Origin of the sequence: Geothrix terrae, from assembly GCF_022808775.1 — a bacterium.
GTDB lineage: Bacteria > Acidobacteriota > Holophagae > Holophagales > Holophagaceae > Geothrix > Geothrix terrae.
Map to the genome: position 1 here is coordinate 167833 of NZ_JAKZLA010000005.1, position 56113 is coordinate 223945.

Consider the following 56113-nt stretch of genomic DNA (forward strand, 5'->3'; position numbering starts at 1 on the left):
GCGCGCTTGGCCTTCTCCAGCAGCTCGGCGGGCAGCCGGTCCACGGGGAAGCTGCGCAGGCGGCCCTCCAGGACGACGATCTCCTCGATCTCCCGCAGGAACCAGGGGGTGATCTTCGTGAGGCGATGCAGTTCTTCGACGCTGTGGCCGGCCTTCAGCGCGTGGTAGACCCAGAAGATGCGCTGGGGCCCCGGAATGAGAAGGTGCTCCTTGAGGCGGCCCAGGTCCAGCTTCCCTTCCAGGGCGCCGGAGATGCCTCTGTGGCCTTCCTCCAGCGAGCGCACGGCCTTCTGCAGGGCCTCCTGGAAGCTGCGGCCGAGGCTCATGACCTCGCCCACGCTCTTCATCTGAGTTCCGAGCACTTTCTCGGCCTGCGGGAATTTCTCGAAGGTGAAGCGGGGAATCTTCACCACCACGTAGTCCAGCACCGGCTCGAAGGCCGCCTTGGTCATGTGGGTGATGGCATTGGGCAGCTCCCAGAGCCGGTAGCCCAGAGCCAACTTCGTCGCCACCCAGGCGATGGGGAAGCCGGTGGCTTTGGACGCCAGCGCGGAGCTGCGGCTCACGCGGGGGTTCATCTCGATGACGATGATGCGGCTGGTCTCGGGCTCCAGCGCGAACTGGATATTGGAGCCGCCCGTCTCCACGCCCACGGCGCGGATGACTGCAAGGGCCGCGTCACGCATGCGCTGGTACTCGGGGTCCGTGAGGGTGAGCGCGGGCGCGACCGTGATGCTGTCGCCGGTGTGGATGCCCATGGGATCCAGGTTCTCGATGGAGCAGATCACCTCGACGTTGTCGTCGAGGTCGCGCACCACCTCCAACTCGAACTCCTTCCAGCCCAGGATGCTCTCCTCGATGAGCACCTGCTTGGTGGGGCTCAGGTCCAGGCCCCGGGCCACGATGGTCTCGAACTCGTCCACGTTGTAGGCGATGCCGCCACCGCTGCCGCCCAGGGTGAAGCTGGGGCGGATGATGGCGGGGAAGCCAGTGAGCTTGAGCAGGTCGCGGGCCTCGCCCATGTTGTGCGCGAACCCGCCGCGGCAGGTCTCCAGGCCCAGGTCGTCCATGAGGGCCTTGAAGAGCTGGCGATCCTCGCCGCGGTTGATGGCCTCAGGCTGGGCGCCGATGAGCATGACGCCCGTGCGCTCCAGCAGCCCGCTTTCGTGGGCCTCCATGGCGAGGTTGAGGGCCGTCTGGCCGCCTACCGTGGGCAGGATGGCATCGGGCTGCTCCGCCTCGAGGACCTTCTCCAGCACCGCCAGCGTGAGCGGCTCGATGTAGGTGGCGTCCGCGCGGCCGGGATCCGTCATGATCGACGCCGGGTTGGAGTTGAGGAGGATCGTTCGAATGCCCTCCTCCCGCAGGGCCTTCAGCGCCTGCGTCCCCGAGTAGTCGAACTCGCAGGCCTGCCCGATCTGGATGGGCCCCGAGCCCAGCACCAGCACACTCTTCAGATCCGTCCGCTTAGGCATGGTGGACCTCCTGGAGCATGTCGACGAAGCGCTGGAAGGCTGGGTGCGCGTCATGCGGGCCTGGTGAGGCCTCGGGATGGTGTTGCAGCGAGAAGATCGGCAGCTTGGTGTGCCGCAGGCCCTCGACGGTGCCGTCGCTGAGGTGCTTGTGGGTGACCTCGATCTCCTTGGGCAGGCTGGTCTCGTCCACCGCGAAGCCATGGTTCTGGGCCGTGATCTCGATGCGGCCGGTGGTCAGGTCATGCACGGGCTGGTTGGCGCCGCGGTGGCCGAACTTGAGCTTGAAGGTGCGGCCGCCGAAGGCCTGGCCCAGCAGCTGGTGGCCCAGGCAGATGCCGAAGATGGGCAGCTTGCCGATGCAGGCCTCCACTTCCTTCTGCATGCCGGGCAGCGCGGCGGGATCGCCAGGGCCGTTGCTGAGGAAGAGGCCGTGGAAGCGCTTGTCTGCCAGCTCCGTGGCCGGGGCGTCCCAGGGGAAGACTTCCAGGTGCAGGCCGACGGCCTCCAGCTGCCTCAGGATGCTCAGCTTGATGCCGCCATCCAGCACCGCCACGCGGAAGGTGCCGCCGGGGTTCAGCTCGTAGCGCTCCTGGCAGCTCACCTCGGCGCAGAGGGCCTGGCCGGTCATGTCGGGCAGGGCCTTGGCCTTGGCCACGCCGGCCTCGAGGCTGCCGTCCAGTTCGGTCCAGATGAGGGACGGCTGGGAGCCCTGGTCCCGCAGGTGCTGGGCCAGCGCCCGGGTGTCGAGATCCGTCATCACCGGAATGTGGTGGCGCTTGAGCCAGCCCGCCAGGTCACCCTCGGAGCGCGTGTGGTCAGGCGCGAAGGTGAGGCGCCGGCAGAGCAGGCCCGTGGCCCAGGGCCGGGTGCCCTCGTTCAGGTCGGCGTGGATGCCGTAGATGCCTTGCTCGGGGAAGGTCATGCAGACCATCTGGCCTGCGAAGCTGGGATCCGTGAGGATCTCCTGGTAGCCGGCCATGGCCGTGGTGAACACCGCCTCGCCGCCCCCACCGAACCCCAACGGCGCACGCCCCCGGAAGATGGTCCCGTCCTTCAGGATCAGGTGCGCTCGCATGTGCGTCCCCCGCTCGGCGGCTCTGCAAAAACCCCGCGGGGGCCGGGCCGCCGCGGGGTCGTGAGAATGACATCGGTCCGAAGGACCAAAGTGAGTGTAACGACCTGGGAAACCGAGGATCAGCCTTTTTGTTCAAGGGATTTTCGGCCATACTGCTCCTTTGTTCCCCAGATAAATCACGCCGTTTGAGCCACACTGAAACGCATGTGGACGGGTGACGACATCTACTTCATGAAGCTCGCCCTCGAGGAGGCCGAGAAGGCGGACCGCCTGGACGAGGTGCCCGTGGGGGCGGTCCTGGTGTCCGAGGGCGCGTTGCTGGGCCGGGGACACAACCATCCGGTGAAGCTGAACGACCCCACCGCCCACGCGGAGATCCAGGCTCTGCGGGCGGCCGGGGCCTGGGCCAGGAACTACCGGCTCACGGGCGCCACGCTCTACGTGACGCTGGAGCCCTGCCTCATGTGCTTCGGCGCCCTGATCCATGCGCGGGTGGGGCGCGTGGTGTTCGGCGCCTCGGATCCCAAGGTGGGCGTCAGCCGCTGGCTGGACACGCTCGATGGCGCGGCCCTGAACCACCGGTTCACGTTCGAGGGCGGCCTGCTGGAGCCCGAATGCCGGGAGCAGCTCCAGGCCTTCTTCCGGCGGCGGCGGGGCTAGCGCTGCATCGCCGCCTGGAAGAGGCCGGGCCTCGCCTCCAGCGGATCCTCCTCGCCCGGAGGAAGGAAGGCGGCGGTCAGCGCCCGGAGGAGGCTGGGCCGCGCCACACCCTCTCCCTCGGACCAGAGGAAGGCCACCAGGGGCGAGGGCTGTGCTGGCGCCGGTCCCGCGGCGGCGGCCTGCCTCGGCCGGGGCAGCACCTCCAGACGGGCGGGTCCCCGGCTCCGTCCCGCCTTGCTGAAGGCCTGGACCTCGCGGAACCCGGGCCTGGCGGTGGGTGAGACGAAGACCCGGGCGATGGCCCAGCCGGGCTCCGGGAAGCGGAGGGGCGCCACCAGGGCGACGTCCTTCCCGAAGGAGAGGGCCATGCCCGGAGCCAGGCGACGGCCCCGGATGCGGAGTTCGGTCTCCTCGCCGGAGCGTGCGGCGGCGGGGACCACGTCGTCGACCTGGGGGGCCTCCTCGCCACCCAGCCTCACGAAGTACCGGATCTGCGGCGACTCGAAGGGCATGGCCGGCGAGAGGATCCGCAGGGTGACGCGGTGTTCGCCGTAGTCCGTGGTGGGAAGCGGAATGGCGCTGCGGGAATCGAGGGTGACCGCGCCCGCGAAGGCCAGGGGGGCCGTGAAGGTGCTCAGGGGAATCCCGTCCACCACCCACTGGGCCTGGAGGTGGCCCGTGCCCTCGAACTTCAGGTCCGCATAGGCGGCCAGAGGGCTGAAGCCCTGCTCCACCGTGGTGTCCACGCGGCCATCCTCCCAGCGGAGGCGCAGCATGGAGATGGTGAAGGGCGCGGCGGGGCCGAGCCGGTCCGCGACCCGGATGGGCAGCTGGACCGTGGCCGGAATTCCCGTGAGGGAGCCGAAGGGGTACGTTGCGCGGACCACATAGGAACCCGTGCGGGCGTAGATGTGGCTGGCGACGGTCCCGCCGCTGAGGGGAACGGACTGGTCCCCGAAGTCCCAGGACACGGGCCCGATCGGAGGATAGGTCGGCGAGAGCACGAAGGTCGTGGGCGCACCGGAGACCGGTACGCCCGGACTCACCGTGATGGCGCCCTGGGCCGTGAGAGCCAGGGAACTGAGCAGCAGGAGGAGGGTGAGGAGGGTTCGCATGGGCAGCTCCTCAGTACGAGACGTTCAGGAGGATCGACACCTGCGTGTCGTTGGCCATGGGGGCCGTGGCGGTGCCGGTGGCCGGGACGCCGGTGGCCGCGGTGCTCCGGGCCAGGGCTGCCAGGTCGGGCGCGTGGGTGTAGCGGCCCTTGAGGCCCAGGCTGGCCCGGCCGCGACCCTTGAGGAAGGTGTCCAGGAAGAGGCGCAGGGTGCCCTCCGCCACGGAGTTCTCCACCACGTCGCCGGTGACCAGGATGGTGCGGGAGACGCCCCCGTTCAGGAGGAAGCCCAGGAGCCCGGGGATGAGGGCGACATCGGCGTTGAGGAAGGCGTTCTCCATGGTGGTCTTCTGGTCGCCGGGATCGCTGAGGGTGCGGGACCAGCTCAGGTTCGGGGAGACCCGCACCCGCGCGCCCAGGCCCAGGCTCCCGCCCAGGGAGAACGTGGTGCTGGTGCCCCGGGTATCGCTGGCGCCCTCGGCGCGCAGCCGGTCGAACTGGGCGTTGAAGGTCAGGCTCGACGCGGGCGGCAGCATCAGGTCGAAGCCGGTGGTGAGGCCGGACCGGTTGCTGTTGCTGAAGGGGATGAGGGGATTGGAGACCAGCTCGGCCTCCTGGCGGGCGTGTCGCACCCCCACGCGCCAGAACAGGGCCTGCGTCAGGCCCACCCGCGCGTCCAGGCTCTGGGACTGGTTCCAGGCCTGGTCCAGGCCCGGCTGCCCGGTGGGATTGGTGCGCTCGTCCACGGCGGTGGCGCTCAGGCTCCAGGTCGAGCGGTTGAAGCCCACACTGCCGTTCAGGGTGCGGCGGTCCCCCACGAAGAAGGCCACGCCCACGGTGCCGAAGTCCCGCCCCACGTCCCGGTAGCCCAACTGGGCGCTGAAGGGGCCATCCATCCACATGCCCCCCAGGCGCCAGGCCTGATCGGTGAGGTGGGTCCCCTGGTTCACGAGGTCCTTCGTGAAGAGGCTGCGGGCGTACTCTCCCGACAGGGCCAGCCGGCTGTCGAAGAACCGGCCGTCGAGGAGGAAGGAACCCGTGGACCCATCCCGCACCATGGGCGCGTACAGGGACAGCATGTTCACGGCCGTGGTCGGGTCATCCTTTCCCGACAGGAAGACGATCTTGGCCCGGAGGTTCCCGGCCAGCCAGCCGTAGCCGAGGGACCCGCCATAGACCTCGCTGCCCTTCTCGGGCCAGGCCAGGCCGTCCGTGCCGGAATGAGCCTGGGTGTTCAAGGCGAAGAGGTGGGCGCCCAGCGGCTGCCCGGAATAGGCATAGTCGAGCCCCCGGCGGCCCGCCCCAGCCAGCGTGAACTCGGATTCCTGGACCACCATGTCGCCCAGCTGAAGCTTGTGGTTCCCCGAGGCGTAGACCGCCTGGAGGTCGCCGAGGCTCCAGCGCGTCTGGGTGCCGAGGGGCTGATTCGTGTAGACGACCCGGGCGTTCAGCAGCACCTGGTGGCCGTCCTCCTCCTTCTGGTAGGCGAACCGGATCTGGCCTGAGGCGAGGTTCCGCTGCTCGCCGGGCACCGGCTCCTGATGATGGGCCACGCGCTCGAAGGCGCCGTCGAAGTAGATGGGACCGTGGGCGGGAGGCTGCCCGCCGAGAGCTCCGCCCGGAGGCGGAACGGACGCGGCCCCGGTCTGAGCCTGGGCCTGGGTCTGAGCCTGTGCTGTGGCCGCCCCGCCGGCGGGGGCCGAGGGCGTGCCGGGCATCTGCAGGCTGGCGAAAGAGGCGGGAGCCTCTTGGGGCAGGTACTTGATGCCGGAAGGCGTGCGCAGCGCCGCGTAGTACTCCAGCTTCGCCCCGGCGGGGATGGCCGCCTCCAGCTGTCCCGCGTACGAGGTCCCGTCCGGACCGACATCCAGGTTGAAGCTGGAGAACTCCTCCTCGCCCGCCACACGGTAGAAGACCACCACCCACTCGGTCCCTGCGGGCGCCGTGGCGGTGCCCTGGACGGGCCCACCCGGCGTCGCGGGCAGCTTCAGCTCGAAGGCCTCTCCGGCCGCCACCGCCACAGAGGCGGCGGCGGCCAGGATGAGGGTCCGCAGAGACCGGTCGATCACACATGCCTCCCTGGCAAGAGGGGAACTCGAGGGTCTACTGCTCCCGCACCGCGGGGCCGTGCGGTCCGCCCAGGTGGCCCCGGATGACCGGATCGTTGTCGAGCATGGCCTCGACCTTCCGCAGCAGCGCGGGATCCTTGGCGAAGCGCGCGCGGGCCTCGTTCAGCATGGCTCGCTTCTCGGCGTCCGCCGCCGGCCCGGACTTGCCGGCGAAGCGGCGGGAGATCTCGGCATCCACCCGGGGTTTCGCCGCGGGGTCCACCTTGGGCGCCGTGGCCTGGATGCGCTTGAACTCCTGCCAGGGGCCCTTGAGCTTGGCGCCCATCTGGGTGCCGGCGGTCCGGGCGGTGAGACGCGAGGCCGCGGTCCGGTTGAAGGGCGCCAAGGCCATGGTCCGGTGCTGGCTCAGGTTCAGGACCTGGATCCCGGGGGCGGGCGCGGCCCCGGCCACATGGGTGACGAAGGCGCGGACATCCAGCCGCTGGCGGGGGATCAGGCCGTTGAGGGCGTCGCAGGAGGCCTTGGTCCTCGAGTGCTGGACCTTCTGCATGGCGTCGGCGATCTTCTTCGCCACCGAGGCCCGGTCGAGGGCGTCCTGGATGGGCCGCTGGGCCTGATCGAGGGTGCCCTTGGCCTGCTGCATCACGGCGTCATGCACCTGGGTCATGGTGGTGATGGCCTGGCTCGTGATCTGGGTGATGGCGTCATCCACGATCTTGCTGGGATCGAAGAGGTGCTCCGGATGGTTGACCAGGTCCGTGAGCATGTTGCCAAGCGTCTGGAGCGGGGCCAGCAGGGCGGTCTGGGCGATGTTCGCGGCCGAGGAGGCCGCGGAGGCCGCCTGCTGCTCCGCCTGGGTGGCGAACTGGCGGACCTGGTTGATGGGCTGCGTCACGTCGGGGCGGAGGGCGTCGATGGCGTCCTTGGCTCTCCGCAGGGCATCCGTCACCTCCTGGGGGTCGGCCGGCAGCTGGTCCATCCGGACTCCCGTGCCCGCGCCGACCGCGCCCACCGTGCCCACTGTGGCGGGTTTCGCCGTGGCGGTGGTGGCGCCCGGGCGGACGCCGGGGGGTTGCACGCCGGCGATGGCCGCCCGCGTTCCCGCGGAGCCAGCGGCCGCCGCGACACCGGGCGCCACGTGGGGGACCATCACCTGCGGACGGCTGGCCTCGTTCAGGACGGACTGGGCCAGCTGGGCGGCGGCATTGAAGTCCCCTTCAGCCTGGCCGGCCAGGTTTCGCAGGTCGTTGGCGGCGCCGCTCAGTTCCGTCTTGGCGAGGTTCACGACGTCGGCCGCCTGTTGCCCCAGGGTCGACGCCAGGCGCCCGACGTTCTGGATGAGGGTGTTGATGCTGTTGATCAGGCTTTCCACCGCGCAGGTGAGCCCACCGGAGGCCACGGCGCCCACGCAGCTCCAGAAGTCGTCGCAGCAGGCCTGGAGCGGGGCGGCGAGCGGGAACACGCTCACCAGCGCCACGGTGGCGATGGAATAGGTTCGCAGTCTCACGAAATCCTCCCTCGGCAGGGCCCGGAAGGCTCTCGAATGGATCGGCGAAGCCGATCCAGAACCCTCCGGGCGGGTGGTCAACCTTGCACATGGATGTCAGGCAATGCCTGCCGATGGTCGTGCGATGGCGTCCGCGAGTCAAGAGTCGAGATGGTATTTTTCAGCCAGGCAAATCATAGATAACCGAAAAGTTACCTTTTATCTTCCCTCGTTATCTGTTGATACCCGTGCCCCTGGCCTCGAGCATGCGCACGGCGAAGGTGGCCAGCCAGTGCTCGCCTTCGTAGCTTCCGGAGGCCAGGTGGGGCAGCGAGGCCCGGGCATGACGGTCGGCAGCCCGGATCAGGGCGGACCGCCGGGGATCCCTGGGCCCGAAGGTCCGGGCCAAGTCGTACAGGGCGCGCGCCCGGCTCAGGTTCAGGCCATCCAGGTGGACGATTTTGGGATCCGTCCGGTCCGAGACCACCGCGGGCGCCAGCGTTCCGGGCAGACCTGGCAGGAAGGCGCCCAGCCAGGGGCCGAAGCGATCCCGGGGCAGCACACGCGCCATCAGGGCCGCCTCCTCCAGGCAGGGCGAGAGGAAATCCTCTCCGCCCGGCTCCCAGGCCAGGGGGCCGCGCCGGTCCTTGCCGAACCAGGCCTGCGCCCGCTCGAGGATGGCCGCCTCCAGCCGCGGGTCCGGCGCGGCCTTCGCGTAATCCAGCGCCAGGTCCAGGCCGAAGGCGGAGTTGGGGTGGACACCGGTGCGGATGGGGTAGGTCTGCTTGGGCAGGAAGTCTCGGTAGGCGGCGGCAATGCGATCCGCCAGGGGCTGCAGGGCCGCGGACCAGCGGCGGGCCTCGGGGCTGTCCCAGGTCTTCAGCTCCGCCGCCAGCTTGAGCAGCCACGCCCAGCCATAGGTGCGCTCGAAGCTCCGCCGGTTGGGCTGGTCCAGGTAGGCCACCTCGACCGCCATGCGCTCCGGCGCCAGATTCTCGTCCAGCACCGCGCGGATCTCCGCCGCCTTCGCCATGCCCGGGTGGGTGCGCAGGAGGCGGACCAGCATCCAGTGCCCGTGCACCGACGAGTGCCAGTCGAAGCAGCCGTAGAAGGCCGGATGCAGGGCCTTCGGCGACTGCACCTCCCCCGCCCCGTTCATCACGTGATCCAGCTTGTTGGGGTACTCCTGCCGCGCGCACTTGAGCGCCAGCGCCGCGAAGCGATCCGCCGTCGCGTCCGTCAGGGCGAGGTCCGCCTCCTGCGCGGACAGCGAGGCCGCCACGGCCAATCCCAGCATCCATGCCCCAGCGCCCATGCCCGCCTCCCGGATGCTGGATTCTATCGGACGGCGGCGGACCGAGGGCGCTCGCGGTCCTCAGCGCCGGGGCGCCTTCGCCACGCAGAAGCGGCAGACGGCGCCCCCTTTGGCGATGCAGGTCTCCAGGTGGACGCTCATCCCGGAGGCCTGCTCGATGAGGCTCACATCGAACTGGCAGAGCTCCGGATGCGCCTTGGCCACGGAGTGGTAGACGCAGTTGACCGCCTCGATGGCGGCTTCCCCGGCGGTTCCCCCGGGTTTCAGGACGGCCCGGTACCCCAGCTCGTTCATGAGCGCCGTGACCTTCCTCAGCCGCTGGGCCGGGGGATCGGCGGGATTCACCTGGCTCTCCAGCGAGGCCGCCACGGCCCCGGCCAGGTTCCTCATGAAGGACCTGGCGCCGCCGGGGCCCAGATCCTGGGCGAGCTGGGCCAGGATGGCATTGGCCAGCCAGGAGTATTTCTTGGGGAAGACATCGATCCCCTCGTCCGAGATCAGGTAGCGCCGCCGGGGCCGGCCCACGGATCCCTTCGTGTCCGAGTAGGTCAGGTAGCCGAGATCCAGCAGCTTCAGGACGTGCTGCTGCACCGCCGTCCGCGTGAGCCCCAGGTGGGCGGCCAGCTCGTCCAGCGAGGCGCCCTCGTGGTGGCTGAGCAGGTGCTCCAGGATTTTCCGCTGATTCTCGTGCAGGTTCTTCATGGCCGCCTCCACAGGCGAATCAGGTGCTGAGAGTTTAAACAATTTAAACATTCTTGTTTGTTTTTATCGAATCCCTAGATTCAGGAGGTGAACCACGGGAGCCCCGTCCGGGCAAGGAGTCCGCCATGAAATTGCCCCAGAGATACGCCCTGGCCCTCCCGGTCGCGGCCCTGCTCGCCGCCGCCGGCTGCTATGCCAGCCATCGCGCGGGGGCCGTCCCGGGTGAGCCGCCCCTGGACCCGGTCCTGGTCGCCCAGGGCAAGGACATCTTCCGGAACGACACCTTCGGGGATGAGGCCTTCTGGACGGACACCCTGGGCATGCACCAGGTGATCGCCTCCGCCGTGGATCCCACCACCGCCCTGTCCGTGGGCCTGAAGGTGGATGCCGAGGCGCTGCCGTCGGCCGTGGTCCAGGGGATCCAGAGCGGGGCCATCAGCCTGACGGACCCGGCCACCACGGTGGCTCTCCTGAAGCTCAACGCCGTCGTGGGGGTGAAGGGCACGGTGGAGAGCATCAACGGAAAGGACACCCTCACGCGGGTCGGCATCACCTGCGCGCTGTGCCACTCCACCGTGGACGATTCCTTCGCGCCGGGCATCGGCAGGCGCCTGGACGGCTGGGCCAACCGCGACCTGAACCCGGGCGCCATCATCGCCCTCTCCCCCGCGGTGCCCGTGGGCGCCAAGGCCGTCTACGCCTCCTGGGGCAAGGGGAAGTACGACCCCCGCTTCAACCTGGACGGCCAGAACGGGCCCCAGGTGATCCCGCCGGCCTACGGGCTGCTGGGCGTGCACAGCGTCACCGCCACCGGGGACGGCAGTGACCTCGCCTACTGGAACCGCTACGTGGCCGTGACCCAGATGGGCGGCCAGGGCAGCTTCTCCGAGCCCCGCACCGGCGTGAACGTCACGAACGGGACGACGGACCTAGTGTCCGCCAAGCTGCCGGCCCTCCAGGCCTACCAGCTGAGCCTCGCCGCGCCGCAGCCCCCGGCCGGGAGCTTCGATGCCGTGGCCGCCGCCCGGGGGAAAGCCGTCTTCGAAGGTTCGGGAAAGTGCGCCGCCTGCCACTCCGGCCCGGCGCTGACCGACGCCAACCTCCGGCTTCACCTGCCCAGCGAGGTGGTCAGCGAACCCGAACCGGCGGGCGTTCCAAGCTACGCGTCGCGAAGCGCCACCAGGATGTACCGGACCGCGCCCCTGGCCGGGCTTTGGCAGCACGCGCCCTACTTCCACAACGGCACCGCCCCCACGCTGGGCGCGGTGGTCGAGACCTACGACACCCGGAAGGGCCTCGGGCTGACAAGCGCCCAGAAGGCAGACCTCGTCGAGTACCTGAAGAGCCTGTGAGGCTCCCCTTTTGAAGAAAGGAACCAGACCATGAACGACAAGCTGAACACGAGCTGGTGGGCCCTGCGCATCGGCCTCGGCGCCGCCCCCTTCCTGGCCGGACTGGATAAGTACTTCAACCTCCTCGCCAAGTGGGAGCTCTACCTGAATCCCCTGGCGCTGCGCGTGATCCCCGTCTCCCCGGCCACCTTCATGCGCGCCATCGGACTGGTGGAGATGGCCGTCGGCCTCGCCATCCTCACCCGCTGGACCCGCCTGGGCGCCTACGTCGCCGGCATCTGGCTCGTGGGCATCGCCCTGAACCTGCTCACCATGGGCGCCTACCTCGATGTGGCGGTCCGCGACCTCCTCCTCGCCCTCGCGGCCTACACGCTGGCCCAGCTCACGGAAGTGCGGGAAGCGGCGGCGGTCAGCCGGATCCCCGGGTACAACCCCGACCTGGCCTGACCCTTCCGCACCGGGATCACGAACCCCGACGCCACGCACCAGTAGCCGCTCCAGGCATCCCGAGACTGGAATCTCACCCCCGGTTTGCTAGACTGGACGATCCGGAGAGATGGCCGAGCGGTTGAAGGCGCCTGACTCGAAATCAGGTTTGGGGGTGACCTCAACGGGGGTTCGAATCCCTCTCTCTCCGCCAGATAAAGCCCACTCAAGCGAGTGGGCTTTATCGTGTCGTCTACCACCGCGCTACCACCGGTACAAGATGCAAGCCCCCAAGTGGGGGTTAGGATGCTTCGGGGAGGTCATAGACCGTTCTATCTGACAGCCACTCTCCCAGGACAGCAGGTCGTATCGGACGCTCATTTGAGACACAGGGATCCAGAAGAACCCCTCCCTCTCCAAGTGTCCGCTGTGATACCGGGGTTCGGTATGGAATCCACAAGAGACGTGGGGCCAGTTTTGAGCACTCTTGTCAACGACGGGTCACTTCATGGAAGCCAAGCGTTTCCGGACCAGAACCTTGGTACTCTCTGGGGTGGGCTCTTCCGGGTTCTCGGGGACATCCACGCGAGCGTAGTAGACCCTCGCTGAATCCAGATCACCCAGGGATTGCGCAATGAGGCCCATCGCCAGCCAAGTCGGATGGGTGATCGGGCCTTCGGCCGGAACGGACTCGAGAAGCGCCGCCCGAGCTTCGGAATAGCGGCCCAATTCCGCATAGACACAGGCCAGCGTGTGATTGTTGTAGGCGTTCTTGGCTAGCTGCACCGCCCGCTCGGCCCACTCTGCGCTCTGCCTGGTGACTCGCCCCCGGCAGACGTCATTCCACGCCAGGGTGTTCAGGACCGAAGCCGATTCCCCTCCTGCCTTGATGGCCTGCTCCAGTACCTGATTGGCCTCGTCCCAATGCCCGCTCCAACTCAGGAGGCGACTCTCCTCCTGCGCGAGCGTGAGGTCGTTCGGGCGCTCCTTCCGGGAGGCACGGACGATCGCCAGGGCCTCTTCGAATCGGCCTGCCCTCCTCAGAATGTAGGAACGCAAATTGACGGCCCTCGGGTTGCCGGGGCACAGGGCCAGGAGCTTGGCGGTCAGTGGATCCGCCACACTGGAACCGGGAGGTGGATTCAAAGCGAGTGCCCTCAGGAGCGCACTTCGGAGGTTCGGTTCCGTGGCCTTGTCCGCGGCCGACTCGACGATCTTCCAGGCCGCCTCGTGGGACTCCCCGAGGATGATGAGAACCGAAGCCGCGAGCCGGATCTCCTCCAGCCCACCCTTTCGACCCTGGGCCCAGACGAACCCCACCGGATGCCCGATCAAGGGATCCTGGACAGTGGGCTGCACCACTTGGTCCATGGCGCGGTCCAGCCATGCGCGCGCCGCTTCAAGATGGCCGTGGTCGGCTTCCCAGAGGGCCTCCTTCCCGAGCCTGGAGGGCTGGGTACCCCACGAAACGACTCGGAAACCCCCATCTTTTCGGCTCACAAACACCGGTGAGGGAATGATGTTGGGCCTGGGCGCTTTGATGCAGTACCCGGTCTCGTCCGTCCCCTCGATGGCGAATTTCGGATCAGAGAAGAACTGGTCGAGCTTCTGGCGGCGCCAGTCCATGCCTCCTGTACGCAGATAGTGGAACCCGTCGAGCGCAGTGAGGAGGGTGGCCCTGTCCTTTCCCATCGGTCGCTGGGGCGGGCTCAGAAGCAACAGGGTCTTGTCCGGATCGAAATCCGGTCGAGAGGTGGCTCTGGCCAGTGCCTGCACCGCACCGAACGGGGTCCTGGTCTCCTCGGGGAAGCGCTCGTTGAACTGCAACTTCGCGGCGAGTTCGGCCCTGGATCGGTACTTCGCCCCATCACTCCCGGTGCCGCACTCCTGCGCGATGAGGCCCGCTTCGGAGTAACGCCTCAGGTCCATGAGCAAGTCCGAGGCATCCTGGAAAGCCTTCCTGCGCACCTCGGGATCCTGGATGGACCGCCTGGCTTCCTGGATGGCAGCGGAGACCTCTCCCAGGCATGCATCCAGAGCCACGGTCCACGAAAGTCGTTCCTTCGCCTCCTCCAAGCGCTGTGTCGAGGCTCGAGCCTCAGCGAACTTCCCGGTGCGGGCCAAAGCGGTGGTGAGCTGCTCCTGGGCCCGGGCATCTGCCCCGCGCGCCAATTGATCTCGGTACAGCTGGATCGCGGCGTCGATGTCCTGGGAGGCCCACCAGTCTCCTGCTTGGTCGTGCCCGAGAAGGATCGCGAGATCCAGGCGAGCCATGCGAAGGTCCGGGGCCAATTCCATCGATTTCCGTAGCTCCGCGACCGCGCCCCCGCGGTCCCAATTGCCCTTGAATCGCCGTCCCAGGTCGTCGTGCTCGAGGTTCCAGCCCAGCTGGCGATGGGGATTCTCCGCTGTCGGATCCAGGGTGATGGCCTTGATCAAGGTGTTCCGCGAAGCCTCCATGAGGCCCGCGGCGTACTGGGCCTGCGCCAACCGAACCAGTGGCGCGGGCAACTCCGGATGCCGCGCCGAGAGGCGGCGGAATTCAGCCATGGCCTCCCGGAGGCGGCCAGCCTCCAGGTGGGCTTCTCCACGATTCTGGAACACAACCACTGGGATGGGCTCCTCGCCGAAGGCCTTCAGCGCCGCTCGGGCCTCATCCACCTCCTTCGGGGTCCACCGGAGCTGATCGCAGTCGAATCTGAACACCGCCTCCACATCGCCATCCCGCCCCCACCGCCAAGCCATCTGGAGCTTCGCCGGCCCGAATGGGCAGATCCGGTTCGCGGGCAGCGCCTCGAGGGTGTAGCCATCGGGGGGATGGATGGTCCAGGTGAACTCCCCGGACCAAGGCCGCGCCAGCTGGAGATGGGTCCGACGTGGCCTGGAGTCCGCCGTCTTCTCCCCCGTGGCCATCTTCTCCCTGGGGTCCAGTTCCCCGGGCTTGAGGTACTCGTTCAGGGCGGAGACGAGCGGCCAAGGATTGAGCACGGCGCGAGCGTCCTTGGTGGAGGTGAAGGCGTAGCCCACCTTCAGGGCCTCCAGGCGCATGCGGAAGGGCTGTTCCAGATCCAGCGGGGGAGTGAAGCTGAAATCTCCGACCACTTCCGCGCGGTAGTTGTTCTTCACATAGTCCTTCAGCCCTGCCTTCACCCTCTCGGGTTCCGCCCCGGTGAATTGGATACGCTGGCTCACTTCGGCGACTCCCCGCGTCGTGGTGGTCTCCACGACACGACCCGGCCCATCGCTGGCCAGGAAGATCTCGCGCGTCTGGGCCTCGCAGTTCTCCTGGGCCGCGAATGCCGGGACCCGAGTGATCCCCTTGGTATCCGGCGCAATGATCAAGACGTTTCGTCCCGCATCCGGAGGTGGAATCTGACCCACCCGGGCCTGGGGAACCGTCGGGTCGATCCAGAGGGGGAATCTGCCCGGAACGTGGACGATGGCGTGGTTGAATGCCGAGAGCCCCGGGAATTCGGGCGTGAAATCCCTGGATTCGCCGGCACGCAGGAGGGCGACATGGGCTTCGATCCCCGCTTCGCGGAGAAGGCTTGCCAGCAGGACCGACTGGTCCTTGCAGTCTCCGTAGCCCCGGCGCAAAGTCTCCTCCGGCCTGCGCGGCATGATCGCCGCCTCTCCGAACTCCAATCCGACGTACCGGACTTGTTGTTGCAGGCGGGAGAGGAGGCGCTGGATCTTCTGGTCCCTCGACTCTGCCCCGCCCACGGCCTCCTGGACCCAGGTGTGGAGCCCGGGGGCACTGAGGCAGGGCTCGAGCATGGCCCGGTATTCCGTCACGACCTTCGCCCAGGACGGTGCCGTGGACAACAGGAGGGAGGGCCACTCCTCCTCATCGAAAGCCTGGAAAGGCTCACGGGCGCGCGGAGGTTCGGACAGGTCATGCTCGACCCTGATGAGCTTCCGGTCCCCCCGGGACTCCACCTTCACTGCCGACTCGGGAAGCCCGTAAATGCGATGCTTCAGGTATGTCCCAGCAGGAGCATCGATCACGAGCCTCGAACGGTGCACCGGCACATTCCAGGTCAACGGGAAGCTGCGCCGGATTCCTGAGGAGGCGAAGGGCCGGTTCTCCCTGACACAGATCTCAACTTCTGCCACAGCACCTGTCTTCAGCATGGGGAGCGGGCCGCGAACCTGTTTGCGATCGCCATAAACCTCCTGCGACTCGTCCTGGACCTGGGCATCTCCGAGTGTCGAGGGATCGAGGAGGTGTTCCTTGCCGTCTGGCGTGATGACCCTCGCACGGATGGTGGGTCTCTCTTCGAACCACGGAGACCAGGAAACCTGGACCCGTCCCCAACCCGGCAGCGCTCCCTCGCGATCGACCCGGAAGGCATACCGGTAGACGGAGACCAGCTTGCCGGACGCATCGGTTGTGAATCGATCGTCTTCGATCAACTGGATCACGTCGAAGGAGGGGTCCGCAGGAAGATCCTGTGCAAGCCTCAGCAGCTGTTCCGCCGGCATGGCGAAGGCTTCGCCTTCGACAAGGTTCCGGAGCGCCGTTGGCTGGGATGACGGGGTACCGGCGACGAGGCTGAGGGCGGTGAGGAAAGGAACGGGGCGAAACAAGATCACTCCCTTCATGAAAGTTCGAGGGGACTCCAGGAGAAGCCGAGGGGGATGAAGCTAGAGTATAGAACCCATCGGTCACTTGAGCCGAGGGGGTTGGTTCAGCTGGCTGGACGCAACGCATCCCCTCAAAACGCCCCGCTCGCCTTCAGCTCCAGGTAGCGGTTGACGAGCGCGGTGGGAAGCTTGGCGGGGGTCACATCCAGGACACGGGTGCCGCTGTGCAGGACGTGCTGGAAGAGGGTTCCGCGCCGGGCCATGTAGTCGTGGGCCACCGCATGGTCGAGGGCGGCCTCGAAGCCGGTCACGGGCCGGGCGAGGAACTCGTCGACGACGCCTTCCCTGAGGTTCGCGAGCAGCACCAGGTGGCGGCTGCGGAGGAGGTCCAGGGCCGGCAGCAGGGTGGCGTCCTCCTCGTCCCGGAGGTTGGTCAGCAGGATGACGAGGCTCCGTTTCCGGAACTGGCGCAGGAAGGTCTCGGCCGCCGCGAGGTAGTCCGGGGCATGGGTGGTGGGCTGCACGTCGAAGAGCTCCTGGAAGAGCCGCTCGAGGGTGGCGAGGCTCTTGTGGGGTGCCACGGTGCGCGGCCGGTCCTCCGCAAAGGTCGCCACGCCCACCGCGTCCCCCTGCTTGAGCGCCACGTAGCCCAGCAGGAACAGGGCGTTGAGGGCCTGGTCGAAGTGCCCCAGTTCCCGGCCGTCCAGCCGGTCCAGGGGGCTCATGCGGCGCCCGCAGTCCAGCAGGAAGACCACCTGCTGGTCCCGCTCGTCCTGGTACTCGCGGCAGATGAGCTTCCGGCTGCGGGCGCTGGCCTTCCAGTCCACCTGCCGGATGGTGTCGCCCTGGCGGTACTCCCGCAACTGGTGGAAATCCAGGCCCTCGCCGCGCCGGGGGCGCTTGAGGATCCCGAGCATGGACAGCCGCTGATCCGTAGCCAGGAGCGCGTAGCGGGCCACGGCGGCGAAGTTCGGGAACACCTTCACGGGGAAGGCGGCCGGCAGCTTCAGCGTTCGCGCCCAGAGGCCCAGGCCGGCGGTGACGCGCACCTGGATGGGACCGAAGGCGCGGCGTCCGCGGGCCGCGGGGCGGACCTGGTAGGCCTGGTCGAGGAACCCGCGCGCCGGGAGCCCATGGCGCGAAGGCAGCCCCCGGCTTTCGAAATCCGGCGGATGATGATCGAACCATTCGACCTGGAGCCTGAAGGGGGAGGGGTTCCGCAGCCGCAGGCGCACCTCCCGCCACTCGCCGAGGGCGAGGCTGCCGGGCACCTCCCGCTCGCCGGTCAGGCCCTTGGGCCATAGGGCCAGGATGAGGTCGATGGCCACGGCGGCGAGCAGCATCCAGCCGGCGACCCGCCACGCCGGCATCACCCGCGCCCACACCGAGGCGGCCAGCCCCAGCAGGGTCCAGGCGCCCAGCAGGCGCAGCAGGCGGAGGGTCGGGATCATGCGCGGGGGGCCGGGACCTTGGCCAGGAGGGCCAGGAGGAGGTCGTCGGAGCCGAGACCCTCGATCTCCGTCTCGGGGCTGCGCTGGATGCGGTGACGGAGTGCGGGGAGGGCCATGGCCTTCACGTCATCCGGCGTGGCGAAGTCGCGGCCTTCGAGCAGGGCCTGGGCGCGGGCCGTGCGCACCAGGGCGATGGCGCCCCGGGGCCCGGCCCCCAGGGCGATGCCGGGCCACTGGCGGGTGGTCCGGACGATGCGGACCGCGTAATCCAGCACTGCGTCATCCACGCGGACCGTGGCCACCAGGCGCTGCAATTCCAGCACCTCGGCGGCGCCCATGAGCGGACGCACACCATCGACGCGGAGGGCGTCGCCAACCGTATCGGTGGTGACCTGGCGGACCAGGGCGGCCTCCTCGGCGGCCTCCGGATAGTCCATCCGTACCTTCAGCAGGAAGCGGTCCAGCTGGGCCTCGGGCAGCGGGTAGGTCCCCTCCTGCTCGATGGGGTTCTGCGTGGCCAGCACCATGAAGGGCGCCTCCACGGGCAGGGTGCGGCCCTCCAGGCTCACCTGCTGCTCCTGCATGACCTCCAGCAGCGCCGCCTGGGTCTTGGCCGGAGCGCGGTTCACTTCGTCCGCCAGGAGGAGGTTTGTGAAGACCGGGCCGCGGCGGAGGTGGAACTGCTCGCTCTTCATGTCCCACATGGCGTGGCCGGTCACATCGCTCGGCATGAGGTCCGGCGTGAACTGGATGCGGGCGAAGGCGCCCTGGAAGGTGGTGGCCAGGGCCCGCACGAGAAGGGTCTTCCCCAGGCCGGGCACGCCCTCCAGCAGCACGTGACCGCCGGCGAGGAAGGCGGCCAGCACCTGGCCCACCACCGGTCCCTGGCCGACCAGGGCGCGGTGGATCTCGGTCCGGAGGGCTTCGGCCTGCTCGGCGGCCCAAGGGATGCGGGCGGGATCGGGGGAGGCGGAGGGCGTCGTCATGGGGAGTCCTGGGATGGAAGGGGAAGACGGTTCAGAGGCGCTGGCGGAGCCGCTCGAGGGTGACCAGATCCTGGGCGAGCTGATGGGCGGAGGCGCCGGGGCGGTCATCGAGGGCGGCGCCGATGGCGTCGGGGCTGGCGCCCGTGGCCTGGGCCAGCCACTCGGCCTTCGCCCCGAGGTCCAGGGAGCCGAAGGCGGGATTCCGGCGCTGCGCCTGCTTCACGAGGGCCTCCCGGGTCCGCGCCACCAGGACCTCCCCCGCCCCTCCCCGCCATACCAGCCGCGCACTGGCGGCCAGGTGTTCGAGCAGGGAGCGACGCTGGGGCAGAGGCTCCGGCAGCAGTGGCCCGAAGCGCGGCCAGCCCCGCCAGACCCAGGCTCCCACCAGGAGGAGCAGAGCCAGCATGGGTTCCTTGGCGTGGGACCACAGCCAGGTGAAGAGGGAGAGCTCGACGGGACGGGACCAGACCACCACCGTCCCCCGGCCCGGCTGGAGTGCGAGGAGCCGCTGCAGGTAGGCGGCGTGGTCGAGGTCCGCCAAGGAGCGCCGGTAGAGGAAGTTCAGGTCCGGAGTGAGGGAGAGACGCCCCTGGCCCTCCTCACGCGTGAGCAGCACGTACTGACCCTCATGGCCCAGGGTGTAGCTCCACGCCTCCGGGTGATCCGGCACCAGGCGCCAGCGTGCGGTCCGCCGCAGCCGGTAGGGCACTTCGCCCTTGTGGAACGTGTCGGTGCCGATCTGCTGGCCCGGGGCCAGGATATCGAGGCCATCCGGGCTCGCGTCCCGGAGGGTGACCCCGATGGCCTTGTGGAAGGCCGCCAGGCCGCGGGCGTCGTTGAAGGGCCCGGCCGTGCCATCGGTCAGCAGGTGGCCGCCGCGCCGGACCCAGGCCAGCACCGTCTCGACTTCCGCGGCCGTCATGGGCTGGCTGAGCTGCAGGAGGATGAGCACGCCGTGTTCCGGCAGCTCGGTCGCCATCAGCTCCCCGCCCTTGCGGACCACCGGCCCGCCCCCGGCCTCCAGCCACTTCTGGAGCAGCAGGGTGGGATTCTCCAGGGCCTCTCCGCGGAGCCCCACTTCGATCTCCTTCGGGACGCGCCGGAAGGAATGGCGGCTCATCCAGGCGATGACCAGCCCACCGGCCACAACGAGCGCCAGAAGCCCGAGCAGGACGCGGCCAGCCGCCTTCATGGCCTTCCCCCAAAGGCGGCGGGCCACGCGTCGCAGAGGGCTTCGAAGGCATCGCGGGTGGGGGCTTCGTTTTTGTAGGCCAGCCGCTGCCAGGTGCCGGTCAGGAGGTGGAACGCGCCCGCAGGGCCCTCCTCGAGGTGGCCCTCGGCGGCCCTCAGACAGTCCCCCTCGGTGGCGCTGGCGGGGATCTCCATGGCCCGGCGGTGCACGAGCTCGGCCAGGGCTCCCCGGTAGAGAAGGGCCAGGGCCGCCCGGGCTTCACCCCGGAGGAACAGGTTCCGAGCTGCTTCCGGCACATCGGGCGGAAGGCTCTCGGGACGGATGTCCAGGCCGGCGACGGCCTCGGGCGCCTCCCAGGCCTTCGCTTCGACGAGCGGCAGGCCCAGACGGTGGCGGAACCGGTACACCAGCCAGAGGACGAAGGCGAGGAGGCCGCCCACCACCACCACCTTGCCCACCAGCGCCAGCAGGTCCCACATCCGCTTCAGGAAATCGAGGTTCTGGGGCTTTGATGGTTGGGCCGGCTCCTCTTTCGCGAAGAGGTAGTCGAGGAGGCTCCGGAGCCACCGGGGTTCCCGGCCCGTGGGTTCGTAGCTCAGGGTGCGGACCTCCTTGGTGTGCTTGAAGGCGGGATCCTGCTCAAGAATTCGCTGGGCGCGCTGGCGCGCCTCCTCGTCGGGGCGGAGCGGGCCATCAGCCGGCCGAGGAGCGGGTTGGGGCTCGGGTTGGGGCCCGGGTTGCGGCCCAGTTTGCGGAGTGGGCTGCGGCGCGTCGTCAGACGCCTCGGGAGCCGGGACCTGGGCGGTCGGTTCCTGAACGGGCGCCTGGGCGGCCAGTCGAAGGGGCATGGCCCAGGCCAACAGCAGCACCAAGGCCAGACGTGCGGCCAGACGCCGGAAGGCCAGCTCCAGGTCCCACCCCTCCAGGTGGGTCCGGCGGTTGAGGTAGAGGCCGAAGCCCCCCGCCACGAAGAGCGGCTCCGTCAGGGTGAGCGCCAGCAGGCCGACGCCCAGCAGGAACCACTGGAATCCCGGTCCCGGGTTGTTGAACCCATCCCACACCTGCACGCGGCTCCCCGCGGGCATCATGGCCTGGACCAGGGCGATGAACCCCACCGCGGTGAGGAGGGTGAAGGCCCAACCCGAACAGGTAAGAAGGAAGCCCGTGCCGCCGCCCTTCCGGGTGAGCACCCGGGCCCGACGGCGGTACCCGGCGCCCCGGAGCCCCTCCAGCTGGGAGACGGGCAGGACGTAGCTGCGCATGGGGGAGAGGCGCCGCCAGAGCAGGCCCGCCACCAGCCCCCGCCGGTGGACGCTCCGCCATTCCCCGAGGAAGTCCCACACGGAAGCGGGCTGGCCAAACACCGCCCGGCTGAGGACGAACAGGACGCCCCGGTCCAACCAGGGTTTCAGCCACCAGAGAACCGCGAGGACCCAGAGGGGCGTTTGGTGCAGGAAGGGCAGGAGCAGTGCCAGGAGGAAGCCCAGCTGCAGCCCCCACACCCTCGCCACGGGCCTCCAGTGGGCCTGGAGGAGGCTCAGGCCGAGATCCGCCGCCTCCATGGCCGCGCGCGTCCTGGGGATGAAGCCCATGGTGCCCGGCTTCATTCGCCCCTCCGCCCGGCCAGCACGAACCATGAGGAGAGGAGGATCCAGAACAGGATGCCCACGCCCACCTTGGCCTTCCAGGGCACGAGGGTGTTCGCGGACCAGAATCCCTCGAAGCAGGCGGCCAGGAAGGTGAGCGCGACGGCGCCGAACAGGAGGCGGGAGCCCTGCCGGGCGCCCTCCCGCAGGGCCGCGAGACGGGACCGGCGCCCAGGATGCATCAGGGCGAAGCCCATCCGCAGGCCCCCCGCCCCGCTGAGCACGGCGCCCATCAGCTCGAAGGAGCTGTGTCCGCTGATGAAGCCGTAGAAGGTGGCGGTCAGGCCCTGGTTGGTGAGGTGGGCCATCACCGTGCCTCCGTGGAGGCCATTGAAGGGCAGGAAGAAGAGGGGCCCGACGCCCGCCAGCAGCCCCGATGCGAAGGTCTGGAAGTCGATGCCGATGTTGTTGAGGATGTAGAAGCCGAACATCATGACGTCGCGCGTGGCGCCGGTGGCCCCGGCGACGGGGGTTTTTGGATCGTACATCTGCACGTACTTGGCTGCCTCCTCGGGGCTCAGCATCAGGTGCACGAGGTTGGGCTGGGCTCGCACGATCAGGAAGGCCGCGATCCAGGGGCCGAAGAACAGCAGGCTCGACACGGCGACCAGCCGCCACTCCGCCCGCACCTGCCGGGGCAGTCCGCCCCAGAGGAAGCGGAGCGCCGCCGGCACCCCCTCGCCACGTTCGCCGTAGATCCGCTGGTGGAGGCGGAGGGCGAGCTGCTGCAGCCGCTCGACGAGGGCCGGGCTGTAGTGGCGTTCCCGCGCCACGGACAGGTGGTGGCACAGCCGGCGGTAGGCCGAGGGGACCTCCTCCATGCCCAGGGTGGCCCGCTCGTCGAGCCAGCCCCGCAGATCCTCCCAGAGGGGCCGGTTCTCCTGCTCGAAGCGCTGCTGCCTCATCGGCCGCCCCACAGGTAGCGGGCCATGCCGAGCACGGCCTTGACGCCGCCCGCCCCCCGGCTCCCCGTGAGGGGGCCCAGCACGTCCGCGAGCTCCTCGCTCCGGGCCACCGTCAGGCCAGGGCTCCGCTCGGCGAACGCGAGGATCGCCGACTGCTCCTCGAGGGTCAGCGCCCGGGTGGGCGCCAGCGGCTCGGCCGCCGGAAGGTGGGGAGCCTGGACGCCGGCCTCCTCGTGCACCACGAGGGTGCCGGCCACGATGTCGCCGATGCGCTGGAAGTCGCGGGTGAGGAGGATGCTCACCAGGCCGACCGTGTAGGCCCCGGGCAGGCCGTCCACGACCCGCAGCAGGTTCCGGATGAGGCTGGGGCCCCAGCCGATGGGGCGCCCATCCGACCGGAGGACCCGCAGGTTCAGCCAGCGCTTGCCGAGGGTGCGGCCGCCCCCCAGGACTTCAAAGAAGACGGGGTAGAGCCACTGGGCCAGGAAGACCAGGATGAACCAGAGCCCCAGTCCCAGCGGTCCCAGGAAGGCGAGGGCGATCCCCGCGAACATCAGGCCCATCCATACCACGGCCTGGTCCACGAAAAAGGCCCAGAAGCGGGCCACAGGGCCCGCCGGACGGAGGTGCAGCTCGATGCCCTCGGGTGTCTCGATGGTCCGGACGGTGTCGACGGGCTGCAAGGCTAGTCGGCCACCTTGACCACGATGGTGTCGGCGATGAGGTCGTGGATGCAGCGCCGGTCATCCCGGAAGATGAAGCAGGCGTTGACCAGCGAGAACAAGGGCCCCAACAGCGGAATCGACTCGAGCACCCACATGAGGATGATCCGGAGCCCCAGCAGTCGTCCCATGCCCACGGGTTCGCCATCGCTCCGGACGATCCGGATGCGGAGGATGCGCTTGGCGATGGTCTGGCCGTAGCGGCTGAGCCAGATGAGGTTCCAGATCATCAGGGCCAGGAGCAGGCCTCCCCCCAGCACGCCGAACACGATGAAGAACGCCGTGGGAGGCGCGCCGCCGGTCCGCCGGGACAGGAAGGCCGGAATGAAGATGGCGGCCAGGATCCCGATGATGGCGAATCCCCCGCCCATGATGAGGCCGTCCAGGAACTTGGCGCCGAGGCGCGTGCCGCGGTCGGCCAGCTCCAGAGTTTCCGGATCGACAAGATCCGCGACGACCGCGGACGGAGCCTCGTACGGATTGAATTCGGTCATATCGCTCTCACTCGGAGGGGTCCCTAAGGCTATCCAATATCCCCGGTGAATGCCTTCCAAAAACCGCCTGTGCTGCGCGGAATCCCGCCTGACCATTCCGATCCGGAGCTGGCCCAGGGGAACGCCCGTGAAGTGACCGTCGTCACGGGGGACCGGTGGAGGCCACCTGTACTCTGGGTGGGCACCCCTTGGAGGCTCTGTGGACGCGTTGCTCGAATCCCTCGAACCGAAAACGATCTGGTCCTACTTCCTGGGGCTGTCGAAGATCCCCCGCGGGTCCAAGAACGAAGCCGCGGCCGCCGCCTGGGTGGCGGACCAGGCGAAGGCCCTGGGCTGCGAGGTGGAGCGCGACGAGGTCGGCAACGTCATCATCCGCAAGAAGGCCACCCCCGGGAAGGAGGGCCGCCCCACCACCTGCCTGCAGGCTCACGTGGACATGGTGTGCGAGCAGAACGAAGGCACGGGCCATGACTTCCTCAAGGATCCCATCAAGGTCCGTCTTGACGGCGACCTCCTCCGCGCCACGGGCACCACCCTCGGCGCCGACAATGGCATCGGCGTGAGCGCCGCCCTGGCGGTCCTCGCCAGCAAGGACATCGCCCACGGCCCCCTGGAGGTCCTCATCACCATCGACGAGGAGACGGGCCTGACCGGTGCCAACGGCCTCCAGCCCGGCCGCCTCAAGGCCAAGTACCTCCTCAACCTCGACAGCGAGGAGGAGGGCTACCTCACCATCGGCTGCGCCGGCGGCGAGGACACCATCGCCACCCGCAAGCTCACCCGCACGGCCCCGCCTGCCGGCGCCCGCGCGTTCCGCCTGAAGGTCTTCGGCCTCAAGGGCGGCCACTCCGGCATCGACATCCACGCCGGGCGCGGCAATGCCATCCGCATCCTCGCCCAGGTCCTGGGCGCCCTGAGGGCGGACTTCAGCTTCGCCCTGGCCGGCATCAAGGGCGGCAACAAGCGCAACGCCATTCCCCGCGAGGCCTCGGCGCAGATCTTCCTGGACCCCGCCCAGGAGCAGGCCTTCAAGAAGGCCCTGGCGGCCCACGAGGCCCACTGGCAGGCCGCCCTGGGCGCCTTCGATCCGGGCCTGCACCTGGCCCTGGAGGCCGGCGAAGGCACCCAGGTCATGTCCGGCGCCGACACCGAGGCCCTGATCCGCCTGCTACTGGCCCTGCCCCACGGCGTCGAGGCCATGAGCCCCGACATCCCCGGGCTGGTGCAGACCTCCACCAACATGGGCGTGATCGAGACGCGCGAGAACGAGGTGGAAGTGAACCTCCTCACCCGCAGTTCCATCAACGCCTCCAAGACCGCGCTCTCCGAGCGCATCGCGGCCACCTGCGCCCTGGGCGGGTTCGAGTCCCACGTCACCGGCGGCTACCCCGGCTGGAAGCCCGAACCCAAGGCCTCGCTGGTGAGGATCGTCAACGAGACCAACCAGAAGGTCTTCGGCAAGACCCTGGAGATCATGGCCATCCACGCCGGCCTGGAGTGCGGCCTCATCGGCGAGAAGTACACCGAGATGGAGATGGTGTCCTTCGGCCCCAGCATGTGGGACGTCCACACCCCCGACGAGCATGTGAGCGTGCCCTCCGTGGGCAACTTCTGGAAGCTGCTCATCGCCGTCCTCGAGACCGTGTAGCCCGGCCATTCATGGCCCTTGGCTCAGGCCAAGGGCCATGATAATCTTGCTGCTTCCGCCCATCAGCGGAGCCACGGGAGAGTTGTCCGAGTGGCTGAAGGAGCACGATTGGAAATCGTGTAACGGTCAAAAGCCGTTCGGGGGTTCGAATCCCCCACTCTCCGCCAAAAGCGCCCCGCAAAGCGGGGCGCACCTTTTTTTGGCGGAGAGTGGGGGATTCGAAGTCACAGAAATGCTGGCAGGTAGCGGCCCCTGGAGACAGCCCGGGGGGCTGTCGGAAGGGATCAGCCGCGTGCCAGCATTTCGTGCGGCCGGAGGGGACGCCGCGCAGCGGTGGCCCCGAAGGGAATCCCCCCAGGATCATCCTGCCTCGACGCTCGGCGGGGCGCACCTTTTTTTGGCGGAGAGTGGGGGATTCGAAGTCACAGAAATGCTGGCAGGTAGCGGCCCCTGGAGACAGCCCGGGGGCTGTCGGAAGGGATCAGCCGCGTGCCAGCATTTCGTGCGGCCGGAGGGGACGCCGCACAGCGGTGGCCCCGAAGGGAATCCCCCCAGGATCATCCTGCCTCGACGCTCGGCGGGGCGCACGTTTTTTGGCGGAGAGTGGGGGATTCGAAGTCACAGAAATGCTGGCAGGTAGCGGCCCCTGGAGACAGCCCGGGGGGCTGTCGAAAGGGATCAGCCGCGTGCCAGCATTTCGTGCGGCCGGAGGGGACGCCGCGCAGCGGTGGCCCCGGAGGGAATCCCCCAGGATCATCCCGCCCCGACGCTCGGCGGACGCGCTTGATTGGCGGGGTGTGGGATTCGAACTCGCAAAATCCCCGCCACGAACGCGCCATCATGGAGGCGGAGGGCTTCGCCATGAAGGTCATGGGCATCGTCGGCTGGAGCGGCAGCGGGAAGACCAGCCTGGTGGTCGAGGTGCTGCCGCTCCTCAGGAAGGCGGGGTTGAAGGTCTCGACCATGAAGCATGCGCACCACCGCTTCGACGTGGACAAGCCCGGGAAGGATTCCTTCCGGCACCGGGAGGCCGGCGCCTCAGAGGTCCTGGTGGTGACCTCCTCACGCTGGGTGCTGATGCATGAATCCAGGGAGGAGCCCGAGCCCAGCATCGAGTCCCTGATCGAGCGCATGACGCCCGTGGACCTGCTTCTCATCGAGGGCTTCAAGACCCACCCGCACCCCAAGCTGGAGATCCACCGGGAATCCGAAGGCAAGCCCCTGCTCTGCCCCGAGGACCCGGGGATCGTGGCCGTGGCCAGCGATCGCCCCCTACCCGGGCTGAAGATTCCAGTGCTGGACCTGAACGATCCCGGTGCCGTCGCCGAGTTCATCCTCGCCCACACGGGCCTGCGGACGCCTCGTCAGGCCATGTAGTGCTTGTAGAAGTACCAGGCCGAGAGGATGAAGCCGATGGACACGACGCCGACGCGCACGGTCCTGCGGCCGACGCGATGGGCCATGTGGGAGCCGAAGAGGCCGCCCAGGCCCGCGGCCACGGCCATGATGCCGACGAGGGCCCACTGGACGTTGCCGGGATGCCGCAGGAACTCCATGGCCAGGAAGGCGAAGATGGCGATGCCGTTGATGCACAGGGCCAGCAGGTTCTTGAGGCCGTTCATCTGATGGATGTCCGTGAGGCCCAGCAGGCTCAGCGCCGCCAGCATGAGGATGCCGATGCCCGCGCCGAAGTAGCCGCCGTATATGCCCACGATGAACTGGAAGATCATGGCGCCCACCCACCAGCCCGGCGTGCGGTTGTGGCTCCCCATCTTCTTCAGGAGCTTGTTGACCGGATCATTGGCCGCCAGCAGGATCGTGGCCACCAGGATCAGCCAGGGCACGAGGTTGTCGAAGACCTTCTGGGGCGTGACCAGCATGAGCCAGGCGCCCAGCGCGCCGCCCAGCAGGGAGGGCGGCATCAGCCGGATGGCGAATTCCCGGATGCCGACCAGATCCTCGCGGTGGCCCCAGAAGCCGCCGATGGAGCCGGGCCAGAGCGCGAGGGTGCTCGTCACATTGGCCTGCTGGCCCGTGAGCCCGATCCCCAGAAGCGAGGGGAAGGACACCAGCGTGCCGCCCCCCGCGATGGAGTTGATGGCGCCAGCGGCGAAGGCGGCGGCCATGACGGTGAGCGCGTGTCCGATGTGCATACAACCTACGATGACAGGCGCCACAGAGCCTGTCACACACTCCCTGGGACCGGCAGAAAGGGGTGTGCGACAGGCTCTGGGAGCGCGTCAAGCGGCGGTTACTTCCACTTGAATGGATAGATCGGTTTCTTCGTGGCGTACTGGGGGGGCCACACCGTTTCGTGCTTGCCGTTCTGGATCTGCTCCACCAGCATCTGGTGCTTGTTCTGGTTCGTGTAGCCGCTGTAGTCGATGAACCGGACGTCGCCCATGATGCCGTCCCAGTGGCCGCCGCGCAGCTCGGCGCGCAGCTTCTCGCGGTCGCCGCCCACCTTGGCCGCGGCCTCCGCCATGACCATCATCGACGCGTAGGCATTGGCGGCATGGTAGGGCACCTCGGCCTTGCCGAACTTGGCCTTGTAGCGCGCCCCGAAGTCCTTGGCGCCGGGCCAGTTCACATCGGTGGTCCACTGGGTGCTGGAGAATACCCCGTGGGAGATGGCCTGCTCCCGCGCGAACTCGGAGGACGCGAAACCCGCGCCCGCGCCCAGGAAGGCCTGGGGCTGGAGGCCCACCTCCCGCGCCTGGCGCATGAGCAGGATGCCGTCGGCCACGTAGGACACCATGAAGACCAGGTCGGGCCTGGCGGCCTTGACCTTGGCGAGGGTGGAGCGGTAGTCGGGCGACCCGGCCGCGTAGGCCTCCTCCATCACCACCTGGATGCCCACCTGGGCGGCATAGGCCTTGGCGGACTTGGCGCCGGAGGTGCCGAAGTCGGTGTTCTCGTTCAGGATGGCCATGGTCTTGGGCTTGCCCAGCTTCTGGGCCATGGAGATGAGGATGGAGGCGTAGTCCTCGGTGGTGGCGCTGAGGCGGAAGACGTACTTCTGGTTCTGACGGGTGATGTCCTCCTTGGAGGCCACGGGCACCAGGAGCGGCACCTTGTACTTCTCGGCCAGTTTGGACACGGCGTTGGCGCAGGCGGAGCTGTAGGGCCCCACCACGGCGGCCACGCGGTCGCGGGTCACCAGCTTCTCCATGGCCGACATGGAGACCTGGGGCTTGCCCGTGTCGTCCTCGGTGACCAGCTCGACCTTGATGCCCTTCTTCTGGAGGTCCTCCATGGCCAGCTTGTAGCCGTTGCTCATGTATTCGCCGATGGGCGCCTGGGTGCCCGTGGCGCAGTTGATGACGCCGATCTTCACGGGCGTCTGCGCCTGCAGGGCGAGTCCGAGCACGAATAGGGAAGTCAGGACTCTCGCTTTCATGCGGGCTCCTCGGGTGTCGGTGGATGGTTGGATGCTGGCCGGGAGAGTAACATGCCTGTGCCTCGCTTTGCGTGGCGACCCATCCCCGAGGCCACCATGCGCGTTTTCCTCGCTCCGCTCCTCGCCCTCAACCTCCTGGCGGCCGCGCCCGGCTCCGGCTTCCACACGCAGAAGACCCTGCCCATCGGCGGGCCCGGCGGATGGGACTACGTGACCCTCGACAGCTCGGCCCGACGCCTCTACGTGCCCAGGTCCGACCGGGTGCTGGTCCTGGATCTGGACGGCAAGCCGGTGGGGGAGATCCAGGGCACCGACGGAGTCCATGGTGTGGCCCTGGCCCCTGCCCTGGACCGCGGGTTCACCAGCAACGGCCGGAGCAGCACGATCACCATCTTCCGCCTGTCGACCTTGGAGGCCTTGGGCCAGGCCAAGGCCACCGGCGAAGGACCCGACGCCATCCTCTTCGAGCCTTCCACCCAGCGGGTGTTCAGCTTTAACGGCCGGGGGAAGAACGCCACGGTCTTCGACGCCGCCACGGGGAATGCCGTGGGGACGATCCCTTTCGGTCACAAACCGGAGTTTGCCGTCACGGACGGCAAGGGCCATGTGTTCGTGAACCTGGAAGATTCGGCTGAAGTGGCCGTGATCGATGCGAAGAAGCTCACGGTGGTGCAGCGCTGGTCCCTGGCACCTCTCCAGGATCCCACCGGCATGGCCATCGACCGGACCCACCACCGGCTCTTCATCGTCGGGGGCAACAAGCTGATGGTGGTGCTGGACGCGATCACTGGCAAGGTGCTGGCCACCCCGGCCATCGGGGCCGGCGCCGACGGGGCCGCCTACGATCCCGAGCTGGGCCTGGCCTTCAGCTCGAACGGGGAAGGCACCCTCTCCGTCATCCGCCAGGAGGGGCCGGATCAGTACACCGTCCTGGAACAGGTCCCCACCAAGCGGGGCGCCCGCACCATGGCCCTGGACGAGAAGACCCATCGGATCTACCTGCCCACGGCCGAGTTCGGCCCCGCGCCCGCGTCCACCCCCGCGACCGCGGCGGAGGCCCCCAAGCCCCGCCCCGCCCTGGTGCCCGGCAGCTTCCAGATCCTGGTGGTGGGGCGCTAGCAGTCCGAGATCCCGACCACGACCAGCGTGGCGCCGCCATAGCCCGGGATCAGCTGGAGCGCGCCCGGTCCGTCTTCCGCCCGCAGCGCGTGGCGCTGGCCCAGGTGGAGATCCGCCTCGGGCACGTACAGGGTCCCCCCGGCGATGAAGAGCCACTGCGTTGAGCCCGCGGGCACCGGGACTGCACGGGGGAAGGCCAGGCGTAAGGCCTCCACCCGCGCCTGGCAGCGCCGGGGATCCACCATCACGTTGAAGTCCGTGCAGGGCCCCTCCACCAGGCTGGCGCTTGCGGGCCAGTCTCCCGGGAAGCGGATGGGCACGAGGGGGTTCCTGAGTTCCACCTGGCCGTGGGGCCCGAAGTCGAGGTCGAACCCGGCGCCATCCAGGAGGAGCAGCCATCGTTCCAGGCCCGGGAACGCGGAGAAGGGCCCGGAGGCGGCCACCTCGGCCGAACTGAGCCGCACCCGGAAACCGGTCTCGAGCGTGGCCCCGGGCGGGTCCACGGCCACCTCCAGCGTCGTGCCCCCGCCATTCCGCCAGGGCATGCGCCGGACCTCGGAAGGCTTGATTCCTTGGCATCTCATCGCGTTTCTCCCAACCTCGCCGCGTCTGCCCGTCCCAGGCGCCTCCAGGGGCGAGGCATCGCCTCGGAACCCATGGAAGGATTGTGGGACACCGCCCCTCCAGGACCAAGGGATGCCGGGGTATCCTTGGGGCATGCACCTTTCATGGCCCCCACCGGCGCGCCTGGCGCTTGTCCTCGTCCTGGTCTGGGCGGTCTATGCGCTGGTCTGGACCCCGGGGCCCCCGTCCCTGCGGATCCTGGGCCTCTACCCCAAGAAGCTGGGATCGAAGGTCGTCGGGTGGGCCGCCACGCGCGCCCTGCCAGCCTCCTGGCGCGAACCCTTGCTGGGACGTTTCGCGGGCCACTACGGCATCGACCTGGCCGAGGCCGAGCGGCCCCTGGCGAGCTATCCCAGCCTGCAGGCCCTGTTCACGCGGCGCCTGAAGCCGGGCCTCCGGCCCCAGGATGCGGCCATCCCAGGATTCCTGAACAGCCCCGTGGACGCCCGCATCATCGCCAGCGGCCGCATCACTTCCGGCACGGCCATCCAGGCCAAGGGCCTCACCTACCGCGTGGCGGAGCTCCTGAAGCACGAGCGTGGCGCGGAGCGCTTCGAGGGCGGCCACTACCTCACGCTCTACCTATCGCCCAAGGACTACCATCGCATCCACGTGCCGCTGGAGGGCCGGGTCACGGCCGTCAGCCGCGTGGAGGGCGAGCTCTGGCCCGTGAACGACGCCAGCACCGCCAGCGTTCCCCGCCTCTACGAACGCAACCGCCGGGCCGTGTGGACGGCCCTGGGCGCGGGCGCCTGCGAGGGGCTGGAGGTGGCCGCGGTGCTGGTGGGCGCCACCCACGTGGGCGGCGTGGTCATCGACGACCGCTGGCTTGGGGGCCGGGCCTTGCCGAGGGACGGCGGATTCCCCGTGAGCCTGCTGCCCTGCGCGCCGGGCGACGACCTCGGCACCTTCGAGTTCGGCTCCACCGTGGTGCTGCTCGTGGGCGGCCCCAGAGCCAAGGATTGGGCGCCGCTCTGCGCGGAAGGGGCGGTGAAGGTGGGACAACGATTGGGAGCCTATCGGTGAACGAATCCGACCTCTTCCACCAGGACCCCCTCTGGGAGGAGGGCGGCGACCTGCCGGGCGCCCTGGAGGCCCTGTTCACCGCCGCCGGCGAGGTGCTGGACCTGCCCCGCCTGCGCGAGCTGACGGGCCTGGGCGACGGCGCCCTCCAGCAGGGCATCGAGAAGCTGCAGGAGCGGCTGAGCGGCGCCAGCGGCCTGCGCCTCCTGGAGGTCGGCGGCGGCTGGCGCATGGCCACCAGCCCGCTCTACAAGGAGATGGTCGCGCGGCTGGTGACCACCACCCGCAGCGGCAAGCTCACGCCGGCGCAGATCGAGGCGCTGGCCATCATCGCCTACCGCCAGCCCGTCACCATCACGGAGCTGAACGCCATCCGCGGCGTCACCAGCAGCGCCAATCAGGTGAAGAGCCTCATGGAGCGGCAGCTCATCACGCCGGCGGGACGCAAGCCCGTGGTGGGCCGGCCCATGATGTACGCCACCACCCAGGCCTTCCTGCTCCACTTCGGGCTGAAGAGCCTGCACGACCTGCCGCAGCTGGAGGACTTCGGGGAAGCCCGCCTGGAGGCCCAGGCCCTGGCCTCGCTGGAACCCCCGCTTCCCGAGGACGGCCTCTTCGGCGGAGGGGCCATGGAGGTGATCGAGGAACTGCCGGATGAAGGGGCCGAACCATGAGCCAGCCCACCACCCTCAGCCTCCAGGAGCACCCGGAGAAGCCGAAGGTCGAAAGCCCCACGGGCTTCGTGCTCCAGTCCTGGCAGAAGGGCTGCCTGCTGATCGTGCTCCTCGGCGTCCTCTACCTGCGCATCTGGCGCCGCAAACGGGCCCAGATCCTCGTGTGCAGCCACTGCGGGAAGAAGAACCCGCCGCACCAGAGCAACTGCCAGAAGTGCGCCGCCCCGCTGATGCGGATTCATGGGTAGCGATCAGCTATCAGTAACCGAGAGCTGACAGCTAGAACTCGATGTCGATGGACTCTTCGGCGAGGTCGTTCTCTTCGCCCAGCACTTCGCAGGCGGCACCGTACATCTGGAGCACGGCGGTCTTGCGGTTGCTCAGGCTGGTGAGCAGGTCCTTCACGCGCTGCACTTCGGAGGCGATGGTGTTGTTGATCTGGGACACCTCGGAGCGGCAGCGCTCGCGGGTGGTCTCGTAAAAGGCCTTCTGATCCTGGCTCAGATCCATGGGTACTCCCGGGGGCTTCAAGTCTGTTCGGAAAAGCTGATCTTATCCGGGTCCAGGGTCCAGAGCCACCGGCTCAGGACCAGCGGGCGATGGCCAGCAGGATCACCAGGATCACCGCGAGCCCCAGGATCACCGGCAGCATCCAGCGGGGCCGGGAGGACATCTCTTCGATGGGTTCGAGGGCCTCCAGAGGCTCCAGAGGCTCCAGGACCGGTTCGAACACCTCACCGGCTCCAGGGGCAGGGGCCATCCGGACGGCGGTCTCCGTCCTGAGACCCAGGGCCTGCTGCATGCCGCTTGTGGAGCCAGCGGGGCGCGGGAACCGCGTCGCCAGTAGGCTTTCCAGGCGCTCGAGGGGGCCGTTGAGCAGGGCCTGCATGTACTCCGCGACATCGTGCTCGGTGATGGGCGGTCCCTGTTGCTGGAGGTAGTCGCGCAGGTCGCGCTCCATGAAGCGGGCCGAAGGGTAGCGGTGGTCGACGCTCTTCTGGAGCGCGCGGTTCACGATGGCCACCATCTCCTTCGACACGTTCGGATTCAGCGTGTGCAGGTCGGACACCCGGCCGAGCCGCACTTTCTCGAGAACGCCCAGTTCCGAATCCGCCTGGAAGCAGCGCTCACCAGTGAGCAGCTCGAAGAGCACCAGGCCGAGGGAGTAGAGGTCCGAGCGGTTGTCGAGGACCTGGCCCGTGGCCTGCTCCGGGCTCATGTAAAGCAGCTTGCCCTTGAGCGCCCCGGCCACGGTGTGGCTGGCCTTGCTGGCCGCCTTGGCGATGCCGAAATCCACCAGTTTCACCGCGCCTTCGGTGGAGAGGATCACGTTCTGCGGGCTGATGTCCCGGTGGACCAGCTTCAGCTCCCGATCGTCGAACCCCCGCTTCCGATGGGCGTAGTCGAGGGCCGCGGCCACCTTCATCACCACGAAGGCCGCCACCTGCTCCGGAAAGGGGTGGCCGCATTCCCGCACCTTCCGGAGCAGGGTCCGGAGGTCGCGGCCATTCACGTACTCCATGGCGATGTAGTAGGAGTTCCCGGCCTTCCCCAGGTCGAAGATCTGCGCGATGTTCGGATGGGTCAGCTGAGCCGCCAGCTTGGCCTCGTCGATGAACATCGTGACGAAGTCCTCGTTGTCGCTGAAGTGCGGCAGGATGCGCTTGATGGCCACGATCTTCTGGAAGCCCTGCACACCCCGCTGCTGGGCCTTGAACAGTTCTGCCATGCCGCCGATGGCGATCTTCTCCAGCAGGAAGTAGTTCCCGTACTCCTCCAGGACCTCCGGCGTTCCCACGGCTGCCGGTTTGGCCTCCTGCGAGAGAGGAGGCTCGGGGGCGCCAGCCGGGCCGCCGGACCAGGCGAAGGGATCATGGACTCCGGAGATGCCGCTGAGCGTGAACTCCGACGGTCCCAAGGGGCCATCGGCCGGAGCCGGGGACCGGGAGGGGCCAGACGCCGAGGTCATGGCCGGGACCACGCGCACCAGGTTTCTCCCCTGGACGGGTTCCGGGGGGGCCTCCACCTCCTCGATGACGCGGCCGAAGATCTCCGCGGCGCTGAGCGGGGGGTGGGCCGTCTGGACCTTCGGTTCCGCTTCCGGGGAAGCCGGTCCCGGCCCCTCTTCCAGATCGGCCAGCAGATCGCCGAAGATGTCGCTGGTCGTGAGCTTCGCGACCTCCGGGCGGTAGCGGCGGAGGATGGCGGCGATCTCGCCGTCGGGGCGGGTCCGTTCCAGGTATTCCTGCACCCCCGCCTCGGCCATGCCGCCGCTTCCGGAGCCTTCGGTCAGCACCAGCACCGGCAGGCGCGGATTCTGGGCGCGCAGGTGCTGGACCAGGTCGCCGTCCGCCCCCCCGGGCGCTGCGGAGTCCAGCAGCAGCAGGTCCGGTTCCTGGCCACTCTGCAGGAAGGCAGTGGTCCCATCGTGACGGATCCACTGGACTTCCCAGCCGTCGCCTTCCATGGCAGACACCAAGCCGGGAGTCCGCAGGGACTCGCCGTCCACGATGAGAAGGAGGGGGCGCGGCATGGGCATCCGGAAGAAGCAGTGAGGATTAAGGGTAGCTGGACGGATTCCGCCTCGCCATAACCCCAGTGCTGAGGTAGACTTTTCGTTCGGTCCGGTCCTGCCTGGCAGTCCCGCTCCAAATCCACGGGAAAGGAGGTGCATCCACATGCCTTTGGTCAAGGTCAAAGAAGACGAAACCTTCGAGTTCGCCCTTCGCCGCTTCAAGCGGAAGTGCGAGAAGTCCGGCATCCTCAGCGAGCTGAAGAAGCGCCAGCACTACGAGAAGCCCAGCACCAAGCGCAAGCGCAAGATGCTCGCCGCCCGCAAGAAGACCCTGAAGCGCCTGGCTCAGGAGCGCCGCATGATCGGATGAGATGAAGCTCCGCTTCATCTCGAAAAAGGCCCGCGGAAGCGGGCCTTTTGTTTTACTGAAGGCTGAAGATGTCGCCCATGAACCCTGAACTCCATGCCCTTGAATTCCCCGATGCGGTGCGCCTGATCCAGTCGGGAGCCCGCACGGCGCCGGCCCGCGCGGCGTTGGGCGCCATGCAACCCTGGGACGGGCTCGCGGGCCTCCGTCGGCTGCACCAGATGGAGCTGCAGGATCTCTGGATGCAGTCGCCGGACCTGCTCCCCGTGTTCCCCATGGACGAGGCCCTGGACGAGCTGCTCAATCCCGCGGGCTGGCTGCAGCCGGAGCACTGGCGGCAGCTGCGGGAGGGCCTCCGGGCCATGGCCCGCCTGCTGCAGAGCCTCGCCGCCCAGCCCTGGCCCGAGGCCCACCCCGCCCCGGCGGGCACCCATCTGGGCATCGACCGCCTCCAGGTGACGGCGGTCCTGCTGCCCGACCCCGCGCCCATCGCGGAGCGCCTGGCCAAGAGCTTCGACGCCGACGGCCGCCTGGATCCCCTGCGCATCCCCGCCCTGGCCAGCCTCCACCGGCACCGCCAGGACGCCTTCCAGGCCGTGCAGGCCAAGCTCCAGAAGCTGCTGCGGGCCACGCCCGACGCCTTCAACGAAGCCACCATCGTCGAGCGCAATGGGCGCTACTGCCTGCCGGTGCGCCAGGAGCGGCGCAGCCTCGTCCCCGGCCTGGTGCTGGACCGCAGCGGCAGCGGCGCGACGGTCTTCATCGAGCCCATGGAGGCCGTGCCCCTCAACAATGCCTTCGTGGAGGCCGACCGCGACTACGCCCAGGCCGTGCAGGCCTTCCTGAGGGACCTGCTGGTGGAGCTGCGGGGCCGCCGGGAGGACTTCACCCGCTGGCGGGCCCTCCAGGCCCAGGCGGACCAGGGCCTCGCCCTCCTGCGCTGGGCGGCGCTCTGCGACGGCCGCCTGCCGGATGTGGAGACAGATCCCAAGCAGGGCCGCCTCTGCCTGCTGGACGCCCGCCACCCCATGCTGCTGCCCGCCGTTCGGGAGGCCATGGGCCTGGAACCCCTGCCCCACCCCGTCGTGCCCCTCAACCTGGTGCTGGAAGCGGAGAAGCCGGGGCTCGTCATCTCGGGCTCGAACACCGGCGGCAAGACCGTGGTACTGAAGACCGTGGGCCTGCTCTCGGTGCTGGCGGCCTGCGGCTGCGCCGTGCCCGCCAAGGAAGGCTCCAGCTTCCCCGCCCTGCCCAGCCTTCATGCCGACATCGGCGACCACCAGACCATCACGGGAAGCCTCTCGACCTTCAGCAGCCATGTCCTGCATCTGAAGAAGATCCTGGAAAACGTCCATGATGGCGGCCTGGTGCTTCTGGACGAGCTGGGCACGGGCACGGATCCCAAAGAGGGCGCCGCCCTGGGCATCGCCCTGCTCCAGACCCTCTCCCGCCGCCGCTGCTGGATCCTCTGCTCCACCCACCTGGGCGAGATCAGCCAGTGGGCCCTGCGGCACACGCGGTTCCAGAACGCCTCCGTGCAGTTCGACGAGGACCGCCTGGCCCCCACCTACCGTCTGCTGGTGGGTCAGCCTGGCCAGAGCCGCGCCCTCACCATCGCCGCCAAGCTGGGCCTGCCCAAGGCCGTGCTGGACCACGCGGACAAGGTGCTGGGCAAGCGGGAGCAGGACTGGCGGGACTTCCTGCGGGAGCTGGAGGCCGAGCGCACCCGCCTGCTGGAGGAGGCCGAGACCCTGCGCCAGCAGACGGTCGCCGCCGAGAAGGACCGGGAGATCCTCCGCCAGCGGGAGGAGAAGTTGCGCGCCGAGCGGGAGGCCTTCCAGAGGGAATCGAAGGAGAAGGTGGCTCGGGTGCTGGACTTCCTGGACCACGAGGGCAAGCGGCTGGTGAAAGAGCTGAAGGAGCGGCAGAAGGCCGCTGACGTGAACGCCGACCGCCTGGGCACCGAGGCCCACGAACGGGTGAAGCAGCTCACGCGCCTGGCGGAGGCCGAGCTGGTGCCGCGGGGCGCGAGGACGCAGGCCGCAAGCCAAGCATCCGGACCCCTGGAGGTCCGGGAGGGCGGGTACGCCCGCCACCGCGGCCTGGGCGTGGAAGGCAAGGTCGTCTCCCTCAAGGGCGACCGGGCCACGCTGGAGACACCCCAGGGCCGCCGCCTGGCGTGCCGCCTGGGCGAGCTGGAGCCCATCGGGGCCCGGGAGGCCGCACCCAAACCCACGGGCAGGGTGCGCGTGCGGACCGAGGCCCTGGACATCGAGTCCGAGATCAACCTCATCGGCCGGGCCAGCGATGATGTGGACAGCGAGATCTACCGCTTCGTGGAGGAGGCCCTGGCCGCGGGCCGGCGCTTCGTCCGCATCGTCCACGGCCACGGCACCGGGAAGCTGAAGGCCGCCGTCCGCGAGGCCCTGCGCGGCCATCCCGGCATCGCCCGGGTGGAGGACGCCCCCCAGAACCAGGGCGGTGCCGGCGCCACGGTGATCACGCTGCGCTGAATCCGGCACGAAGAAGGCCCCGCCAGCGCGGGGCCTTCCCATTCAAGCGGCGAAGATCAGAACTTGGCGCGAACGCCCAGCTGGACCTCGCGGGTCTTGTCCTTGGCCACCGTTCCGAGCTGGCCGAACTCGGCATTCGAGAGGATGTAGCCATTCGGGGAGCGGACGCTGTAGTCGGCCTTGTTCAGGACGTTGTAGATGTCGAGGATGCCCTCGATCTCGAACTTGCCGTAGATCTTGAAGTTCCGGCTCAGGCGGAGGTCGAACTGAGTGTAGCCGGGCTGGCGCAGGTCGCCGCGGGTGTGATCAGGGGCGAAGTGGTTGGCCATGCCGTCCCCGTTGATGTCCCCAGCGAGGTAGGCGGAATAGGGGAGGCCGCTCTGGTAGAGGCCGCGAACGGAGCCCTCCACGCCCCACCAGATGGGGAAGTAGGCCACGACATTGACCACCCAGCGCCGGTCGCTGTCCCCGTAACCGTAGTTGGAGGCGGGATCCTGGGGGTCCGGCGTGAGGGAGGCGCCCAGCTCGCTGCTGAAGTTCGGGCCGGAGGATGTGTAGGTGCCGCGCTCGAAGGAGCCGGTGTCCTGGGCCTTGGACCAGGTCACGTTCCCGATGACGCCGGTCTTCTCGTCCCAGGTCTTCTTCAGGTTGAAGCTCAGGCCGCGGTAGTGGCCCCAACCATCGGTCTTGACCAGGTAGACATCGCTGAATCCGCCGACGGGATTGCCGGCAGCCAGGCTACCCGGGCGGAAGTCCACCCGGTGACCCCGGATGATGGCGTAGCCGGGACGGTTGGCTGTGACGTTGGACCAGTAGTTCGTGCCGGCGCTGTAGCCGTCCTCATAGTGGCCGCCGGCCACCAGGGGTCCGCCGGCCCCGGTCAGCTGGCCCAGGTTGATGTTCTCGAACCGCTGGAGATTCTCGTACTTCACGTAGGTGGCCGTGAAGCCCATGGTCAGGTTGTTGCCGAAGTCATGCTCGATGCCCAGGCTGGCCTTCTTGGAACGGCTCAGCTTGTTGTCGGGGTCCCACAGGGAGGTGGATGAAGTGACCGCGGGCAGCGCGGCCAGCTCGGTGTCCGTCAGGTGGCGCATGGAGCTGCCGCTGATCAGGTTGCCGGCGCTGAGGAGGCCTCCGGGATTGAAGGTGGCCAGGTTGGTGGCCCGGTTCAGGCTGAGGCTGTAGTTGGTGATGATCTGGCCGTTGCCCGTCATGGTGTTGGAGTGCAGCAGCAAGGGCGTCGGGCTGCTGAAGGAGCCGTAGCCTCCGCGGATCACGGTCTTGCCCCGGCCGTCCAGGTCGAAGCTGAAGGCGAGACGGGGATCGACCGCATGGGCGCTGGTGGCCTGGTCCAGTCCCTGGAAGTTGGGATTGGGGGCGGGGTTGTCCGAGAAGGACTGGCTGAGCGTGCGGAGGCCGGCCGTCAGGGTCAGGCGCCGGTCGAACAGGCCGGAGTACTGGGCCTGGCCGAAGAAGCTGCTGGTTTTCGTCCACATCTGGATGCGGCCGTTGTACGGGCTGACCGCTCCGCTGTAGGTGATGGCGCCGCCGGGATCGGAGGTGGTGCCGAGCGTCCCGTTGGCCCAGGCGGCAGCCGCCCCGTAGGTGCCGAACTGGAAGCGGCCGGCGTTGTTCTGGAAGAACTGGTTGTCCACGTCGACCTTCATGAGGTCGAGCCCGCCCTTCAGCTGGAGGTCACCGTGGTTCCAGGTGGTGGCGCTGTAGAACTGGTTGGTGATCTCGTTGCTCTCGCGGGGCGTGGAGGTCTTGGTGCCGAAGGCCATGAAGCTGGCGCTGGTGGGCACCTCGATGGAGGGGACGCCGACCACGGAGTTGTTCCGCATGGGCCGGGCCTCCCGGGCGATCTGGAGGCGGCTTTCCGTGAACAGCTCGCTGGTCCAGATGTCGTTCGCCTCGAGCACCCAGCTGATGGACTGGGTCTTGGTGGGAATGTTGTTGCTCTCGGCGTTGTTGGGATTCGCACTGGTGTTGTTCAGCGTGTCATCCATGGTCTGGAAGTTCATCCGCAGGACGAAGCGGTGGTTCTCGTTCATCGCGTAGTCCAGGCGCCCGAAGTACACCGTGTTGGTGTTCTCCATGGGATAGGCGTGGGGTGGGATGCCAGCGCCAGGATTCCCGAACTCCTGCGCGAGCGTCAGGCCGCCCAGGTTCGTCACCACGCCGCCCAGGGGGCTCGCCACCAGGTTGTTGAAATCCGTCTGGGTCATCCCGGCCGCGCCACTGATCGTCGTCGGATTGGGATTGGCCGTGATGCTCTTGTTGTAGCGCTCCACCCCGACGAAGTACCAGAGCTTGTCTTTGAGGATGGGCCCGCCGACGTTGAAGTTCACGTTGGTGGAGTCGTTGAACCGCTGGAGGTTGGTGGGCGTGTTGAAGGTGTGGTTGGGATCGAAGGGAACCGGCTTGGGGCGGGCGCTCCAGCTGGTGCGGCGGATCTGGTAGAGGGCACTCCCTGTGAAGTCGTTGGTGCCGCTCTTCGTCACGGCGTTGACCGTGGCGCCGGCCTGGCCGTACTGGACGTCATAGCCGTTGGTGACGATCTGGAGTTCCTTGATGGTGTCCGCGCCGAAGATGAAGGGCGTGTAGACCCCGCCGCGCTGCTCGTTGAAGAAGGCCGAGTTGGTGCTGGCGCCATCGATCTGGATGGCATTGAAGATCTGGCGGCCGCCCTCCACCACGAGGCGGTTGTTGCTTCCGGATACGACCCCCGGCGACAGCTTGGCCATGTCGGTGAAGTTGCGGCTCACCAAGGGGACGGCCTCGATCACCGTGGCGTCCACACTGCTCATGACGTTGACTTCCTTGGTGTCCACCCCGCCCGAGGTCCCCACGATCTCGACCATGGCCTCGGCCTCGGCCTTGTCCAGGCTGAAGTTCGCGACGGTCGCCTGGCCCAGGGACACCACGACATTGGCATCCTTGAGGCTCCGCATGCTCGGGGCGGTCACGGTGAGCTCGTAGGCGCCCACGGGGAGGAGCCCGATCTGGTACTCACCCTGGGCGCCGGAGACGGCGCTCCGCGTGAGCCCCGTCTCCCGGTTCCGCAGGGAGAGGGCGGCCCCCACGACGGGCTTTCCCGCCTTGTCTCTGACGGCGCCACGCACGGCGCCGGCCGTGGACGTGGTCTGGGCGGAGGCGACCGTGGCACAGGCCAGGGCCGTCAGGATGAGGGGGGTCCAGCGTCGGGTCATCGTCGCTCCTGGGGCCGGATGTCCGGCCATCTTGGGGTCCCCATGGTCGATGGGCTTCCGGCCACGGGTCATCGGGGAATCCCCAAGGATCGTCTGTGTTGCCCCAGAGACTCAAGCACCTTTTTTAGGTAAAAAACGGTTACATTCCTGCTCCCCACCCATTTCAGGGGCCATGGACAGGGCGAACAGGGCGGCCCCCCCGCGAAGGATCCACCACGTCCCGCCCCGGTCCGGCATCAGCAGGTCTCCGCCAGGCTGGCGACCGGTCGCTCAGGCCAGATTCCGCGACTTCAGGAAGGTCACGAACCCGAAATCACCGTCACTGATGTGGTGCTTCAGCCAGCCTTCCATGAAGGTCGGCACCATCAGGGCCAGGGCGTGGGGGCTCTCCTGGAACTTGCTGAGCAGCTCGTGGAGGCTCGTGAGCATGGACGCGTGCTCGGCCACGTGCTGGGTCAGGTCCGGGTAGGCGTACCGCGCCATGAAGGATTCCTCCGTGGCGAAGTGGCGCTCGGAATGGCTGACCAGCGTGGCCAGGAGCCCCTCCACCTCCGTGCGGTCAGCACCGGATTGGACGGAACTCCTGAGGCGATCCACGGTGGAGAAGAGTTCCTGGTGCTGCTCGTCGATGATCTGGATGCCCGTGTTGTAGCGGGTGTTCCAAACAACATCCATGGGCCAGATCCTTTTCGCGGCGACGGGGTTTTGGATCCGGTCAGAGGCCGACGCGAGCAGGCATGCACCACACGGATCTTTCCTCAGAGGACTTCCAGGTGAATGTAGTCTTCCACGACATCCAGATCAAGAAGATTGTGATTTCCCACCTGATGCCAGGCAGCACAGGGGAAAGGGCCCCACTGGGGCCTTCGGGTGGTACCGGTGGTCGGACTCCGGTTCCCGCCGCGCCTGAGGCGTTCCCGGCGGCGCCTACCTGGCCGCCATCCGCGACTTCGAGCCCGACCACCGGATACGAGAAGGGCCCCGTCGGGGCCCATGGGTGGTACCGGTGGTCGGACTCGAACCGACACTCCTTTAGGGGGAAACGGATTTTGAGTCCGTCGCGTCTGCCATTTCGCCACACCGGCACGAAGGGTCAGGATAGCGCGGCGGCGCGGGTTCGCGATAGCTCCAGTCCAGGGGCATCCATGCCCTTTCAGGAGCCCGTCAGCGGCGCCCGGCTTGGCGGTGCACCGCGCGGGGATCCGGGGGTGTGGCGCAGCGTGACCCCAGATCCTCGCAACGCATGCGTTGCGAGGGGACCCCCCAGACCATCAAAGGGCCGTGAGGGGGATCCTCCGTCCGGCACCAAACGCCTTGGGGCTCACCTTGAAGGCGAAGGGAAGCTGGCGCCGCTTGAACTCGCTGCGGCGCAGGAGGCCGAGGATGCGGGGCAGCGCGGCCCGCGCCTGGCCCAGAGCCGGGCCGTCCAGCAGCAGGGCCAGGTCATCGGCGAGGCCTTCCTCGGGGCGCTGGGCCTCGAGGGCCGCGCCCAGGATGGCATCCAGCTGGGCGTAGGGCAGCAGACTGGCCTCGTCCGTCTGGTCCGGACGCAGCTCCGCCGTGGGGGGGCGCTCCAGCACGCCGCGGGGCACGGCCTCGCCGAGTTCCCGCGCCACCGCGTACACCCGGGCCTTGAGGCAGTCGCCCAGCGGCGCGAAAGCCCCGATGCCGTCGCCGTAGAGGGTGAAGTACCCTGTGGCCGCCTCGCTCTTGTTGCCCGTGTTCAGCACGGCCACCCGGCCGGTGCCGAGACGGCGGTGGACCTCCGGCTCCGACGTCAGCGCCATGAGCAGGCTGCCGCGGCAACGGCTCTGCAGGTTCTCGTCCGTGAGGCTGAAGGGGCGACCGGGAAGCGCCTGTTCCAGTGCGGCGGTGAACCCTGCGAACGGCGCGTCCACATCGATGTGCAGGAAACCCATGCCGAGCTGCCGGGCCTGCTGCTCCGCCAGGGCCGAGCTCTCCCCGCTGCTGAAGCGCGTGGGCAGGGCCACGCCCAGCACGCGGCCCGGACCCAGGGCCTCCACCGCGAGCGCCGCGGCCACGGCGCTGTCGATGCCGCCGGACAGTCCCATCACCAGGGCCTCGAGCCCCTGCTTGGCCAGGTTCTCGCGGATCCCCAGCACCAGGGCGGTCCGCAGCCAGGATCCCTCCTCGACGGGCCGCCAGGCCCCGCCGGGTTGCCCCGTGTCCACCATGAACAGGCCCTGGTGGAACGGCTCGCAGCCCTGCCAGCGCCCATCGGGAAGGGCGAGACCCGATCCACCATCGAAGAGCAGCCAGCTCTCCGCGCCCACCCGGCTGGCGTAGGCGATGGGAACCGCGTGCTTCTGGGCGAGCCCCGGCAGCAGGCGCTGGCGTTGGGCGTCCTTCGAGGGGATGGCCCAGGGGGTGGTGCGCCCCTGCGGCAGCCAGCTCCCGAGGGCACTGGGGCTCGCGCTGGCGTTGAGGATCAGCGTGGCGCCCGAGGCGGCCAGGTCCGCGATGGGATCAAGGCCGTAGTCCACCGGCGCATTGCCCAATTGCGGATCCGCCCAGAGGTCTTCGCAGATGGACAGGCCGATGCGGTGGCCACCGAAGGCCACCAGGGGCTGGGGCGAGAGGTCCGGCTCGAAGTAGCGGTGCTCGTCGAAGATGTCGTAGCTGGGCAGCACGCGCTTGTGGGCGCAGTGGCGCAGGCTGCCGCCCTCGCACCACCACAGCTCGTTCCAGAGGCGGCCCGAGGGCGCGGGCCGCGCCGTGCCAAAGAGCAGCGGCACGGCGCCCGTCAGGGCGGCCAGGCGATGGGATTCGCGCTCGATCCGGTGGCGCAGCCCCTGCTCCCAGAGCCGGTCCTCGGCCAGGTATCCGGGGATGGCGAGCTCCGGCGCCAGGACCAGCTCCGCCCCCGCGGCCACGGCCTCCGCATAGGCGGCCTCCAGGACCCGGCCGTTGCCTTCGGGATCCCCCAGGCGGGCGTTGAGCTGGAGCAGGGCGATGCGCATGGCTAACAACTTACCAGCGGATCTCCGCGCAGGTGCCACGCCCCTCGCGGGGCGCCAGACGCAGGTCCGCCCCCTGGGCGTTCAGCCATTTCAGCGCCAGGGGGAGCCCGAGCCCGGTCCCGTCCGGCCGGCCGCTCTCGAAGGGCCGGAGCATGCGGATGGCGGTGTCTTCGGACAGCCCGGGGCCGTCGTCCAGAATATCGATCCGCCCCTGGGCCACCCTCACCAGGATCCGCCCGCCCAGGGGCGTGGCCTGGCAGGCGTTCTCCAGCAGGTTCACCAGGGCCTGATGGAGCAGCAGCGGGTCGCCCGTGGCCTCCCCTTCCCCCTCCACCGCCAGGACGCGGCCCTGGCTCACCGGCCGGCGCTTCAATTCCACCACCGCCTGGGCGACCGTCTCCTCCAGGCGGAGCGGTTCCGCGGCCGGATCCAGCGGCTTCGCCCACTGGAGGAACCGCTGGACGAGCCGTTCCAGATCCTCGGTCTCCTCCAGCAGGGCCTCCGCGGCCTCGCCGTGGCCGCTTCGCTTCAGCATCTGGCCCCGGCCCTTGAGGACCGCCAGCCCGTTCTTCAGCTGATGGGCCACGCCCGCGGTCATCTCGCCCAGGTCCGCGAAGCGCTCTCGCAGCTGCCGGCGATGCGCCTCCGCCTCGGCCTCGGTGACATCCTCGAACTGCACGAGCGCGCCGATGCGATCCGGGGCTTCGATGCGCTGGAGCCGCCAGCGGCGCCCGCCGGCGGCGCACCGCCAGGGAGGTCCGGGATCCCGTCCCAGGGCCTCCCGCAGCCAGGGGAAGGGCTCCAGCACGAACGCCGCCTCCAGGCCCACCACACCTGGCCGCACCCCCAGGAGGTCGCAGCCCCTCTGGTTCAGCGCCGCCAGCCGCTGGCGCTGATCCACCCAGAGCACGCCCATGGGCAGCGCGTCCAGCAGCCGCTCGTGGACGGTCCGGAGTTCTCCGAGGGAGTTCGCCAGCTCGCCCCGCTCCCGCAGGCTGCCGGACACCGCCGAGAGCAGGAGGGCTTCGGGATCCGCCTTCGCGCGGCGGTGCAGGCGCGCCAGACGCACCAAGACGAGGGCCAGGCCGCCGAGGGCCACTCCCGCGGGAAGGGCCAGCGCGAGCCACACGATGGTACGGGACAGCGGTTCCATCGCCCCAGGGTATGCTCATTCCCATGGACAGACAGCCCATCTACGTGGTGTCCGGAGGTTCCGGCGAGACCGCCATGCGGATGGTGCAAGCGGCGCTGACCCAATTCGCCAAGGGGGAGGGCTCCGCCCTGGTCCGGAGGTTCCAGAACGTGCGGTCCAGGGAGGACATGGACCGGGTGCTCCAGCTGGCCGCGGACAAGCGGGCGGTGATCATCCACACCACGGTGTCGCGGGAGATGAGGTTCTACCTCGCGGACCGCTGCGCGGAGCTGAGGCTCACCCAGGTGGACCTCTTCGGCAACCTGCTGGACACCCTGGCCCTCTACCTCCGGGAACGCCCGGAGGAGCGCCCGGGCAGCTTCCACGCGGTGGGCGACAAGTATTTCCGCCGCATCGAGGCCATCGAGTTCGCGCTGAAGTTCGACGACGGCATCGACATGGCCGGCCTGCCGGACGCCGACATCGTGCTGGTGGGCATCAGCCGCACCAGCAAGACGCCGCTCTCCATGTACCTCGCCATGGAGGGCTACAAAGTGCTCAATGTGCCGCTGGTGCCCGGCGTGCCGCCGCCCCCCGAGCTCGATTCCATCCCCCAGGGCCGCATCGTGGGGCTCACCATCCAGCCGGACCGGCTCCAGGAGATCCGCGCCTACCGCCTCAAGCGCCTGGGCGCCTCCGGCAGCGCCGACAGCTACAGCGATCTGGGGCGCATCCTGGAAGAGCTGGTCTACGCCGACGAAATCTTCAAGCAGCACCGCCGATGGCCCATCCTCGACGTCACCGGCCGCAGCATCGAGGAGACCGCCGGCCTGGTGCTGGACCGGGTGTTCGGCAAGGAACGGGCGGTTTAGAGTTCTCAGCTCTCAGTAAAGGCGGCTGTCAGCCTCTTTAACCGACAGCTGAGAGCTGACATCCTCCTAAAGCTCCTCCTCCAGCCGCTTCACAATGGTCCGGAGGATCTTGATCCGGCCGTAGTACTTGTCCTCGCTCTCCACCAGGGTCCAGGGGGCGATCTCGGTGCTGGTGCGGTCGAGCATGTCGCAGATGGCCGTCTCATAGGTCGGCCACTTCTCGCGGTTGCGCCAGTCCTCCTCCGTGATCTTGAAGCGCTTGAAGGGGGTCGTCTCGCGCTCCTGGAAGCGGCGGAGCTGCTCCTCCTGGCTGATGGAGAGCCAGAACTTGAGGAGGAGGCTCCGGCTGCGGACGATCTGGTCCTCGAACTCGTTGATCTCGCTGTAGGCCCGCTGCCAGTCCGTCTCGGAGCAGAATCCCTCCACCCGCTCCACCAGCACCCGGCCGTACCAGCTGCGGTCGAAGATGGCCACCCGGCCGCGGCGCGGCAGGTGGCGCCAGAACCGCCAGAGGTAGGGCTGGGCCCGCTCCTCCTCCGTGGGCGCCGCGATGGGATGGATCTGGTACAGCCGGGCATCCAGGGCCTGGGTGACGCGGCGGATGCCGCCCCCCTTCCCCGCCGCGTCCACGCCCTCGAAGGCCAGCACCACGGCGTGTTTCCGGAAATTCCGGTGGCGGGTGAGCAGGTTCAGCTTCCCCTGCAGCGTGAGGAGTTCGTCCTCGTAGTCCTTCTTGTCCATCCGCCGGGTCAGGTCCAGGGCACGCAGGATGTTGACTTCATCGATGGGCCTGCGGGGCGGGTGGCTCGGCAGGACCGGCGCCACGGGCGCCGGCTGGTCGAGCCGGGCCCGCAGCCTCTCGAGCAGGATCTTCCCCACCGTGAGCCGCTGGTAGCGGGGATCGGTGGCCTCCACCACGATCCAGGGGGCATCCCCCGTGCTGGTGGATCGGAGGGCCCGTTCGGACACCTCCCGGAAGGTGTCGTACATCTCGAAGCGCTTCCAATCCCCCGGCGTCACCCGCCAGCGGGTCTTGGGATCCTTCTCCAGCCCTTTCAGGCGCTTCTTCTGCACGTCCTTCCCCAGGTGCATCCAGAACTTCAGCACCAGGGCGCCTTCGTGGATGAGCATCTGCTCGAAGCGCGCCACCCGGGTCATGTCCTGGTCCAGATCCGAGGTCTTGATCCGCCCGTAGGCCCGCTCCAGGATGGGCCAGGTGTACCAGGAGCCGTCGAAGATGCCGATCTTGCCCTTGGGCGGCAGCAGGCGCCAGTAGCGGTACATGTGGGGCCGCTCGCGTTCCTCGTCGGAGGGCTCCGCGAGGCCGTGAGTCTGGATGTGCCGCGGGTCCATCCACTCGTTGAGGGTGTTCACGGTCTCGCTCTTGCCGGCCCCGTCCACGCCCGCCACCAGGATGATGACGGGGAACTTCGCCGAGGACAGGTCGTACTGGGCGTCCAGCAGCGCCTCCCGCAGGAGGGGAACCTCGCGCTCCCACACCTCCTTCTCGATCCTGTGGCCGAGCTCCGCGGATTCGAACATGGCTCCTCCGGGGCGGATGGTCCGCGCGTCGGGCCGACAGCGCGATGGGTGATTCTAGGCCGCTTCCTGGGATCATGGGGGCCTGGAGCCCTCATGATCCGACCCGCCGCCCTCCTGATCCCCGCCTGTCTGGTCTCCCCCTGCCTGATCGGCGCCCAGGCGCCCGGGACGCCGCAGGAGGCCCCCCACGCTCCGGTCCGGGCCATCGCCCTCGCCCTCGCCCTCAAGGGGACCGCATCCAGCCTGGATCTCCCGGGCATCCAAGCGGAGCTCACCGGTCTCCTCAGGACCGGAGGCATCGCCGTAGTCCCCACCTCGGAGGCCTCGAATGCCCAGGGGGCGTACCGGCTGGATCTCTCCCTGGAGGTCACGGACTTCCCGGAGGGATCCCATCTCGTGGCCGTCCAGGGGGCCCTGGAGCGGCTCACGGATCTGGATGGGCTCGCCAAGGGCGAGGAGTTCCGATGGGTGGGCTATTCCACCTCCGCCCACGCCGCGGGAGAGGCTTTCCCCCTGGAGGCGCGGCGCCTCGCATTCCTCGTGGCCGCCTCCCTCATCAGCAAGGCCGCGGCGGCACACGACCTTGCCACCTCCTCGGCCCCGAGCGCAGCCGCACCTGCCGCCATGCCCTTCCCCATCCCGGCCTCACCCTTCCCGAAGGCGGTGGAGGTGCCCTTCAGCAAGGAGCGGATCAAGCACCAGCCGCCGGCTCCCGCCTACGCCTCGGCCGCCAAGGGGGTGGGGATCCAGGGCACGGTCCACGTGATCGTCACCGTGAACCCCGAGGGTCGTCCCGTCCGAGTCCTGGCCGAATCCGGGCCGCAGGAGCTCAAGGCCGCGGCCCTGCGGTACGCCCTCCAGTGGCGGTTCGAGCCGGTGGTCCGGGACGGGACCCCGCGGTGGGCCTGGTTCAGGCTGCCCATCCCCCTCAAGCTCGGGCAGCCCGTTCCCTCGGCGAACTAGGTTCGGCCTGGGGGCTTCCCCGGCCGGCTCCGAGATCCGCCCGCTCAGTATTCGTTCGCCAGGTCTCCCACCCGCACCTGCTTCTCGAAGGGCTGGAACACCGGCGCGCCCGCGGCCTGGGCGATCCACTCGGCCACGCGGATGCCGTCCACGGCGGCACTGGTGATGCCGCCCGCGAAGCCGGCGCCCTCGCCGCAAGGATAGAGGCCAGGGTGGGTCACGGACTGTCCGTCCTCCCCCCGCAGGAGCTGGATGGGGCTGCTGGTGCGGCTCTCGATGGCCAGCAGGATGGCCTGGCTGCTGGCGAAGCCGTGGATCTTCCTGTCGAAGGTGGGTAGCGCGCCCGCCAGCTGCTCACGCACGAAGTCCGGCAGGCAGGTGCGCAGGTCCGCGGCCACGGCGAAGGGCTTGAAGCTGGTGCGGGGGAGGCGGCCCGTGGCGCGGCCCTTGAGGAAATCCAGCACCGACATGGCCGGGGCGCCGTAGGTATCGCCCGCGGCGCGGAACGCCGCCTGTTCCCACCTCCGCTGGAAGTACATGCCGCCCAGGAGGTGGTCGCTGCCGAAATCCGCCGTGTTCACCTTGGCCACCAGGCCCGAGTTGGCGAAGCCCGAGTCGCGCTTCTCGTTGCTCATGCCGTTCACCACCACGCCGCCTTCTTCGCTGCTGCACTGGATGACCTCACCTCCGGGGCACATGCAGAAGCTGTAGGCGGCGCGGTTCAGCCCAAAGTTGCAGACCAGCTTGTAGTCCGCCGCGGGCAGCGAGGGATGACCGGCGCTGGGGCCGTACTGGGAGCGGTCGATGAGGTCCTGGGGATGCTCCACCCGCACGCCCATGGCGAAGGGCTTCTGGCGCATGGCGACGCCATGGCCGTGCAGCATCTCGAAGGTGTCCCGGGCGCTGTGGCCCGGCGCCAGCACCAGGGCCTCGCAGGGGATCTCCTCGCCGCCGGCCAGCACGGCGGCGCGGACGCGGCCCTGGTCATCGAAGCGGACATCCGCCAGCCGGGCCCGGAAGCGGTACTGCGCCCCCCGGGCCTGGGCCTCCTTCCGGATGAGCACCGCGCAGCGGCGGATGACATCCGTGCCCACGTGGGGCTTGGCCAGGTAGAGGATCCGCGGATTCGCGCCGAAGCGCACGAAGGCCTCCAGCACGTATCGGGTGGCCGGATGGCCGATGCGCGTCGTGAGCTTGCCGTCGCTGAAGGTGCCCGCGCCGCCTTCGCCGAACTGGGCGTTGGCCTCGGGATCCAGCACCGCGTCCTTCCACAGGCCCGCGATGGCCTGCACGCGCTCGCCCATGGCCGGGCCGCGCTCGAGCACGATGGGCTCGATGCCGTAGTCCAGCAGGCGCAGGGCGCAGAAGGTGCCGGCGGGGCCGCTGCCCACCACCACCACCCGGGGCCGGCGCGGCGGCGCGGCCACCGCATAGGGCGCCGGGGCCGGGGCCACGTCCAGCTTGAGGCCACCGGGCAGCGCCCCCGGTTCCAGCCTCCGGTCCGTGTCGAAGCTGACCGTCGCCAGGAAGCGGATGGCCCCCTTGTGACGGGCGTCAAGACTGCGGCGCTCGAGGGTGACGGCCTGGTACTCCTCCGGCTTCCCCCCCAGGGCATGGGCCAGGGGAATGGCCAGGTCGAGCGCCTCTTCCCCCAGGTTGAGCGGCAGGTTGGAAAAAAGGTAGCGCATGAGGCCTCGGCAGGGGGGCCACCGGGGCCCAAAGCCAGGTACCAGCCTAGCGGTCAGCCTCACGAATCGAGACAGAATCTCTTGGATACAAACCCGTGACACTCGATGCAGAATGGGGGCATCCCCTTACCGCCGCGCACTGCGGCCCACCCCCCCAGGAGATTCCATGCGCCGTTCCATCCTCCTCCTCGCCGCTGCCGCCTTCCTGTGCACCGTGCCCGCCATGGCCAAGCCCACCACCGTGAAGGGCGCCAAGTGCACCACCTGCCACGAGGGTGCCCCCAAGGACAAGAAGTTCAATGCCGCCGCCGCCAAGATGGTCGCGAAGTACAAGGAAGCCCAGTGCAAGGATTGCCATGGCTGGGCGGACGGCAAGTTCACCACCAAGAAGAAGTAGCCTTCCCCGATCTCTGGAAGCGGCGCGGAAACCTTCCGCGCCGCTTTTTTATGGATCGACCGGAGCGCCCCGCTCATCCGATCGTCTTTCCATGGACAATCGAGTCGGTGTTTCCCCGGGAGGCGCTGTGGAATCGAAGGCTCTGAATCGGGTGGTGGTCGCCGGTGGGACAGGATTGGTGGGCCGGCCGCTCGTCCGCGACCTTCTGGACCTGGGGGCCCAGGTGCATGTGCTGACCCGTCGCGCGGCGCCTCCGGATCTGCCCGCGGGCGCTCATGCCCACGGATGGGAGGACCTCCCTGCTCTGCTGGATGGCGCGGACGCGGTGATCAACCTGGCGGGCGAGGGCATCGCCGACCACCGCTGGACCGTGGCCCGCAAGGCCGCCATCCGGGAGAGCCGGATCCAGGCGACCCGCCGGCTCGTGGAGGCCATGCGGGACTGCCAGAAGCCCCCCAGGGCCTTGGTGAACGCCTCGGCCATCGGCTATTACGGGGCCCGCGACAGGATCCCCGTGGACGAAGGCGCCGCGCCGGGGACCGGATTCCTCGCCGAGACCTGCCGGGATTGGGAGGCGGAGGCCATGGACGCCTCGACGATCGGGGTGCGCGTGGTCCGCATCCGCACCGGGGTCGTGCTGGCCCGGGAGGGCGGCGCCCTTCCGAAGATGGCGCTGCCGGTGCGGTACTACCTCGGCTGCGCGCTCGGGTCGGGAAAGCAGGGCTTCAGCTGGATCCACCGGGACGACCTCGTGGCCATGTTCCTGGAGGCGGCGGCGAACGACGCCTGGGAAGGCCCCTTCAACGGTACGGCACCGGGATTCCTGGACAACGAGGCCTTCACCGATCTCCTGGCGCGCCAACTGCACCGCCCTCTCCTTCCGATCCCCGGACGCCTCACCGCGGCCGCCATGAAGGTGGTGCTGGGCGACATGGCCGACGCCCTGCTGCTCCAGGGCGCCTTCGTGGTTCCGGCCCGGGCCAGGGCCCTGGGCTTCGAGTTCCGGTTCGCCGAGGCGGCCGTGGCGTTGGCGGATCTGCTGTGATCGTGCTCAGGCCCTTGCCAGTCCCCCGAAGCGGGCCATGATGCGCTTGTCCCCACCCTGGTCGAAGCGAACGGTGTAGGTGAGTCCTTCGCCGCGGCCGGTGGCGGCTAGCACGGTGCCCTCGCCGAAGCGCGGGCTCCGCACCCGGGTGCCCGGCTCGAACGCATTCGGATCCTTCGTTTCGGCAGGTTCGGAGAACGTACCGCCATCCGGCTCCGATGGCGGCACCTCTTTGACGCGGTCGAAGAAGCTGCGGATGCGCTGGAGCTCCGTCGCCACCGAGGACCCGCCGGCGCCCCGGCTGAAGGAGCTGCCGGGCCGCACGCCCTCGCCGGACTGGTAGAGCTCGGTGCCCCAGCGGATGGGCGCGGCCAGCGTCTCCGCCGGGATCTCCCGCAGGAAGCGGCTGGGCATGGAGAGCATCTCGGTTCCCATGATGCGCCTCCGCCGGGCCGCGCTCAGCGTGAGGCGCTTCTGGGCGCGGGTGATGGCCACGTAGAAGAGCCGGCGCTCCTCCTCCAGCCCCTCCGGCGTCTCCCGGGCGTTTCGGTTGGGGAAGACGTCCTCCTCCATGCCGATGACGAAGACGTAGGGGAACTCCAAACCCTTGGCGCAGTGGATGGTCATGAGGCTGAGCTGGGCGGATTCCTCCACTTGATCGGCGTCCGCGGCGAGGGTGATGCGGTCCAGGAACTCCGACAGGCGCAGGCCCAGCGACTCGGATTCCGCCGCGGCGCTGAGGAATTCCTCCAGGTTGCGGATGCGGCCCTCGGCCTCCAGGGTGGCCTCGTCCTCCAGGCTCTGGAGGTAGCCGCTCTCCTGCAGCACCCACTTCACCAGGCCCGAGAGGCCCTGGGCCTCCCGCTCGGCGGCGGCGCGGTGGAACAGCTCCAGGAACTTGCCCATCTCCCGCTGGGCGCGGCCCTTCAGCTCGCCCGACCGCAACAGCACCGCAAGCCCCTCGAGGGGCGTGCCGCCTTCGGGAATGGCGCCCTCGATCTTCCCCAGCGTGGTGGGCCCCACACCGCGGGTGGGCGCGTTCACGCAGCGGCGGAAGCTCACCAGATCGAAGGGGTTCGAGATGAGGCGCAGGTACGAGATGAGGTCCTTCACTTCCTGGCGCTCGTAGAACTTCACGCCGCCCACCAGCCGGTAGGACAGGTTCTGGGCCCGCAGGGCCTCTTCCATCTGCCGGGACTGCCAGTTGGCGCGGTAGAGCACGGCCACCTTGGCCTCGGGATCCCGGTAGCGCAGCTCCTGGATGCGCTGCACCACCCACTCCGCCTCCTGCCGCCCCTCGTCCGCCAGCTTGAAGGTGATGGTCTCGCCGTCCCCCAGGTCGGTCTTCAGCGCGCCCTTGCCCTCCACGCGCTGGGAGTTGTTGGAGATCACCTCCGAGGCCGCGTCGAGGATCTTCTTCGTGGAGCGGTAGTTCTGCAGCAGCTCGATGCGCACGGCCTCGGGGAAGTCCTGCTGGAAGTCGAGGATGTTGCGGATGTCGGCGCCGCGCCATCCATAGATCGACTGGTCTTCATCACCCACCACGCACAGGTTGTGGTGCCGCTTGGCCAGGTGCTGCACCAGCAGGTACTGGGCGCGGTTGGTGTCCTGGTACTCGTCCACCAGGATGAACTTGAAGCGCTCCCCGTAGGCCGCCTGCACCACGGGATCGCGGAAGAGCCGCTCGGTGTAGAGCAGCAGGTCGTCGAAGTCACAGGCCCGGTGGTTCCGGAGGCCCTTCTGGTAGAGGTCGTAGGCGTCCAGCACCCGGCGGGTCCAGGGGTCCAGCGCTTCTTCCCGGGCCTCCTCGGGCAGCAGGCAGCGGTTCTTGAAGTCGGAGATCAGCTCCAGCACCCGCTTCGGGTGGTACTGCTTCTCCGGCAGTTTCAGCTCCGCCAGCACCTGCTTCATGAGGCTCTTCTGGTCCGCCGGGTCGAAGATGACGAAGTCGCGGCCCACGGGCGTGCGCTCGCCCTCGCGCCGGAGGATGCGGGTGCAGAAGCTGTGGAAGGTGCTCACCCACATCTGCGCAGCGGGCACGGAGACGAGCCGCTGCACGCGCTCCCGCATCTCCTCGGCGGCCTTGTTGGTGAAGGTCATGGCCAGGATGGAGCCGGGGTGGACGCCCTCCTCTTCGATGAGCCAGGCGATGCGGCGCGTGATCACCGTGGTCTTGCCCGACCCCGCCCCCGCCAGGAGAAGCAGGGGTCCGTGGGCGTGGCAGACTGCCTCCCGCTGGGGCGCGTTCAGGTTGCGGAGCAGGGGGTGGTCGGATGGGTGGCGGGACGCATCGGGCATCCCTTCATCCTATCGGCCCGTCCCTGCCTTCGGCGCGATGGCTTTGCCCTTCTCGGCCTTCCTGAGGACCTCCTTCACCAGGAGTCCGGCATCATCTTCCGTCAGCTTGGCTTTGAAGGAGGGCATGACGAGGCCGAAGAAGATGCCTTTGCGGATGGTCTTGATCATGTCCGCGTCGGTCTCCTTCGCGGCCTTCTTCGCATCCGTGAAATCGAAACCACCCAGCTTCTTCCCCTCTGCGCTGTGGGCGGAACCATCGGGCCCGTGGCACTTGACGCAGTTCTCGGCGAAGAAGGCCCGCAATTCGTCCACGGATTTCGTGGGCGCCTGGGCCGTCAGGCCAATTGGGATCAGAAGGGCGAGGATCATCACACCGACCCGCATGGTCACCTCGATGAATGTTGAAACACGTGCCCAGCATGGGCCGGAAGCTGGCCTCCGCAAGGGCCCCTCAGGGTTTTTTGTGCGCCGCCAGGGGCCGCAGCACGTCAGCCACCAGGCGCCGGGCGTCCTCCTCCGAGAGCTGGCGCCCGAATCCCGGCATCGCTCCCCGGCCCTTGAGAACGGAGGCCGCCAGCGCAGCGTCCTCCTGGCGGACGAGCCAGCGACTGTCCGCCAGGTTCCGGCCTCCCAGCCGGGCCCCGTTGGGCCCTCGTCCCGTGCCATCCGCTCCGTGACAGACCAGGCAGCGTTCCCGGTAGAACTCCCGGAGATCCCTCGCCTGGGCGGCCGAGGGGGCAGACAGGGCCACCAGGAGCGGCAGCGCGATGGAACGGATCCCCATGGCTCGACGCTACCATGGGCCCGCGGGCCCCGTTAGGCTGGAACGGCGCGCCCGTGGCGGAATGGCAGACGCCGCGGACTTAAAATCCGCTTCCGGAAACGGAGTACCAGTTCGAGTCTGGTCGGGCGCACCAAGTCCAGGACTTAGCCCTGCTCGGACATCAGCTTCAGCAGGGGGATGAGGATCCCGTTGAACCGCTTCCAGCCGGAGAGGTCGCCACGCACCAGGCGGTGGACCTTCACCCAGTCGCCCTCGGCGGCGGCCTTGGGGACTTCCTTGAGCATGAAGTCGTAGGCCAGGATCCGGGCCGCCAGAGCCGGCTCCAGGGCCCGTTCCGGATCTTCCACCAGATCGGCGCCCACCAGCTTCCCGAACCGGGCGTACTCGGCCCGGCCCCGCACGGGAATGAAGCCCCTGCCGCAGAACCTGGCGCCGTCGCCTGGCTCCGTGTTGCCCAGGGCACGCTTGAACTCGTACATGCGCCGGAAGTAGGCCTCACTGCCCGGCTCCCGCTCCGGGGCGAACAGGTAGCTCTCCGCCCCGATGGTGGCGATGGCCGCCACCTCCGTGGCCGGCTCCAGGATCTGGAGGGAGGCCAGGGCATCGACCACCAGTGGCCAGTGCGTCTCCACGCTCGCGAGGGGCGCGTGAAGGGTCGTCGCGATGACGTCCGCCTTGAACACCATGACTGGCTCCCGGAGGAATGCAGGCTAGGCGGGCAATCTACCACGGTCCGGTAATCTGGCGGCATGGACATCCACCGATTGCACACCGGCGAAGCCGAGGCCCTCATCGCCGCGACGGGCGCCGAGCTCCAGGCCCTGCGCCTGGGCGGACACGATCTCCTATGGGAGGCGGGCCCCCTCTGGCCCCGGCACGCCCCCCTGCTCTTCCCCATCGTGGGGCGGGTCAAGGACGACACCCTGCGACACGCAGGAAAGGTGTTCCCCATCTCCCGCCACGGCTTCGCCCGGGACCGGGACTTCACCTTGATCGAGGGCACCGCCACCACCTGCACGGCCGAGCTGCGGGACGACGAGGCCACCCGCGCGGCCTATCCGTTCCCCTTCCTCCTGCGCGCGGCCTACACGCTGACTGCCACCTCGCTGCGCATGGACCTCACGCTCCGCAATCCGGGCGAGGCGCCCCTGCCCGCCAGCCTGGGCCTGCACCCGGCCTTCCGCTGGCCCCTGGGCTCGAACGCTCCCAAGGCCGCGCATCGGCTGGTCTTCGAGGCGGACGAGCCCGGCGCCCTGCACCGCCTGGGCGCCGATGGCCTGCTGGATCCCGCGCCGCGCCCCACTCCGATCCAAGATCGGGTGCTGCCTCTGGACGAGGGGCTGTTCCGGGAGGATGCCCTGATCTTCCTCGAGCCCAGGAGCCGCAGGGTGCGCTTCGAGGCCGAGAGCGGCCCCGGCCTGGAGCTTCGCTGGGAGGGCTTCCCCCACCTCGGGATCTGGGCCAAGCCGGAACCCGGCCCCGCCTTCCTCTGCATCGAGCCCTGGGAAGGCCATGCCAGCCCCGCGGACTGGGACGGCGACATCAGCGCCAAGCCCGGGGGCTTCCTGCTGGCGCCCGGCACCACCCGCCGCTGGAACCTCACCCTGAAGCTGACGGCTGATAGCTGACGGCTTCCTAAACCAGCTCCGCGCCCAGGAA

Annotated in this window: 47 protein-coding genes, 4 tRNA genes and 1 pseudogene (2 of these 52 running past the window's edge); 19 read left to right on the forward strand and 33 right to left on the reverse strand. The window is 68.8% G+C overall.

Translation table 11 applies throughout. The features are described 5' to 3' along the window. A protein-coding gene (gene carB / locus MLE42_RS11215) for a carbamoyl-phosphate synthase large subunit (RefSeq protein WP_243287974.1) crosses the window boundary here: on the reverse strand, positions 1-1475 show its 5' end (the start). Its footprint begins 1735 nt before the window's first position; 1475 of the gene's 3210 nt are visible here — the first part of the coding sequence; its start codon is at positions 1473-1475; its stop codon lies off the left edge, out of view. Continuing rightward, positions 1468-2550: a glutamine-hydrolyzing carbamoyl-phosphate synthase small subunit gene (gene carA / locus MLE42_RS11220; RefSeq protein WP_243287975.1), complete on the reverse strand. Its 1083-nt coding sequence runs from the start codon at positions 2548-2550 to the stop codon at positions 1468-1470. Before carA ends, carB begins: the two co-directional genes overlap by 8 nt. Before the next feature lie 204 nt (positions 2551-2754). On the opposite strand from carA, the gene tadA reads away from it, so the two are divergent. Beyond that, positions 2755-3210, forward strand: coding sequence for a tRNA adenosine(34) deaminase TadA (gene tadA, locus MLE42_RS11225; RefSeq protein WP_243287976.1), 456 nt, complete (start codon positions 2755-2757; stop codon positions 3208-3210). Here the strand turns inward: tadA and MLE42_RS11230 are convergent. The 5 genes from MLE42_RS11230 to MLE42_RS11250 form a co-directional block, all read right to left on the reverse strand. After that, a complete protein-coding gene (locus tag MLE42_RS11230) occupies positions 3207-4325 on the reverse strand; it encodes a PKD domain-containing protein (RefSeq protein ID WP_243287977.1) in 1119 nt (372 codons plus the stop codon). The genes tadA and MLE42_RS11230 overlap by 4 nt on opposite strands. Positions 4326-4335: 10 nt before the next feature. Beyond that, entirely contained in the window at positions 4336-6393 is a 2058-nt protein-coding gene (locus MLE42_RS11235; RefSeq protein ID WP_243287978.1) for a hypothetical protein, read from the reverse strand. 34 nt (positions 6394-6427) lie between these two features. Next, on the reverse strand, positions 6428-7900 hold the full coding sequence (locus tag MLE42_RS11240) for a hypothetical protein (RefSeq protein ID WP_243287979.1): 1473 nt from the start codon (positions 7898-7900) through the stop codon (positions 6428-6430). A gap of 211 nt (positions 7901-8111) precedes the next feature. After that, positions 8112-9194 (reverse strand): DUF2891 domain-containing protein, encoded by a 1083-nt coding sequence (locus MLE42_RS11245; RefSeq protein WP_243287980.1) that lies wholly within the window; start codon positions 9192-9194, stop codon positions 8112-8114. 60 nt (positions 9195-9254) lie between these two features. Further along, entirely contained in the window at positions 9255-9896 is a 642-nt protein-coding gene (locus MLE42_RS11250; protein ID WP_243287981.1) for a helix-turn-helix transcriptional regulator, read from the reverse strand. 125 nt (positions 9897-10021) lie between these two features. Here MLE42_RS11250 and MLE42_RS11255 point away from each other — a divergent pair, with 125 nt between their 5' ends. The 3 genes from MLE42_RS11255 to MLE42_RS11265 all read left to right on the forward strand — a co-directional run bounded on the left by MLE42_RS11255 (position 10022) and on the right by MLE42_RS11265 (position 11888). After that, positions 10022-11248, forward strand: a complete 1227-nt coding sequence (locus tag MLE42_RS11255; RefSeq protein ID WP_243287982.1) for a c-type cytochrome — start codon at positions 10022-10024, stop codon at positions 11246-11248. A gap of 30 nt (positions 11249-11278) precedes the next feature. Continuing rightward, complete coding sequence (locus MLE42_RS11260; protein ID WP_243287983.1) at positions 11279-11695, forward strand: hypothetical protein; 417 nt, start codon at positions 11279-11281, stop codon at positions 11693-11695. 103 nt (positions 11696-11798) lie between these two features. Next, positions 11799-11888 (forward strand) — tRNA-Ser (locus tag MLE42_RS11265). A gap of 287 nt (positions 11889-12175) precedes the next feature. On the opposite strand, the gene MLE42_RS11270 is transcribed toward MLE42_RS11265, so the two are convergent. The 9 genes and pseudogenes from MLE42_RS11270 to MLE42_RS11305 all read right to left on the reverse strand — a co-directional run bounded on the left by MLE42_RS11270 (position 12176) and on the right by MLE42_RS11305 (position 23657). Beyond that, positions 12176-15499 (reverse strand): transglutaminase domain-containing protein, encoded by a 3324-nt coding sequence (locus tag MLE42_RS11270; RefSeq protein ID WP_243287984.1) that lies wholly within the window; start codon positions 15497-15499, stop codon positions 12176-12178. A 69-nt stretch (positions 15500-15568) separates the two neighbouring features. Beyond that, a pseudogene (locus tag MLE42_RS16385) lies at positions 15569-16279 on the reverse strand (DUF3857 domain-containing protein); the annotation flags it as partial. A gap of 113 nt (positions 16280-16392) precedes the next feature. Continuing rightward, positions 16393-17712 carry a DUF58 domain-containing protein gene (locus tag MLE42_RS11275; protein WP_243287985.1) on the reverse strand — a complete coding sequence of 440 codons (1320 nt, stop codon included), beginning with the start codon at positions 17710-17712 and terminating at the stop codon, positions 16393-16395. Next, complete coding sequence (locus MLE42_RS11280; RefSeq protein WP_243287986.1) at positions 17709-18698, reverse strand: AAA family ATPase; 990 nt, start codon at positions 18696-18698, stop codon at positions 17709-17711. Before MLE42_RS11280 ends, MLE42_RS11275 begins: the two co-directional genes overlap by 4 nt. A gap of 31 nt (positions 18699-18729) precedes the next feature. After that, complete coding sequence (locus MLE42_RS11285) at positions 18730-19917, reverse strand: DUF4350 domain-containing protein (protein WP_243287987.1); 1188 nt, start codon at positions 19915-19917, stop codon at positions 18730-18732. Continuing rightward, positions 19887-21497, reverse strand: a complete 1611-nt coding sequence (locus MLE42_RS11290; RefSeq protein ID WP_243287988.1) for a DUF4129 domain-containing protein — start codon at positions 21495-21497, stop codon at positions 19887-19889. The genes MLE42_RS11285 and MLE42_RS11290 overlap by 31 nt, the downstream gene beginning before the upstream one ends. Continuing rightward, positions 21494-22441: a stage II sporulation protein M gene (locus MLE42_RS11295; RefSeq protein WP_243287989.1), complete on the reverse strand. Its 948-nt coding sequence runs from the start codon at positions 22439-22441 to the stop codon at positions 21494-21496. Before MLE42_RS11295 ends, MLE42_RS11290 begins: the two co-directional genes overlap by 4 nt. Beyond that, on the reverse strand, positions 22438-23124 hold the full coding sequence (locus MLE42_RS11300) for an RDD family protein (protein WP_243287990.1): 687 nt from the start codon (positions 23122-23124) through the stop codon (positions 22438-22440). Before MLE42_RS11300 ends, MLE42_RS11295 begins: the two co-directional genes overlap by 4 nt. 2 nt (positions 23125-23126) lie before the next feature. Beyond that, positions 23127-23657: an RDD family protein gene (locus MLE42_RS11305; RefSeq protein ID WP_243287991.1), complete on the reverse strand. Its 531-nt coding sequence runs from the start codon at positions 23655-23657 to the stop codon at positions 23127-23129. A 199-nt stretch (positions 23658-23856) separates the two neighbouring features. Between MLE42_RS11305 and MLE42_RS11310 the strand changes: the two genes are divergently transcribed. The 3 genes from MLE42_RS11310 to mobB all read left to right on the forward strand — a co-directional run bounded on the left by MLE42_RS11310 (position 23857) and on the right by mobB (position 26682). Further along, the gene (locus MLE42_RS11310) at positions 23857-25305 is read left to right on the forward strand and encodes an aminoacyl-histidine dipeptidase (protein WP_243287992.1); all 1449 of its coding nucleotides are present in this window, start codon (positions 23857-23859) and stop codon (positions 25303-25305) included. Positions 25306-25381: 76 nt separating this feature from the next. After that, positions 25382-25472: transfer RNA gene (locus tag MLE42_RS11315), tRNA-Ser, on the forward strand. A 694-nt stretch (positions 25473-26166) separates the two neighbouring features. Continuing rightward, positions 26167-26682 (forward strand): molybdopterin-guanine dinucleotide biosynthesis protein B, encoded by a 516-nt coding sequence (gene mobB / locus MLE42_RS11320; protein ID WP_420843095.1) that lies wholly within the window; start codon positions 26167-26169, stop codon positions 26680-26682. On the opposite strand, the gene MLE42_RS11325 is transcribed toward mobB, so the two are convergent. Together MLE42_RS11325 and MLE42_RS11330 are read right to left on the reverse strand one after the other, a co-directional pair. After that, a complete protein-coding gene (locus MLE42_RS11325) occupies positions 26670-27458 on the reverse strand; it encodes a sulfite exporter TauE/SafE family protein (protein ID WP_243287994.1) in 789 nt (262 codons plus the stop codon). The genes mobB and MLE42_RS11325 overlap by 13 nt on opposite strands. A gap of 98 nt (positions 27459-27556) precedes the next feature. Beyond that, the gene (locus MLE42_RS11330; RefSeq protein ID WP_243287995.1) at positions 27557-28705 is read right to left on the reverse strand and encodes an ABC transporter substrate-binding protein; all 1149 of its coding nucleotides are present in this window, start codon (positions 28703-28705) and stop codon (positions 27557-27559) included. A 96-nt stretch (positions 28706-28801) separates the two neighbouring features. Between MLE42_RS11330 and MLE42_RS11335 the strand changes: the two genes are divergently transcribed. After that, a complete protein-coding gene (locus tag MLE42_RS11335) occupies positions 28802-29824 on the forward strand; it encodes a YncE family protein (protein ID WP_243287996.1) in 1023 nt (340 codons plus the stop codon). Here MLE42_RS11335 and MLE42_RS11340 read toward each other — a convergent pair. Further along, positions 29821-30408 carry a HutD/Ves family protein gene (locus MLE42_RS11340; protein WP_243287997.1) on the reverse strand — a complete coding sequence of 196 codons (588 nt, stop codon included), beginning with the start codon at positions 30406-30408 and terminating at the stop codon, positions 29821-29823. The genes MLE42_RS11335 and MLE42_RS11340 overlap by 4 nt on opposite strands. Positions 30409-30541: 133 nt before the next feature. Between MLE42_RS11340 and asd the strand changes: the two genes are divergently transcribed. Genes asd through MLE42_RS11355 form a run of 3 tightly spaced genes read left to right on the forward strand, consistent with a single transcriptional unit; the run spans position 30542 to position 32393 of the window. Next, complete coding sequence (asd, locus tag MLE42_RS11345; protein ID WP_243287998.1) at positions 30542-31474, forward strand: archaetidylserine decarboxylase; 933 nt, start codon at positions 30542-30544, stop codon at positions 31472-31474. Further along, on the forward strand, positions 31471-32145 hold the full coding sequence (gene scpB, locus MLE42_RS11350; protein WP_243287999.1) for an SMC-Scp complex subunit ScpB: 675 nt from the start codon (positions 31471-31473) through the stop codon (positions 32143-32145). Before asd ends, scpB begins: the two co-directional genes overlap by 4 nt. After that, positions 32142-32393, forward strand: coding sequence for a hypothetical protein (locus tag MLE42_RS11355; protein ID WP_243288000.1), 252 nt, complete (start codon positions 32142-32144; stop codon positions 32391-32393). Before scpB ends, MLE42_RS11355 begins: the two co-directional genes overlap by 4 nt. Before the next feature lie 31 nt (positions 32394-32424). Here MLE42_RS11355 and MLE42_RS11360 read toward each other — a convergent pair whose 3' ends face one another. After that, entirely contained in the window at positions 32425-32655 is a 231-nt protein-coding gene (locus tag MLE42_RS11360) for a hypothetical protein (protein WP_243288001.1), read from the reverse strand. Between the two features lie 73 nt (positions 32656-32728). Beyond that, on the reverse strand, positions 32729-34678 hold the full coding sequence (locus tag MLE42_RS11365; RefSeq protein ID WP_243288002.1) for a protein kinase domain-containing protein: 1950 nt from the start codon (positions 34676-34678) through the stop codon (positions 32729-32731). Between the two features lie 145 nt (positions 34679-34823). On the opposite strand from MLE42_RS11365, the gene rpsU reads away from it, so the two are divergent. Together rpsU and MLE42_RS11375 are read left to right on the forward strand one after the other, a co-directional pair. Continuing rightward, positions 34824-35030, forward strand: coding sequence for a 30S ribosomal protein S21 (gene rpsU, locus MLE42_RS11370; RefSeq protein ID WP_026852993.1), 207 nt, complete (start codon positions 34824-34826; stop codon positions 35028-35030). 77 nt (positions 35031-35107) lie between these two features. Beyond that, a complete protein-coding gene (locus tag MLE42_RS11375; protein ID WP_243288003.1) occupies positions 35108-37540 on the forward strand; it encodes an endonuclease MutS2 in 2433 nt (810 codons plus the stop codon). Between the two features lie 56 nt (positions 37541-37596). On the opposite strand, the gene MLE42_RS11380 is transcribed toward MLE42_RS11375, so the two are convergent. The 5 genes from MLE42_RS11380 to MLE42_RS11400 form a co-directional block, all read right to left on the reverse strand. Further along, complete coding sequence (locus tag MLE42_RS11380) at positions 37597-40752, reverse strand: TonB-dependent receptor (protein ID WP_243288004.1); 3156 nt, start codon at positions 40750-40752, stop codon at positions 37597-37599. Between the two features lie 270 nt (positions 40753-41022). Further along, the gene (locus tag MLE42_RS11385) at positions 41023-41427 is read right to left on the reverse strand and encodes a bacteriohemerythrin (RefSeq protein WP_243288005.1); all 405 of its coding nucleotides are present in this window, start codon (positions 41425-41427) and stop codon (positions 41023-41025) included. 323 nt (positions 41428-41750) lie between these two features. Next, positions 41751-41837: transfer RNA gene (locus MLE42_RS11390), tRNA-Leu, on the reverse strand. A gap of 186 nt (positions 41838-42023) precedes the next feature. Next, the gene (gene nadE / locus MLE42_RS11395; protein ID WP_243288006.1) at positions 42024-43733 is read right to left on the reverse strand and encodes an NAD(+) synthase; all 1710 of its coding nucleotides are present in this window, start codon (positions 43731-43733) and stop codon (positions 42024-42026) included. Between the two features lie 10 nt (positions 43734-43743). Beyond that, entirely contained in the window at positions 43744-44886 is a 1143-nt protein-coding gene (locus MLE42_RS11400) for a sensor histidine kinase (protein WP_243288007.1), read from the reverse strand. Positions 44887-44909: 23 nt separating this feature from the next. On the opposite strand from MLE42_RS11400, the gene MLE42_RS11405 reads away from it, so the two are divergent. After that, complete coding sequence (locus tag MLE42_RS11405; RefSeq protein WP_243288008.1) at positions 44910-45737, forward strand: pyruvate, water dikinase regulatory protein; 828 nt, start codon at positions 44910-44912, stop codon at positions 45735-45737. 66 nt (positions 45738-45803) lie between these two features. On the opposite strand, the gene pap is transcribed toward MLE42_RS11405, so the two are convergent. Continuing rightward, complete coding sequence (pap, locus tag MLE42_RS11410; protein ID WP_243288009.1) at positions 45804-47279, reverse strand: polyphosphate:AMP phosphotransferase; 1476 nt, start codon at positions 47277-47279, stop codon at positions 45804-45806. Between the two features lie 93 nt (positions 47280-47372). Here pap and MLE42_RS16185 point away from each other — a divergent pair, with 93 nt between their 5' ends. Further along, positions 47373-48242, forward strand: coding sequence for an energy transducer TonB (locus tag MLE42_RS16185; protein ID WP_275975873.1), 870 nt, complete (start codon positions 47373-47375; stop codon positions 48240-48242). A gap of 44 nt (positions 48243-48286) precedes the next feature. Here the strand turns inward: MLE42_RS16185 and MLE42_RS11420 are convergent, their stop codons facing one another. Beyond that, the gene (locus MLE42_RS11420; RefSeq protein WP_243288010.1) at positions 48287-49930 is read right to left on the reverse strand and encodes an NAD(P)/FAD-dependent oxidoreductase; all 1644 of its coding nucleotides are present in this window, start codon (positions 49928-49930) and stop codon (positions 48287-48289) included. A 166-nt stretch (positions 49931-50096) separates the two neighbouring features. Here MLE42_RS11420 and MLE42_RS11425 point away from each other — a divergent pair, with 166 nt between their 5' ends. Together MLE42_RS11425 and MLE42_RS11430 are read left to right on the forward strand one after the other, a co-directional pair. Beyond that, positions 50097-50327 (forward strand): cytochrome c3 family protein, encoded by a 231-nt coding sequence (locus MLE42_RS11425; RefSeq protein WP_243288011.1) that lies wholly within the window; start codon positions 50097-50099, stop codon positions 50325-50327. Positions 50328-50454: 127 nt separating this feature from the next. Next, positions 50455-51372 (forward strand): TIGR01777 family oxidoreductase, encoded by a 918-nt coding sequence (locus tag MLE42_RS11430; protein WP_243288012.1) that lies wholly within the window; start codon positions 50455-50457, stop codon positions 51370-51372. Positions 51373-51378: 6 nt separating this feature from the next. Here the strand turns inward: MLE42_RS11430 and MLE42_RS11435 are convergent, their stop codons facing one another. From MLE42_RS11435 to MLE42_RS11445, 3 genes are all read right to left on the reverse strand, one after another. Further along, entirely contained in the window at positions 51379-53670 is a 2292-nt protein-coding gene (locus MLE42_RS11435) for an ATP-dependent helicase (protein WP_243288013.1), read from the reverse strand. Positions 53671-53679: 9 nt separating this feature from the next. Beyond that, the gene (locus MLE42_RS11440; protein WP_243288014.1) at positions 53680-54054 is read right to left on the reverse strand and encodes a c-type cytochrome; all 375 of its coding nucleotides are present in this window, start codon (positions 54052-54054) and stop codon (positions 53680-53682) included. A gap of 67 nt (positions 54055-54121) precedes the next feature. Further along, positions 54122-54454 (reverse strand): c-type cytochrome, encoded by a 333-nt coding sequence (locus MLE42_RS11445; RefSeq protein WP_243288015.1) that lies wholly within the window; start codon positions 54452-54454, stop codon positions 54122-54124. A gap of 47 nt (positions 54455-54501) precedes the next feature. Here MLE42_RS11445 and MLE42_RS11450 point away from each other — a divergent pair. Next, positions 54502-54587, forward strand: a tRNA-Leu gene (locus MLE42_RS11450). A gap of 10 nt (positions 54588-54597) precedes the next feature. Here MLE42_RS11450 and MLE42_RS11455 read toward each other — a convergent pair. Next, positions 54598-55140, reverse strand: a complete 543-nt coding sequence (locus MLE42_RS11455) for a hypothetical protein (protein ID WP_243288016.1) — start codon at positions 55138-55140, stop codon at positions 54598-54600. 63 nt (positions 55141-55203) lie between these two features. Here MLE42_RS11455 and MLE42_RS11460 point away from each other — a divergent pair, with 63 nt between their 5' ends. Continuing rightward, entirely contained in the window at positions 55204-56082 is an 879-nt protein-coding gene (locus MLE42_RS11460; protein WP_243288017.1) for an aldose 1-epimerase family protein, read from the forward strand. Positions 56083-56089: 7 nt separating this feature from the next. Here the strand turns inward: MLE42_RS11460 and miaB are convergent, their stop codons facing one another. After that, positions 56090-56113, reverse strand: the final stretch of a protein-coding gene (gene miaB, locus MLE42_RS11465; protein ID WP_243288018.1) for a tRNA (N6-isopentenyl adenosine(37)-C2)-methylthiotransferase MiaB. Its footprint extends 1281 nt past the window's final position; 24 of the gene's 1305 nt are visible here — the last part of the coding sequence; the start codon falls outside the window, past its right edge — the gene reads right to left on this strand; it ends in the stop codon at positions 56090-56092.

What these genes read in the sequence shown, in the direction of transcription:
- MLE42_RS11335 (WP_243287996.1), top strand. Translation starts at nt 28,802, where the DNA reads ATGCGCGTTTTCCTCGCTCCGCTCCTCGCCCTCAACCTCCTGGCGGCC.
- MLE42_RS16185 (WP_275975873.1), top strand. Translation starts at nt 47,373, where the DNA reads ATGATCCGACCCGCCGCCCTCCTGATCCCCGCCTGTCTGGTCTCCCCC.
- MLE42_RS11400 (WP_243288007.1), bottom strand. Translation starts at nt 44,886, where the DNA reads ATGGAACCGCTGTCCCGTACCATCGTGTGGCTCGCGCTGGCCCTTCCC.
- MLE42_RS11380 (WP_243288004.1), bottom strand. Translation starts at nt 40,752, where the DNA reads ATGACCCGACGCTGGACCCCCCTCATCCTGACGGCCCTGGCCTGTGCC.
- MLE42_RS11330 (WP_243287995.1), bottom strand. Translation starts at nt 28,705, where the DNA reads ATGAAAGCGAGAGTCCTGACTTCCCTATTCGTGCTCGGACTCGCCCTG.
- rpsU (WP_026852993.1), top strand. Translation starts at nt 34,824, where the DNA reads ATGCCTTTGGTCAAGGTCAAAGAAGACGAAACCTTCGAGTTCGCCCTT.
- pap (WP_243288009.1), bottom strand. Translation starts at nt 47,279, where the DNA reads ATGTTCGAATCCGCGGAGCTCGGCCACAGGATCGAGAAGGAGGTGTGG.
- MLE42_RS11440 (WP_243288014.1), bottom strand. Translation starts at nt 54,054, where the DNA reads ATGCGGGTCGGTGTGATGATCCTCGCCCTTCTGATCCCAATTGGCCTG.
- MLE42_RS11260 (WP_243287983.1), top strand. Translation starts at nt 11,279, where the DNA reads ATGAACGACAAGCTGAACACGAGCTGGTGGGCCCTGCGCATCGGCCTC.
- MLE42_RS11280 (WP_243287986.1), bottom strand. Translation starts at nt 18,698, where the DNA reads ATGACGACGCCCTCCGCCTCCCCCGATCCCGCCCGCATCCCTTGGGCC.
- MLE42_RS11405 (WP_243288008.1), top strand. Translation starts at nt 44,910, where the DNA reads ATGGACAGACAGCCCATCTACGTGGTGTCCGGAGGTTCCGGCGAGACC.
- MLE42_RS11385 (WP_243288005.1), bottom strand. Translation starts at nt 41,427, where the DNA reads ATGGATGTTGTTTGGAACACCCGCTACAACACGGGCATCCAGATCATC.
- MLE42_RS11355 (WP_243288000.1), top strand. Translation starts at nt 32,142, where the DNA reads ATGAGCCAGCCCACCACCCTCAGCCTCCAGGAGCACCCGGAGAAGCCG.
- MLE42_RS11360 (WP_243288001.1), bottom strand. Translation starts at nt 32,655, where the DNA reads ATGGATCTGAGCCAGGATCAGAAGGCCTTTTACGAGACCACCCGCGAG.
- MLE42_RS11420 (WP_243288010.1), bottom strand. Translation starts at nt 49,930, where the DNA reads ATGCGCTACCTTTTTTCCAACCTGCCGCTCAACCTGGGGGAAGAGGCG.
- tadA (WP_243287976.1), top strand. Translation starts at nt 2,755, where the DNA reads ATGTGGACGGGTGACGACATCTACTTCATGAAGCTCGCCCTCGAGGAG.
- mobB (WP_420843095.1), top strand. Translation starts at nt 26,167, where the DNA reads ATGAAGGTCATGGGCATCGTCGGCTGGAGCGGCAGCGGGAAGACCAGC.
- MLE42_RS11435 (WP_243288013.1), bottom strand. Translation starts at nt 53,670, where the DNA reads ATGCCCGATGCGTCCCGCCACCCATCCGACCACCCCCTGCTCCGCAAC.
- MLE42_RS11295 (WP_243287989.1), bottom strand. Translation starts at nt 22,441, where the DNA reads ATGAGGCAGCAGCGCTTCGAGCAGGAGAACCGGCCCCTCTGGGAGGAT.
- MLE42_RS11445 (WP_243288015.1), bottom strand. Translation starts at nt 54,454, where the DNA reads ATGGGGATCCGTTCCATCGCGCTGCCGCTCCTGGTGGCCCTGTCTGCC.
- MLE42_RS11230 (WP_243287977.1), bottom strand. Translation starts at nt 4,325, where the DNA reads ATGCGAACCCTCCTCACCCTCCTCCTGCTGCTCAGTTCCCTGGCTCTC.
- MLE42_RS11340 (WP_243287997.1), bottom strand. Translation starts at nt 30,408, where the DNA reads ATGAGATGCCAAGGAATCAAGCCTTCCGAGGTCCGGCGCATGCCCTGG.
- MLE42_RS11325 (WP_243287994.1), bottom strand. Translation starts at nt 27,458, where the DNA reads ATGCACATCGGACACGCGCTCACCGTCATGGCCGCCGCCTTCGCCGCT.
- nadE (WP_243288006.1), bottom strand. Translation starts at nt 43,733, where the DNA reads ATGCGCATCGCCCTGCTCCAGCTCAACGCCCGCCTGGGGGATCCCGAA.
- MLE42_RS11305 (WP_243287991.1), bottom strand. Translation starts at nt 23,657, where the DNA reads ATGACCGAATTCAATCCGTACGAGGCTCCGTCCGCGGTCGTCGCGGAT.
- MLE42_RS11375 (WP_243288003.1), top strand. Translation starts at nt 35,108, where the DNA reads ATGAACCCTGAACTCCATGCCCTTGAATTCCCCGATGCGGTGCGCCTG.
- MLE42_RS11290 (WP_243287988.1), bottom strand. Translation starts at nt 21,497, where the DNA reads ATGAAGCCGGGCACCATGGGCTTCATCCCCAGGACGCGCGCGGCCATG.
- carA (WP_243287975.1), bottom strand. Translation starts at nt 2,550, where the DNA reads ATGCGAGCGCACCTGATCCTGAAGGACGGGACCATCTTCCGGGGGCGT.
- MLE42_RS11425 (WP_243288011.1), top strand. Translation starts at nt 50,097, where the DNA reads ATGCGCCGTTCCATCCTCCTCCTCGCCGCTGCCGCCTTCCTGTGCACC.
- MLE42_RS11455 (WP_243288016.1), bottom strand. Translation starts at nt 55,140, where the DNA reads ATGGTGTTCAAGGCGGACGTCATCGCGACGACCCTTCACGCGCCCCTC.
- MLE42_RS11365 (WP_243288002.1), bottom strand. Translation starts at nt 34,678, where the DNA reads ATGCCGCGCCCCCTCCTTCTCATCGTGGACGGCGAGTCCCTGCGGACT.
- MLE42_RS11255 (WP_243287982.1), top strand. Translation starts at nt 10,022, where the DNA reads ATGAAATTGCCCCAGAGATACGCCCTGGCCCTCCCGGTCGCGGCCCTG.
- MLE42_RS11275 (WP_243287985.1), bottom strand. Translation starts at nt 17,712, where the DNA reads ATGATCCCGACCCTCCGCCTGCTGCGCCTGCTGGGCGCCTGGACCCTG.
- MLE42_RS11250 (WP_243287981.1), bottom strand. Translation starts at nt 9,896, where the DNA reads ATGAAGAACCTGCACGAGAATCAGCGGAAAATCCTGGAGCACCTGCTC.
- MLE42_RS11460 (WP_243288017.1), top strand. Translation starts at nt 55,204, where the DNA reads ATGGACATCCACCGATTGCACACCGGCGAAGCCGAGGCCCTCATCGCC.
- asd (WP_243287998.1), top strand. Translation starts at nt 30,542, where the DNA reads ATGCACCTTTCATGGCCCCCACCGGCGCGCCTGGCGCTTGTCCTCGTC.
- MLE42_RS11245 (WP_243287980.1), bottom strand. Translation starts at nt 9,194, where the DNA reads ATGGGCGCTGGGGCATGGATGCTGGGATTGGCCGTGGCGGCCTCGCTG.